This is a genomic window from Caballeronia sp. M1242 (assembly GCF_017220215.1).
Lineage (GTDB): Bacteria > Pseudomonadota > Gammaproteobacteria > Burkholderiales > Burkholderiaceae > Caballeronia.
Map to the genome: position 1 here is coordinate 57,672 of NZ_CP071130.1, position 57,671 is coordinate 115,342.

The following is a 57,671-nucleotide window of genomic DNA, read 5'->3' on the forward strand; positions in this document are numbered from 1 at the left end:
ACCATCTGATAGACGGACACGCCCCATGCCGCCGACGTCCCGAGCGCCACAAGCAGATCCATGTTGCCCGACAGCGCGTGCATGGCACGATAGCCGCCGACGTAGAAACGCCATCCGAAGCCGAACTGCACGACGCTTGCGAGCGCCAGTTGCAGCCACGGCGAGAGGTCGAGGCTGAGCATCGGCGCAAGCATCGGCGCAAGAAGTGGCACGGAGAGCACCGCGCTGCCGATGACCGCCGCGAGTTCCCGGTCGCGCGTGTGCGATGCGTCGGCGGCGGGCGGCGCGTCAGGGACGATGCGCGTGGCTTCGTAGCCGGCTTTCGTGATGGCGGCGAGCAGTTGGTCGTCGGTGACGGCGTCGCTCGCGTGCACGGTGGCGCGTTCGGTCGCGAGGTTGACGGCGACGGCATCCACGCCCGGCACGCGCTTGAGCATCTTTTCGACGCGCGCGACGCACGACGCGCACGTCATGCCGCCGACGGCGAATTCGGCGGTCCGTTCCGATTGAGTTGAAGCCGATGACATTGGTGAAACGCTCCGGATGTGGCTGAACGGGCGCAATTCCCGTTCTCATGCATCCAGTATCGACCTTCCCATGACTGGAAGGTCAAGCGCGGTTCTTAGCCGCGCGACGGATCGTTCAGGGTGGCGGACATGGCGTCGGCGAGCGCGTGCGCCGCGTCGCCGCCGCGCTGACGCAAGCCCTCGACCGCGCCGAGACGATCGGCATCGGCCTTGTTCTGCGAGAGCTTGGCCTTGCCGACGAGCCGCGTCACCTCGATCTCGATGCCGACGATCGCGCCCAGCAGCTCGTCGATGTAATCGCGCGGCGCGTCGCCCATCTTCCACGGCGCGGGCTCGGCCGCTTCCATCTTGCGCGTGAGCCGCGCGACGACGCCGCGCACGTACGCTTCGTCGTCGCGCACGGTGATGCGACCGTGCACATGCACGACGAAGTAGTTCCACGTCGGCACCTGCCGATGCGTGTCCTGCTTGCTCGGATAGAAATTCGGCGAGATATACCCGGTTTCGCCCTGAAAGATCACGAGCACGTTCTCGCCCGGCGCGACTTCTTTCCAGACCGGATTGGCGCGCGCCACATGCGCCCGCAGAACGCCGTGCTCGCCCGCATTCGCGTCCAATTCGAACGGAACATGATTTGCGTCCAGCCCGTTCGGACCGTGCGTAACGAGCGCGCCGAACGGGTTCGCGGCGATCAGCGCGTGAAGCACGTCGGCGCGGTTTTCTTCGAAATGGGCGGGCAGATACATCGGTCGGCTCTGTGACGGTGGCATGAGAACAGCAGGAAACCCGATGTTACGCGATGCCGGCGCATGCGGTTTGCTTCCGTCATCAGCGCCTGATGACAGTTTTGGCAGCGGCTCCTTGCCTATCATCAGCGGATACGTTAAAACGCGAATTTCGAGATAGTTTCCGCGCCCGTAACAAAGGCGCAAACGTTAAGGCGGCAGCATCGGTTTGCGCGCCGGAAGTTGCGTCAACCCATGCGAAACAAGAACCGGACTCCCATTCGAATGAACCTACCACGACGCTGGACCTTCCCGCTCAACGCCGCTTTTTGTCTCGGCGCAGGTATCGCCGGAATCAGCCTCCTGTCCGGCTGCGCGGCGAACAAGCCGCCCGAAGCCAAAGCCAGCACCGGCTGGGTGAAGGACCAGGTGGCGGACGCCTACACCTTCGGCTTCCCGCTCGTTGCCTCGGACATTGCCCGGGAGCGCGCGAGCGGCAACGCGGCGCTGTCCGGCCGCGCGCCGCTCAACACGTTCCGGCACGCGAGCGCGCTGCCGCCCGTCGGCGCGGCGGGCTGGCCGAGCGTCGATACGCTCGACTCGACCGCATGGCTGGATGTGTCGGCCGATCCGGTGATCGTCTCGCTGCCCGCCGCGCCGCGCGGGCGGTATCTGGACGCGCGCGCCTTCGACGCGTGGACCAACGCGCTCTATTCGAGCGCCGATACCACGCCGTATCCGAAGATGCAGTCGATCGCGTTCGTGCCGGCGGGCTTCAGCGGCACGCTGCCCGCGGATGCCACGCGCGTCGAATGCCGCACGCGTTACGTGTGGCTCTCGGTGCGCGTGCGCGTGAACGGCCCGCGCGACGTGCGCGAGGCGCGCAAGCTGCAAACCGGGATGCGTATCGAGCCGCTCACGCCCGCGAAAGGCTCCGTCGCCGATGCGACGCCCGCCGTCACCGGCGCATGGCCCGGCGGCAGTAGCGGGCAGCAGCCGGCGGTGCCGCCGTTGCCCGCCGCGCCGGCGACGGCATCGCCCGGCGCACAAGCCGAATCGCTCGACGCAAGGGCCTTCTTCGCGCGTCTTGCCCGCTCGCTCGACGACAACCCGCCCGCCACCGCCGACACGCCCGCGATGAGCCGTCTCGCCGCCATCGGCGTCAAGCCCGGCGAGCCGGTGCAGTTCAAGACGACGGACGCGCCGGTGCTCGACGCGGGCATCGCCGAGGCGCGCGAGCGGCTATCGACCGTGCCGCCCAACGCGATCACGAAGAACGGCTGGACGTGGTTCGGCGACGGCGTCGGCAACTACGGCACCGACTACACGCTGCGCGCCTATCTCGCGCGGCGGCAGACGGCGACGAGCACGAAAGACGGCGAAGCGAAGCCGGTTGCATCCGTCGACAGCGACGGTCACGCGCTGAACGGCGCGAACGACTACGTGCTGCACTTCGAGCCGAATCAGCTTCCGCCGGTGCGCGGCTTCTGGACGCTCACGGCCTACACGAAGGACGGCGCGCTCGCCGATGCCAAAGTGCCGCGCCTGTCGCTTTCCGACCGCGACCGCCTGAAGAAGAATCGCGACGGCTCGATCGACGTGATCGTGTCGTCCGAGTCGCCGGGCAAGGCGCGAGCGTCGAACTGGCTGCCCGCGCCCGCGGGCGAGTTCCAGCTCGCCATGCGCCTCTATGCGCCGAAGCCGCAGGCGAGCGACGGCACGTGGGCGCCGCCGCCCGTGCAGCGGCAATAGCGTCTTCTCGCCCGTCTTTTTTGCGCCGCGTTATCGAAGAGTTTTGACAACGTTGGCGCGGCGCATCGTCGTATACTCGGGCATCCTCCTTCCGAGACGGCGAGATCGCGCCGCGCCGATGCGCGCATCGCGTCGCCGCGCATCGCATGTCAAGCACCACGAAGTCAACGTTCACCACGGCCGGGCAGACTTTGCGCGGCGTGGTCCACGCGCCCCGCACGCGGCGCATCGCCATCGGGTTTGTCGTCGCGCTGCTGGTAATCGGGCTGCTCGGGTTCTTCGTCGCGCCGCCGGTCATCCGGCACGTCGCCGAACAGCAGCTTTCGACGCAGCTCGACCGGCCGGTGAGCATCCGGCGCATCGCGCTCAATCCCTATACGCTCGATTTCGAAGCCGATGACGTGCATATCGGCGAATCCCGCGCGCAAGGCCCGAACGCGCCGGGCTTCGTGGATGTGTCGCGGCTCGTGGTGCGCACGTCGTGGACGTCGCTGTTCCGGCTCGCGCCGGTCATCGATGAACTGAAGATCGACTCGCCGCGCATCAACGTCGTCCGGTACGACGCCGAGCATTTCAATTTCTCCGATCTGATCGCGAAGTTCTCGAAGCCTTCGTCGCCGCCCTCGGACAAGCCCGCGCGGTTTTCGGTGTCGAACATCCGGATCGAGAACGGGCGCATCGTTTTCGACGACAGGCTCACGAAGACCAAGCACACCATCGACCGCTTCGCGCTCGGCATTCCGTTCATCGCGACGTTGCCGTCCGCCACGGACATCTTCGTGACGCCGCTTTTGCAGGCGCGCATCGACGGCTCGCCGCTCGTGCTGAAGGGCCGCACGAAGCCGTTCGCGCAGTCGCGGGAATCGGAAATTGCGCTGACGCTCGACGGGCTCGACGTGCCGCAATTGGCGTCGTATGCGCCCGCCTCGCTGCCGGTCGCGGTCAAGAGCGGCCGGCTTTCGACCGATCTCAACGTGCGTTTCGCGATTGCGGGCGACGTGCCGACCATCCGCATCGACGGCACTGCCGATCTCGCCGACGCCGCCGTGACCGACCGCGCGAACGCGCCGCTCATCGCCGCTCGCGCGCTGCACGTCAAGATCGCGGACATGCAGCCGCTGCGCAGCGTCTATCACTTCGAGGAGATCACGCTGTCCGGGCCGGATGCGCATATCACGCGCGACGCCTCGGGCGTGTACAACGTGACGAGGCTCGCGTCGCCTTCGAAGCCTGAAGCCACGAAGACCGCGGATAGCAAGTCACCGCCGCTCGACCTCGCGATCCGCCATCTCGCCATCGATGGCGGGCGCCTCGCGTATGCCGACGACCTGCTGAAGCAGCATGTCGAAGCCGCGCTGACGAACCTCGCCGTGACGCTCGACGGCTTCTCCACGCTCGGCGAGACGCCCGCGCGCTACACGCTCCAGACGGCGTCGGACAAGGGCGGCACGCTCGCGGCATCGGGCAACGTCACGCTCGCCGCCCACACGGCGGACGCGAAGCTCGCGCTCGACGCGTTGGCGTTGCCGCCGCTGCAGCCGTACATCGCGAACATGGTGGCAGCGCGGGTCGTCGCGGGCACGGTGAGCGCGAATCTGCCGGTGTCGGTCGACTGGTCGAAGCCCGACGCGGGCGCGCAGGTCGGCGCGGGCGATGTCACGGTCGCGGGTCTCACGCTCGTGCCGTCGAACGCGGCGGGCGCAGCGCCGATCAAGCTCGGCTCGGCGGTCGCGAAGATCAGCAAGGTCGATGTGGCCGCGCGCACCGCCGCGCTCGACAGCGTGCGGGCGAGCGGCCTCGCGCTCGAGGCGACGCGCCGCAAAGACGGCAGCATCGATCTGGCGGCGCTCGCGGGACCGCACGAGGCCGCGCCCGAGCAAACGGCGACGCGCAAGGTGCAGAAGGCGCAGCAGGCCGGTCCGGCGTGGCGCTATCAGATCGGTCAGATCGGGCTGGACGGCGCATCGGCGACGTTCACCGACGAAACGCCCGCGCGGCCGGTGAAGCTGAGCGTCGCGCCGCTGTCGGTGGAGCTCAGGCAGTTCAGCGACGACATGACGAAATCGCTTCCCATCGACGGCAAGCTCACGCTCAACGGCCGCGGCGCGCTCGCCGTGAACGGCAATGTGACGCTCAGTCCGCTCAAGGTCGCGCTGCATGTGAAGGGCGATCAGATGGATGTGTCCGCGTTCGAACCGTATTTCGGCGACAAGCTCAACGTCGAAGTGGCGAGCGCCGCGCTCAACGCGAACGGCGACGTCGCGATTTCGGGCAGCGGCAAGACGCTCGCGGCGTCGTACAAGGGCGACGCCTCGCTCACCGACGTGCGCATGATCGACAAGGCGACGTCCGACCGCTTCGCCGGCTGGAAGCTGCTGGGTCTCACGAATCTGAAGGCGAGCTACGGCGAGCGCGGCACGGACGTGGAGGCGGCGCGCGTCACGTTCGCCAATTTCTACGGGCGCGTGCTGCTGGACGCGCAGGGCAAGCTGAATTTGAAGAATGTCGTGGCGAGCGATCACGCAGCCGGGCAATCGGTGACGCAGCCGGCGGCGTCTGCGTCAGCCTCGGCGCCGGTTGCCGCGAGCGCGCCCGCCGACACGCCGAAATCCGGGCCGCCGGTGAACCTGCGCTTCGGCGAGCTCGTCCTGCAGAACGGCCGCGTCACGTACACCGACAACTTCATCAAGCCGAACTACACGGCGAATCTGGTGGCGATCAACGGGACCATCGGCGCGTTCGGCACGCATTCCACGACGCCCGCGCCCGTCGACGTCACCGCGAAGCTCGCGGCCAACGGACCGGTGTCGATCAAGGGGCAGGTGAATCCGCTGATCGCGAAGCCCGCGCTCGATCTGACCGCGAGCGCGCACGACGTGGAATTGACCAACCTCACGCCGTATTCGGCGAAGTACGCGGGCTACCCGATTACCAAGGGCAAGCTGAACGTGGATCTGCACTACATGCTCGCCGACGACAAGCTGACGGCGAACAACCACCTGTTCATCGACCAGTTGACCTTCGGCGATCACATCGACAATCCGAGCGCGACGAAGCTGCCGGTGCGGCTCGCGGTGTCGCTGCTGAAAAACTCGCGCGGTGAAATCGACGTGAACATTCCGATTTCCGGCTCGCTGTCGAACCCGGAGTTTTCGGTCGGCGGGCTCGTGTGGCAGGCCATTCTGAACCTCGTGCAGAAGGCCGTCACCGCGCCGTTCTCGCTGCTGGCGCATGCGTTCGGCGGCAGCGGCGAGGAGCTGAACTACGTTGAATTCGACGCCGGGTCGGCCACGCTCACGGATGCCGCGCAGAAGAAGCTCGAAACCATCGCGAAGGCGCTCGCGGACAAGCCGTCGATCCGGCTCGACGTGACCGGCCGCGTCGATCCGAAGGTGGACGAACCGGGCTTGCGCAGCGCGTGGCTCGACGCGCAGGTGAAGCGCGCGAAGGTGCGCGACATGTCGGGCAATGGCGAGAACGTCGACTGGGCGAGCGTGAAAGTGTCCGGCGACGAGTACGACAAGTACCTGACGAAGGTCTACAAGTCGGCCGATTTCAAGAAGCCGCGCAATATGATCGGTCTGACCAAGACTGTGCCGGATGCGGATATGAAGGCCGCGCTGCTGCAAAACGCGCCGGTCGACGAGGCGTCGTTGCGCGACCTCGCGCAGCGGCGGGCGCAGGCGGTGCAGGAATATTTCGACGGCAAGATCGAAAGCAGCCGGATTTTCGTGGTCGCGCCGAAGTTGACTGCCGACGGCATCGACGATAAAGGTGCGGGAAGCCGCGTCGATCTGGGCCTGAAATAGCGGCGTTAGCCGAACGGACGATCTCGAAGAATAGCGAGGGGCGAATTACGATGAGCCAAACCGGAGATTCGAAAGAAGACGGGAGTCAGCCGATGGGAACGCCTTACGAGCAGGACGTTGTCGCGTGGGCCAGGGAACAGGCCGCGCTGCTGCGTGCAGGAAAGCTCACGGCCATCGATATCGAGCATATCGCAGAGGAAATCGAGGACGTGGGGAAGAGCGAGCAACGCGAACTGGCGAGCCGGATGTCGGTGTTGCTGGCGCATTTGTTGAAGTGGACATATCAGCACGCAAGAGGCAGCAAGAGCTGGAGCCATACCATCCGCACGCAGCGCAAAGAAGTGGCATACGCGCTGAACGAAGCGCCGAGCCTGCGCGGAAAGTTCGACGACGCGGCCTGGATCGACGTGGTGTGGTCGCGCGCACGCAATCTCGCGGAATCGGAAACGGGTCTGGATATCGACGCGTTTCCCGAGACCTGCCCCTGGCCGATGGCGCAGGTCCTCGATCCGGAGTTTTACCCCGATTGAGCGGAGGCCCGCGCCCGCTCTAATGCGCCCCCGCCGCGGCCCCACCTCCGCCGCCCTTCGCCACCTTCGTGATCCAGATGAGCGGGATGATCAAAATAAAGATCACCGCCGAGATCAGGAAGATATCGTTCAGGCCCATCATCGCGGCCTGCGAATTTACGGTGAAGTTGAATATGCCGCGCGCCTGCGCTTCGCTGATATCGAGCGTCGATTGCGACGCGCCGAGCGCCTGCCAGAACGTCGGGTTGAAGGCGTTCGCCTGCTCGGTGAGCCGCTCGTGATGCAGCGCGATGCGGTCGTCCCACGCATTGCCGGCGAGCGACGTGCCCACCGCGCCGCAAAACACCCGCGCGAAATTCGATAAACCGGCCGCCGCCGGAATCTTCGAAGGCGGCAGCCCCGATAGCACGATGGCCGTCAGCGGCACGAAGAACATCGCCATCGGGATGCCCTGAAGCAGCGTCGGCAGCACGAGGTGGAACGTGTCGATCTCGATCACGTATTTCGAGCGCAGCCAGAACACGAACGCGAAGCCGATGAACGCCATCGTCGCGATCACGCGGGCGTCGCTGCGCGGCAGGATCTTGCCCATGATCGGCGCGAGTATCACGGCGAACACGCCGAGCGGCGCGGTGACGAGCCCGGCATCGACGGACCGGTAATTGAGGTACTGCTGCATCCACTGCGGCAACAGCACGAGGTTGCCGAAGAACACGCCGTACGCCACCGAAATCGCCACCGTCCCGCCGAAGAAATTGCGCCCGGTGAAGAGCCGCAAATCGACCACCGGATTCGCCTCCGTCAGTTCCCACACGACGAAGAACGCGAACGAAATGGCCGCGACGATCGCCAGCACGACGATCACCGGCGACGAGAACCAGTCGAGGTCGCGTCCCTTGTCGAGCATGATCTGCAGCGACGCCACCCACGCGACGAGCAGCGCGAGCCCGATCACGTCGATCGGCGCCTTGCGCGTCGGCGATTCACGCGTGCGGTAGATGAACCACGTCACGCCCGCCGCGAAGATGCCCACCGGTATGTTGATGTAGAAGATCCACGACCACGAATAGCTGTCGGTGATCCACCCGCCGAGCGCGGGGCCCGCAATCGGCCCGACGGTCGCGGTCATCGCCCAGAGCGAGAGCGCCATCGACGCTTTCTCTTTCGGATACGAGCCGAGCAGAATGGCCTGCGAAAGCGGAATCAGCGGCCCGGCCACCGCGCCTTGCAGCACGCGGGCAATCAGCAGCACCGGCAGATTCGGCGCGAGCCCGCAGAGCCAAGACGACAGCACGAACATGAGAATCGCGCCGACGAAAAGCCGGATCTGCCCGAGCCGTTGCGTGAGCCAGCCGGTCAGCGGAATGGAAACGGCATTCGACGCCGCGAACACGGTGATGACCCACGTGCCCTCGTTCACCGACACGCCGAGGTTGCCGGAGATCGTCGGAATCGCGACGTTGGCGATCGACGAATCCAGCACGTTCATGAAGGTCGCGAGCGCCACGGCGAAGGTGGCGAGCACGAGCTGGCCGCCCTTGAGCGGCGGCGGAGGCGGTGAGGCGTTGGTTTGCGGCGGCGTGCTCATGCATCTCCCGGCGAAGCGCCGCGACGTTCAAATCGCGGCCGGATGTCAACGAATCCGCCAGTGTGCCTGCGCTTCAAAAAAGCTGCACAGGCGCCGCCCGCAGCTTACTTCGCTGAAATGTCGATGTTGCCGAGATACTTCTTCGCGTACTTGTCGATGGTGCCGTCCGCCTTCACCTTCGCGATGGCCGCGTCGAGCTTGGTCTTCAGCGCATCGTCGCCCTTGCGGATGCCGTACGCGATGCCGCTGCCGAGAATCTTGTCGTCGCGCACCGGCGCGCCGGCGAACGAGAAGCCTTCGCCGTCGGGCTTCGAGAGGAAGCCACTTTGTCCGGCGGGCGCGAGCACGAGCGTCGCGTCGAGACGGCCGGACTTGAGGTCCGCATAGACCTGATTCTGGTCCTGATACGGCACGATCTTCACGCCTTCATTCTCCCAGTGCGCCTTGGCGAACGTTTCCTGAATGGAGCCTTGCAGCACGCCCACGCTCTTGCCTTTGAGCGCCGCCGCCGTCGGCTCGATCCCGCTGCCGGTCTTCGCGATGAGTTGCGTCGGCACGCGATACACGACCGTCGTGAAGTCGATCGCCTGGCGGCGCTGCTCGGTGGCGTTCATCGCGGAATTGATCGCGTCGAACTTGCGGCCCTGCAGCGCGGGAATCAGGCCGTCGAACGACGTTTCGACCCATTTGCACTGCATCTTCGCGGCGGCGCAGACGGCGTTGCCCACGTCGATATCGAGTCCTTGCAGTTCGCCCGTCGCCGATTTCGATTCGAACGGCGGGTATTGCGCTTCGACGCCGAAGCGCAGGGTGTCGGCGGCGAGCGCCGCGCCGCTCGCGAGCGAGCACGCGACGAAAAGCGCGGCGGCGAGGTGGTTGTTCTTCATCGTGGTCTCCGGGAAATCAAAGGGCTAGATCTGGCAAAGGCGGCGCGCGCCTTCGATGAGCGTATCGTCGTCCTTCGCGAACGACAGGCGAATCAGGCGATTGTCGGTGCCGTCCGTGTAGAACGCGGACAGCGGAATGGTCGCGACGCGCGCCTCGCGGATCAGCCGCAGCACGAAATCGCTGTCGGGCGCGTCCGAGATGGCGCTGTAACGGGCAAGCATGAAGAAACTGCCTGCGCTCGGCAACAGTTCGAAACGCGAGCCGGCGAGCGCGCGGGCGAGCACGTCGCGCTTGTGCTGATAGAACGGCCCGAGGTTCAGATAGCTGGATTCGTCCGCGAGCGCCTCGGCGAACGCCATTTGCATCGGCGTGTCGGCGGAGAAGGTCATGAACTGGTGAATCTTGCGGATTTCGGCGGTCAGGGCGGCGGGCGCGAGGCAATAGCCGACGCGCCAGCCCGTCACGTGATACGACTTGCCGAACGACGACACGATCACGCTGCGTTCGGCGAGCGCCGGATAACGCGCCATGCCATGATGCGGCGCGCCGTCGAACACGACGTGCTCGTACACTTCGTCCGACAGCACGATGATTTTCGTGTCGCGCGTGAGCGCCGTGAGCCGCTCGATGTCGGCGGGCGTGAACGCGCTGCCCGTCGGATTGTGCGGCGTGTTGACGAGAATCATGCGCGTCTTCGGCGTAATTGCGGCGGCGACTTCGTCCCAGTCGATGCGGAAATTTTCCGGCGACAGCTTGATCGCGATCGGCGTCGCGCCCTGAAGCTGCACGATCGGCGCGTAGCTGTCGAACGACGGCTCGAAGTAGATCACCTCGTCGCCGGGATGCACGAGCGCGCTGATGCTCGCATACAGCCCTTCGCTCGCGCTCGCGACCACGGTCACTTCCGTGCCCGGATCGTACTGCGCGCCGTAGACTTTCTGCGTCTTCAGCGCGATGGCCTCGCGCAGCGCCAGCACACCGGACATCGGCGAATACTGGTTATGTCCTGCCTGCATGGCTCGCGTGACGCCTTCGACGAGCCTCGTATCGCACGCGAAATTCGGCGCGCCTTGCGACAGGTTCAGCGCGTGATGCTCTTCGGCAAGCTGGCCGATGACCGTGAAAATGGTGGTGCCGACTTTCGGCAGCTTCGATTCGGGAATACAGGCGCTGTGCACGACGGCTCGCTCCAATGGACAGTGCGACGATTCAACCGCGGCAATAAACGGCCGACAATCGAAACTTTGTCATACTAGCCATGTGCGCCGCTCATGGCTCCTTTCGTTAACCCGATGAAACCGCTGCCCTCGCTCGACGTTCTCAAAACTTTTCTCGTGGTCGCCCAGAAGCTGAATTTCACGCGCGCCGCCGATGCGCTCAACGTGACGCAGGGCGCGGTCAGCCGGCAGATCGCGGGACTGGAGGCGCAGCTCGGCTACGCGCTTTTCGTGCGGCAGGCGCGCGGGCTCGCGCTCACGCATCACGGCGCGCTGCTGATCGCGCCGTTGCAGCAGGCGTTCGCGCAGATTGGCGACGCGCTCGCCAAGGGCGGCAGCGCCTCCGGGACCTTGCGCGTCAAGTGTCCGACCTGCGCGATGCGCTGGGTGCTCCCGCGCGTGATCCGGCTGCAGAACGAGCGGCCCGAGCAGGTCGTGGAAGTGACGGCGTCGGTGTCGCACGGCGTCGAGTTCAATGCGGAACAGTTCGACGCCGCTATCGTCTTCAGCCCGACGTCCGCGAAGCCGTCGGGCAAGGGCCTGACGGTGCATCATCTGTTCGATGAAGTGCTCACGCCGGTCTGCGCGCCCGAACTCTGGAAACCGCGCGGCAACGCGGAGCCGACGCCGGACGACCTCGCGGGCCAGACGCTGCTGCACCCGACGCGCGATCGCCGCGACTGGCTCTTGTGGCTCGGCGCGTACGGCTACGACGGCTTGCCGTCCGCGAAGGCGCAACACTTCGACACGCTCGACCTCGCCATCTCGTCGGCGATGCAGGGGCTGGGCGTCACCATCGGCGATGTCTCGCTGATCGAAGAAGACCTGCGCGCGAAACGCGTGATCGCGCCCTTCGCGTTGCGCGTGCCGAGCGGCGCGGCCTACTACCTCGTCTATCCGGAGCGGCCGGCGCCGTCGCCCGCGTTGCAGCAGTTCGCGCAGTGGCTGAACGGCGAAGCCGCGGCCACGCGCGACAACCTGCGTTTTCAATAGCGCCTACATGCCGTGCTTGGTGACGACGGTTTCCCATTGCCCGTTCTTCACCTGATACAGCGTCGATGACGCGTTCTTCAGCGCGCCGTTATCGTCGAAAGCAATCGGACCCGTGATGCCCTCGAACGAAATCTTCTTAAGCACGGGGCGATACACCTTCGGATCGGCGGAACTCGCCTTCTGCATCGCGTTGATCGCCGCCCACGCCGCGTCGTAGCCGAACGGCGCGTACGACAGAATCGCGACGCCGAAGCGCTTCTGGAACTTGTCGCTGAACGCCTTGCCTTGCGGCAGCTTGTCGAGCGGGCTGCCGTATTCCCACGCCTGCGCGCCTTCGGCGGCGTCGCCCGCGAGCTTCAGGAAATCGGCGTCCATCACGCCGCCGCCGCCTACGAACTGTGCGTTGACGCCGAGCTGCTTCATGCGCTTGACGACCGCCGCCGCTTGTCGGTCCAGTCCGCCGAAGAAAATCAGGTCCGCGTTCAGGGCCTTGATGCGCGTGAGTTGCGCGCTGAAATCGACGGTCTGGTTGTCGCTGAATTCGCGGCCGACGATATTGCCGCCTTTCGCCTTCACCGCTTTCTCGAACTCGTCGGCTTCGCCCTGACCGAAGGCCGTGCGGTCGTCGATGATCGCGATGCGCTTCGCTTTCGTCGTCGTGACCGCGTACGCGCCGGCATTGCCCGCGTTCTGGGCGTCGCTGGAAATCACCGTGAACACGTTCTCGAGGCCGCGCGTGGTGATCGTCGGATTCGTCGCGGCCGGATCGATCATCGGAATGCCGGCGTTGTTGTAGATGGGCGAAGCGGGCAGCGTCGTGCCGGAATTGAAATGACCGACGACCACCGACACGCCGTCATCGACGAGCTTCTGCGCCGCCTGCACGCCGACGCGCGGGTCCGCCTGATCGTCTTCCGCCTGAATCTCGAACTTCGCCGTCTTGCCGCCGATGCTGATCTTCTTGGCGTTCGCCTCGTCGAGCGCGAGCTGCACGCCGTTCTGGAGATCCTTCCCGTAGCCCGCGTTCGCGCCCGTGAGCGGCGCGGCGAAGCCGATCTTAACCGTGACGTCTTCGGCGGCGGCGGTCATGGGCGCGGCGGCGAATGCGGCGCTCGCGCACGCCACCAGCCATGCCAAGGGTTTGACGCTCGTACGGATACGCATGGTTTCCTCTCCTTTTGTGGTTTGGCAATCCAGGAACGCGGCTACTGCATGGAACATGACCAATTACCCGCCCGCAAGACGGAGTTGCCCTCGGCGCGGCGAAAGTCGCATCCGGACCCGCATGGCGGCGGACAAGCGCAATGTAGGAAGCCAAATTGGCGGCGTCTTGTCGATTCGTCGCGCGGCAACTGCGGATTTCGGCACAGGCGCGGCAGGGCGCTTTTCCAGACGCGGCGCGGCGTCACGCGTTTCGCCGAGCCCGGGCGCGCGACGATTCGTGCCGCGTCATGCGCTTGGCCTATCGCGCCGATGAAAACGCGCCATTTGACACGAGTGCATATACACATATAAGCTGCGAGTCATGTCAACGCACTCATCTCCTCTCGACTGCAACTGCTTCGCCATCCGGCAGGCCGCGCGATATGTATCGCAACTCTACGAGCGGCACATGGGCGAAGTCGGCCTGACTTCGGCGCAATTCACGCTGCTCGCGTCGATTGCGCGCAAGCCCGGCGTGCAGATGGTCGAGCTCGCGGACGCCATGGTCATGGACCGCACGACGCTCGTGCGCGCGCTCAAGCCGCTTCAGCGCGACGGCATGGTGCAGGCGGATCAGCAGTCGCCGAATTCGCGCGCGGTCGGTCTCACGTTGACGGCCGCAGGTAAGGCGCTGCTCGCGCAGGGCGTCGAGAAGTGGCGGACGGCGCAGGCCGAATTCGAGCAGAAATACGGCGAGAAGCGCGCGAAGTCGTTGCGTCAGATGCTGTTTGAGATCACCGCAATGGATTGAGTCCAGCAAACCGGGCACGCAGGGCCGCGTGCCTTTTTTATGTCGGCTAAAGTGCATATGCACTAACAGGAGCAGTCATGCAGATCAAGGGAAAGGTCGTACTCGTCACCGGCGCGAACCGCGGTCTCGGCAAGCAGTTCGCGAAGTCGCTGTTGCAGGCGGGCGCCGCCAAGGTTTATGCGGCGGCGCGCGATCCGGGCAGCGTGGATATCGAAGGCGTCGAAGCCATCCGCCTCGACGTCACGAAGCCTGCCGACATCGCCGAAGCCGCGGCCAAGTACACGGACGTGCAGATCGTCATCAACAACGCGGGGGCGTTGGCGCGCGGCGCGCTGGTCGATCCTGCATCGACGCAAGGTATGCGCGATCTTTTCGAAGTCAATGTGATCGGTCCGCTCGCCGTGACGCAGGCGTTCGCGCCCACGCTCAAGAAGAACGGCGGCGGCGCGGTCATCAACGTACTGTCCGTGCTGAGCTGGGTCGCGCTGCCGGATGCGGGCGCGTACAGCGCGTCGAAGTCGGCGGCGTGGGCCGTGACCAACGCGCTGCGCGGCGAGCTGCGCGGACAGGGTACGCTCGTGGTCGGCGTGCATCCGGGCTACATCGACACCGACATGGTCGCCGAAGTCGACGCGCCGAAAACATCGCCCGCGAGCGTGGTCGAGCAAGTGCTCGCGGCTGTCGAGCGAGACGAAGAAGAAGTGCTCGTCGATGACACCGGCCGCGGCGTCAAGCAGTCGCTGTCGACCGCGAAGCCGATTTACATCACCGGCATTCCCGGTTAAGCCGGCCTCTGCGCCTTCTGCATTTCTTCGAAGCCGGCGGCGGCTTCCTGCACGTCGGACGGGAAGTCGCCGAACTCCTGCACTTGGCGCACTTCGATGATCTCGTTCGCCGAAGCGGGACACCGCTTCGCCCATTCGATCGCCTCTTCGCGCGACTTCACCTGAATCATCCAGTAGCCGCCGAGCACTTCCTTGGCTTCCGCGAACGGCCCGTCGGTCACGCGCGGCTTGCCGCCTTCGAACGTGACGCGCGCGCCCATCGACGGCGGATGAAGTCCGTCGAGCGCCAGCAGCACGCCGGCCTTCTGCAACTCTTCGTTATACTTCATCATCGCGGCGACGGCTTCAGCGCTCGGCATCGCGCCGGGCTCCGCGCTTTCGTAGCCGCGCGGGATCATCAGCATCATGAATCGCATGGAGTGCTCCTGTTCGAGGTCGACAAACGCGCGGTTCCGCGCGTTCACACCTTACGACGCGCACGCCGCCACGCGATCGACACGAGCCGTCGAACTTTCGCTTAGGCGTTTATCCCTATCCGATTCGGGTTGCCTTCCGGACAAACACCGTCGAATAATGTAATCCATTACATTTCGTTCGCCGCCCGGCACGCAGCATGTCCGATCCCGTGCGTCCTCCCGAGGAAGTATCGATTGCCGACGTTGCCCGGCGTGCCGGCGTGTCCGTCGCCACGGTGTCGCGCGTGCTCAATAGCCACAGCAACGTGCGCGAGGCCACGCGCGAGAAGGTACGCGAGGCGGTCGCGGCGAGCGGCTATCGCGTGAACGAACTTGCGCGCAATCTGCGCACAGCCGAAAGCCGCCTGCTTCTCACCATGGTCCCCGACTTCGGCAACCCGTTCTATGCGGCCATCGTGCGCGGCATCGACACGGTCGCGCGGCAGAACGGCTACTTCATGCTTCTCTGCGACACGGGCGCCGATCCATTGCGCGAGCGCAGCTACTTCGACCTGCTGCGCGGGCGTCGCGCGGACGGCGCGATCTGTCTCGACCCTGCCGCCGTGCAGAAGGCGCTCGTCGAGCAGGCGTCGACGCTGCCGTGGGTCGCGTGTTGCGAATTCGATCCGGCCGCGCGCGTGCCTTACGTGGGCATCGACAACCATCTTGCCGCAGGCGATGTCGTGCGTTATCTGTTGGACAAGGGCCACGAGCGCATCGCGCTGATCAACTCGGGCGAAGGCTATCTGTATGGCCGACAGCGCCTCGCGGGGTATCGCGATGCGCTGCAGGCCGCGGGCATCGTCGCGAATCCGGCGTGGCAAGTCGAACTGGACAGCCTCGATTACGACGCCGGCGAGCGCGCCGCCCGGCAGCTCGCGTCGCTCGGGCGCGACCGGCCGACCGCGATTTTCGCGGTGTCGGACACGCTTGCCATCGGCGTGCTGAACGGCCTGCGCAGCGCGGGGCTGCGCGTGCCGGAAGATGTCGCGGTCGTCGGATTCGATGACATCGCGGTGGCCGCCCACGCCGTGCCGCCGCTCACGACCGTTGCGCAGCCGATGCGCGCGCTCGGCGAGACAGCGGCGGAACTCTTGCTCAAGCGCCTGCGCGATCCGCGCGCGGAGGTGCCGGGCGTGCTGCTGCCGCATCGCCTGATACAACGAAGGAGCGCCTGACGATGACCCTTGCCGTGCGCTTCGACGCAGTCGAGAAGAACTTCGGCCCGGTGCGCGTGCTCCACGGCGTGAGCTTCGATCTCGCGCCGGGGCGCATCTACGGCTTGCTCGGCGAAAACGGCGCGGGCAAGTCCACGCTGATGAAAATCCTCGCGGGCTACGAGCGCGCGAGCGCCGGCGACGTGCTGATCGACGGCACGCCCGCTGCCTTCGCGAGTTCGCGCGACGCCGAGCGCGCGGGCATCGTGCTAATCCACCAGGAACTGAATCTCGCGGATCATCTGAGCATCACGCAGAACATGTTTCTCGGCCACGAGCTGCGCAAAGGCTTCTTCCTCGACGAACCCGCGATGCGCGAGGACGCCCGCGCCGCGCTAGGCGAAGTCGGCCTGCACAAGAACCCGGACACGAAAGTGCGCGAGCTGATCGTCGCGGAGAAGCAGCTTGTCGAGATCGCGAAGGCCATGCTGCGCGACACGCGCCTGCTCATCATGGACGAGCCGACCGCCACGCTGACGCCCTCGGAAACGCAGCGCCTCTTCGCGCTGATGGCGCGCCTGAAGGAGGCGGGCACGACGATCGTTTATATCTCGCACAAACTCGACGAAGTGGAACGCGTGACCGACGAAGTGATCGTGATGCGCGACGGCCGCTTCGTCGCGCGCGCGCCGACCGCCGACCTCACGCGCCGCGAAATGGCGAACCTGATGGTAGGCCGCGAAGTCTCCGACATGTTTCCCGACAAGCCCCCGCTCGCTGCCGACGCGCCACTCGCGTTTCAGGTGGAAGGCGCGTCCGTGCCCGGATGGGCCGAAGGCGTGAGCTTTTCCGTGCGCCAGGGCGAAGTGTTCGGCTTCGCGGGGCTCGTCGGCGCGGGACGCACGGAACTGTTCGAGGCGCTGGTCGGTTTACGGCCGCTCGCGGCGGGGCGCATCGCCATCGAAGGCGAGACCGTGAAGCTCAAGAACCCGCGCGACGCGATGCGCCACGGCATCACGTACTTGAGCGAAGACCGCAAGGGACGCGGCCTGCATGTGGACATGGCGCTCAAGGACAACCTCACGATGATGACGCTGGAACGCTACGCGCGCCCGCTCATCGACTCGCGCGCCGAGCGCGACGCGCTGACGCTCGCGGTCAAGGACTTCGGCATTCGCACCGGCAATACGCGCAGCCGCGCCCGCATGCTCTCGGGCGGCAATCAGCAGAAGCTGGCGCTCGCGAAGTTCCTGCATCCCGATCCGCGCGTGGTCGTGCTCGACGAACCCACGCGCGGCGTCGACGTCGGCGCGAAACGCGACATCTATTTCCTGATCCACCGCCTCGCCGCCGAAGGCCGAGCGGTGATCGTCATTTCTTCCGAGCTGATCGAACTGATCGGGCTGTGCCATCGCGTCGCGGTGATGCGCGCGGGCGAACTGGTCGCGACGCTCGGCATGGACCTTCTGACCGAAGAGAGGTTGATCGCGCATGCGACCGGCACACACTGAAGACACCGCGCAAGAAAGCCGCCTCACCGCCGTCGCGCGGTTTCTGCTCGGCGTCGGGCCGCTGATCGGGCTCATCGCGCTGTGCATCGGCGGCACGCTGCTGAACGGCGACTTCGCCACCTTCGACAACGCGATGAACGTGCTCACGCGCACGTCGTTCATCGGCATCATCGCGGTGGGCATGACCTTCGTCATCATTTCGGGCGGCATCGACCTGTCCGTCGGATCGATGGCCGCGCTCATCGCGGGCAGCATGATCTTCATGATGAACGGCCTGCTTCAGGGCGTGCACGGGCATGCGCTGCCGCCGCTTCTGATCGTCGCGCTCGGCATCGTGCTCGCGCTCGTGCTAGGCGCGCTGTTCGGCTTCGCGCACGGACTGCTCGTGACCAAAGGGCGCATCGAGCCGTTCATCGTGACGCTCGGCACGCTCGGCGTCTTTCGCGCGCTGCTGACGTGGCTCGCGGACGGCGGCGCGCTCACGCTCGACAATTCGCTCGTCGATCTCTACGGCCCCGTGTATTACGCGAGCCTTTTCGGCGTGCCGGTGCCGATCTGGATCTTCGCGATCGTCGCGGCGGGCGGCGCGCTCGTGTTGAACCGCACGGTGTTCGGGCGGCACGTGCAGGCCATCGGCTCGAACGAACAGGTCGCGCGCTATGCGGCCATTCGCGTCGATAACGCAAAGATCGCGACCTACGTGCTGCTCGGACTGTGCGTGGCCGTGGCGACCGTGCTCTACGTGCCGCGCTTGGGGTCAGCTACGCCGACGACCGGCCTCTTGTGGGAACTCGAAGCGATCGCCGCCGTGGTGGTCGGCGGCACGGCGCTCAAGGGCGGCGAAGGGCGCGTGATCGGCACGGTCATCGGCGCGATCCTGCTTTCGGTCATCAACAACATCCTGAATCTCACGAGCATCATCAGCGTGTATCTGAACGCGGCGGTGCAGGGCGCCGTGATCATCTTCGTAGCCTTCTTGCAGCGTGGCCGTCGGTAACTTTCTACTTCGAATAACAGGAGACATCGTCATGAAAAAACTGCTTCGCGCGCTCGGCGCGCTGACGCTGGCGGCGAGCGCGTTCGCCGCCGCATCGTCCGCCTTCGCCGCCGACAAGGTGGTGCTCGGCGTCGCCATCCCGACCGCCACGCACGGCTTCACGGGCGGCATCGTCTGGTGGGCGAACGAGGCCAAGAAGGAACTGGAGAAGGCGCATCCTGATCTCAAGATCATCGTGAAGACGGCGTCCGGCGCGCCCGAGCAGGCCAATCAGTTGCAGGATCTGGTGACGGTCAACAAGATCAACGCGCTCGTGATCTTCCCGTTCGAATCCGCGTCGCTCACGCAACCGGTCGCGCAGGTGAAGAAGAAGGGCGTGTACGTGACCGTGGTCGATCGCGGCCTCACCGACACCAGCGCGCAAGACGCGTATGTTGCTGGCGACAACACCGCGTTCGGCAAGCTGCCCGCCGAATATCTGGCGAAGACGCTGAACGGCAAGGGCGATATCGTCGCGCTGCGCGGCATTCCGACGACGCTCGACAACGAGCGCTGGACCGCTTTCGAAGGCGTGATGAAACAGCATCCGGACATCAAGATTCTGGATGCCAAGTACGCGAACTGGAACCGCGACGACGCGTTCAAGGTGATGCAGGACTATCTGACGCGCTTCAAGCATATCGACGCCGTCTGGGCCGCCGACGACGACATGATGATCGGCGTGCTGAAGGCGATCGATCAGGCGCACCGCACGGATATCAAGGAAGTGTTCGGCGGCGCGGGATCGAAGGAAGCGGTCAAGCGCATCATGGACGGCGACCAGCGCGTGAAGGCGGACGTCTCGTACTCGCCGAAGTTCATCTATGACGCGATCAAGCTCACGGCCGAAGCGCGCCTGAAGGGCGACAAGCTGCCGCCGACGACCATCATTCCTTCGGTGCTCATCACGAAGGACAACGCAAAGCAGTTCTATTTCCCGAACTCGCCGTTCTGAGTGCACAGCCGGTCACGCTGAACGGCGCTGACCGGCGTTTCTAACGAGGCGAAAGATGAAGACCATCAAAGGCCCGGCGATTTTTCTCGCGCAATTCATGGGCGGGGAAGCGCCGTTCGACACGCTCGCCAGTCTTGCGTCGTGGGCGGCGGGACTCGGCTACAAGGGCATTCAGGTGCCCGCCGATCCGCGCCTGATCGACCTGGAGAAAGCCGCATCGACCGATGCCTATTGCGACGAGATCCGCCGCACGGTCGAGGATGCGGGCGTTGTCATCACCGAATTGTCGACGCATTTGCAGGGGCAGTTGGTCGCGGTGCATCCCGCTTACGACACGCTCTTCGACGGCTTCGCCGCGCCGCATGTGCGCGGCAATCCGCAGGCGCGCACCGAATGGGCGATATCGCAGTTGAAGCACGCGGCGGCGGCATCGAAGCGGCTGGGTTTGAGTGCGCACGTGACGTTCTCCGGCGCGCTCGCATGGCCGTACGTGTATCCGTGGCCGCAGCGCCCGGCGGGTCTCGTCGAAGCCGCGTTCGATGAATTGGCCACGCGCTGGCGTCCGATTCTCGATGAGTTCGACCGCGCGGGCATCGACGTGTGCTACGAGTTGCATCCCGGCGAAGACCTGCACGACGGCGTGACGTTCGAGCGTTTTCTCGCGGCCGTGAACGATCATCCTCGCGCGAACATCCTCTACGATCCTAGTCACTTCGTCCTGCAGCAACTGGACTATCTCGCGTTCATCGACATCTATCACGCGCGCATCAAGGCGTTTCATGTGAAGGACGCGGAGTTCCGGCCGAATGGGCGGCAAGGCGTGTACGGCGGCTACTCGGGATGGGTGGAGCGCGCGGGGCGTTTCCGGTCGCTCGGCGACGGCCAGATCGACTTCAAGGCGATCTTCTCGAAGATGGCCCAATACGACTTTCCCGGCTGGGCCGTGCTGGAATGGGAATGCGCGTTGAAGCATCCGGAAGACGGCGCGCGGGAAGGCGCGACGTTCATTCGCGATCACATTATCCGCGTGGCCGAGCATGCGTTCGACGACTTCGCGGGCAGCGGCGCGAGCCGTGAGCAAATGCGCGATGTGCTCGGCATTGGGAGCAAAGCAGGAGAAAAGCGATGAGGCGCGTGCGGCTCGGCATGGTCGGCGGCGGCGAGGGCGCGTTTATCGGCGCGGTGCATCGCATGGCGGCGCGGCTCGATGATCGCTATGAGTTGCTGGCGGGCGCGTTGTCGTCCGATCCGCAGCGCGCGGCGGCGAGCGCTGCGGCCATCGGCTTGCCGCGCAGCTACGACGATTATCGTGAGATGGCGCGCGTCGAAGCGAGCCGCGCCGATGGCATCGAAGCGGTCGCGATCGTCACGCCGAATCACTTGCATGCGCCGATTGCGACGGCGTTTCTGGAAGCCGGCATCCACGTGATCTGCGACAAGCCGCTCGCGGTATCGCTCGCTGAAGGCGAGGCGTTGGCGAAGCTCGCGCAGGAGAAGAATCGCGTGTTCGCGGTGACGTACACGTACACCGGCTATCCGCTCGTGCGCCATGCGCGCGCGCTGGTGCGGGATGGCGCGCTCGGCGATATCCGCGTCGTGCAGGTGGAGTATGCGCAGGACTGGCTGTCGATGCCCGTCGAGACGCAGGCGAACCGGCAGGCCGCGTGGCGCACCGATCCGGCGCTCGCGGGCCCGGCCGGTTGTCTCGGCGATATCGGCACGCATGCGTATCAGTTGGCGGAGTATGTGACGGGCATGCGGCCTTCGGCGTTGTCGGCGGAAGTGACGACGTTCGTGCCGGGACGACGCGTCGACGATCACGTGCAGGCGATGCTGCGTTATGCGAACGGCGCGCGCGGCATGCTGTGGGCGAGTCAGGTCGCGGCGGGCGAGGAGAACGCGCTGCGGCTGCGCGTGTATGGCACGAAGGCCGGTTTGATGTTCGATCAGCAAGCGCCTAACGAACTGTGGTTCACGCCGGTCGGGGGCGTGTCGCAGCGGATTACGCGCGGGCGTGTGGAAAGCGCGGAAGCGCAGCATGCGACGCGCGTGCCCGCCGGGCATCCGGAGGGGTATATCGAAGCGTTCGCGCAGGTTTATGCGGATGCCGCGGGGTGTATTGCGCGAGGGACCACGCAGGGCGACGAGTGGCTTACCACTGTGGAGGATGGGGTCGCGGGGTTGAGGTTTGTGGAGGCGGTGTTGAGGAGTAGTGCGGGGGAGGGGGAGTGGGTGAGGGTGGAGTAGAGGGGGCGTGTCCGATATCGACATCCTTAAGCTGCCCCCGCGGCAGCGAAGTGAGCGGGGTTTTCCTTTTCTCTTGCATACGTTTCAAAGCTGCCTCGGACACAAGGAGGCGGACAGGCTTGCATCCGGTTCGCTGAGGCGAGGCGCATGCTGCGGCCCGCCGCATCGACGATCTCGGCGACGTATCCGAGCGGGTCGTAGGCAATCGTCGTCGCGTGTCCGGTTGGGTCGACTACGCGTACGAGCTAGTCGACGCGCCAGTAGCCATCATCGTGCAGTCCATGCGAGGGACAAAACGACAGGCCGTTGTGATCCGTATGGCGCACCATCAAACGCTCGCCGCCATATCCAAATCAGTACGGCGCATGGAGCGCATCGTAGAGCGCGACCCAGCTACAAGTTAAGAGCCGCCTTCAAGGCTCTTGGTGTTGGCGCGCAGCGGGAGGGGATTAGCGTGCCCGCATCGAGCGCGAAGTCCCGCGTCGACCGTCGCGTCGTCCCGGCTCATCTGCGCGAAGCACTCGCTCACATGCGCCTGCCTTCGACCGACAGAAAGCCATCTCGATCGACTTCGGCCAACTCGGCGGCTTGCGCGTAGCGTTCAGCGGCGTGCGGGTAGTCGGCTTGCATCCAGTAGACAGAGACTTCGCCGAACAGGCCGTTGATGACGAGCTTGTTGCCTGCTTCGTGGTTCGCCTGAACGGCCTCCCGCCCGGCGTGCGTCGCCTCTTCGTAAGCGGATAAGGCGAGCTGCGGCGAATTCCACTCCCTCAGTTGATTCTTTGCGCGAACTCCCCCCAGCACGCCGAGCGCCGGTGAGGCAGTGAAGATAGGGATAGGGACTTTTCGCGTTCCCTTGGATTATCGTCCTAGCATGCGCTTCAGCCTTTCAAAGAACTCCCTACAAGCTTCCGCTTCGTCGGGATACGACCGCTCTTCGGTGCGCTGACCGCGCTCGCTATAAAAGATCCTCCAAGTGTTTCCATCATGAATCAAACAGAGCGATTGGTCTGATACTTCATCAAGTGAATAACTGTCCTTAGGAAAGTCAGTTGATTTCAATACTTTAACTAGTTCTTGTTTATCCACAATTACTCTTTACCTCCGCAAGTGACCAGAATCGATGAGCTCCTGTACTGACCGTGGCAGAAGATATTGAATTCCTCCGCCCAGCTCGCCAAACCATGCAGCAATCTTGCTCGCTTTTACTTCCTCTATAGGCTTGACTACCTTGTAGGCGTAATAGGGTTTGGTGACATCGGTTCCTGGCGGCAAGGCTCGCATCGGGTATGGCGTCCCTATCGGTGATGTGTAACTACCTCCCGGATAGCCATAACAATCGATAAGCGTTCCCGGCTTTAAGGTGATAGTGCTAACGGGCCCTGATGCGCCATCATTGGGCGGCCAATGCGGAACAATCTCATTAGTTAAGCCCGTAGGATCGATCCACCCGAACGTATTTGGCGCAAACTGATAAGGATTAACGCCGCCCTGCAGGCCGATCGGATCTTGCGAAATGAACCGTCCGGTGTTGGGATCAAAGTACCGATGCCTGTTGTAATGTAATCCAGATTCCTGATCGTAATACTGCCCCTGCAACCGAATCGGCTGATCGATCGTCTCGGTCGCGGCGTAATCGACGCCACCGGTGACACCATAATGCGCCTCCCATGCGATCTCGCCGTCACCTGAACGCAATTTCACCGGCGCGCCGTTCACATCGTTCTGGTAATAGAACGTACGAACGGCTATCGCGCCAGCCCCTTCATCTCTCGAGCTGAGCTGCATCACGAGCGGCTCAAAGCTATTCAGATGATACGCATAGAAGCGTCCCTGCTGTTGTACCGGCGTGTCGCGCACTTCGCCGGCCATCGCATCGCCGTCCCACAGGAAGCAGGTCTGCGCTTCGTCGGGCGTCGTGCTGTAAGGCCCACCCAACGCGACCTTACCGATCCGCCTGCCCAACGGATCATAGCGATAAGACCACTTCTCGTTGTGCGTATTCTCGAACTCCGCGAGCCGCCCGAACGCATCCCACTTGAAGCACTGCACGCCCGACCGGCGGTCATGCCGCTCGACGAGTTGCCCCGCTGCATCGAGCCACAAGCGCGCGCCGTCGTGGTGCTGAACGTGGCGTCGGTTCCCATCCGCGTATTGACTCGTAAAGCGGTCGCCTTGCTTGTCATACACGAAGTAGCGCAGCGTCTGCGCGGGATCGGTATGCGCCACAATCCGCCCCAACGGATCGTAGCGATAGCTGTCCACGCCCAGCCGTGAATCGTCGCGCTGCGTCAAGTTACCCAGTGCGTCGTAGCGATAGGCGACCTGATCGACAGCGCGCGCGGCCTGCATCGTCGTATGGCGCGCAAGCCGTCCGGCGCGGTCGTACTCGAGAACGTGATCGAGTTCCGCCGAGAAGCTCACGCGGCTCAGACGTCCTGCGATGTCGCGCGTGAAGCGAATCGGTTCCTGGTCGTCGATCTGGAGCGTCTGAGGATGGCCCAACGCGTCATAGCCATAGGTCAGCGTCTGTTCGAACGATGGTTTCGCGTCGGCCTGCATGCGCCGCCGTTGGGTCACCAATCGTCCGGCCTCATCATAGGCATAGTCGATCGCGCCGGCGAACGACGCCTGCTGCTGCGTTTCATGCGTGAGTCGGCCATCGGCATCGTAGGCGCGCATGACCGTCCCGTGCGCGTTGCTCGCCTCGGTCAACTGGCCCTTACGGTTGTAGGCGTAGCGTTCCTCCTCGGCCGGCCGTGCGCTTCGCTTGACGACCCGTCCCAGCGCATCGCATTGAATGGCGAGGGCCTGCCCCAGCGGATCGATGGTCCGCGTCAGATGACCGGCGGGGTCATAGCTGTACTGTCGCGCTTGTCCCCAATAGTCCACTTCTTCGATGAGCCGGCCATTGCCATCGCGCTTGAGTTGCCACTGCTGCCCCAGCGGATTGCTCACGCCGATCAGTTGCTCCTCGGTGTTGTAGTGGTAGCGCGTGACGCTGCCGTCCGGGGCCGTGCGCGTGCGCAGCTTTCCTTGTCCGAAGTAACTGAACGTCGCGTGTTGGCCCGCTTCGTCGATGTAGCGGATGAGATTGTCTTGCGCGTCATACTCACAGCGCACAAGGCGCGAGCCGGGCAGCTCGCACGCGCTCAAGCGGTTCTTCGCGTCCCAACGGTATGTCGTGACGTCTTCGCCTGGCGCTTCGCGGCGCAGGAGGTTGCCGCGTGTATCGTGCGAAAGACGCATGCTGCGGCCCGCCGCATCGACGATCTCGGCGACATATCCGAGCGGGTCGTAGGCAATCGTCGTAGCGTGTCCGACCGGATCGACTACGCGTACGAGTTGCCCCGCGGCGTCATAGTGGTAAGCCGTTTTGATGCCCGCGGGCGTCGTTTGGTCGACGAGGCGGCCGCGTGCATTCCAGGTCTGCTTCCAGACGCCGCCCTCGGGATCGGTGATCGCCACGGGCTTGAGCGTCTCGTCATACTCGGTGCAGATCTGGCTTCGATCCGGCAGCGTGTGCGTGAGCACGTTGCCGAACGCATCGTATTCCCACGTCGTGCGATTGGCCGCCGGGTCGACCATCGACGTCGTGCGCCCAAGGCCGTCGTATTGATAGCTGGACACACCGCCCATCGGATCGGTCAGCATGATGGGCAAACCGCGCGCGTCGGCTTGCAAAAGCGTCACGCCGCCGAGCGAATCGGTGATGTGCGTCTCCAGATGCGTCAGGTCGTACTCGAAGCGGTAGTCATACAGTCCGCCATCGCCCCACGCATGATCGACGCGCCAGAGGCCATCGTCGTGATGCTGATGCGAGTAGTAGAACGACAGTCCGTTGCGATCCGTATGGCGCACCATCAGATGGTCGCCGCCGTATTCGAAGCGATACGGCACGTCGAGCGCATCATGCACGGCGACGAGATCGCCCGCGCGGTCCTGCGCGTAGCGCACGAGTGCGTGGCGCTCGCCGTTTGCATCGAGGAGCGTGATCTCGCCGAGTTGGCCGCGCAGGCTTCCTTGCGCGCATTGCACGCTTCGGCCGGTAGGCAGGTCGCCCGCGTGCTCGATCAGGTACAAGAGCGGTTGCTGTGGCGCATCGCGTCCGGTCCGCCAGCGAAGGCGCCAAGCGTTGCCGTCCAGGTCGTTGAGTTGCTCGAGCCATAGCGAGAGCGGTCGGTCTGGCGCCGCCTTCAGCGCATCCTCGCGCCATCCATCGCGCACTGGAAAGCGATATTCGAGCCCTTCGCGTGTGCGAACGATGAAGCGTTCGCCGTCACGATATAGAGCATGGCCTCCGACGCCTTCGATGATTCGCGCGGACCATCCATCGTCGAGCGGCATCTGATCGAAGGCCACGAGTTTGTCGGGCAGGCTGAGGATGATGCCGATACCGCCATCATGTTCGAATAGATCGAGGCGGATGTCAGCAGGCGTGCGCCAGCCCTCGCCCGCAGCGCCAGGCGAAAGGTTGTGGCTCGCGTAATAGCGATTCCAGACGAGAGGCAAGCGTCCCGTGACCGTGAAGTCGTGTTGCTCGACGATCACTTCGCCGGTTGCGCCATCGACGGGTTCGCCGAAGGCGCGCCGGACGAGCCCTTTGATGAATCGGCCCCACAAACCATCGCCCAGCCGATCTTGAATCGCCTGAGATATGCGGCAAAACTTCGGATTCTGCTTCATCGCGTGGGCGTGTGCCGCTTGCATCGCCATGCCGGCGAGCGCCGCGATGCTCGGCACGGGCGGGCCGCCGACCAGAACCGGACGCGATGCGGGGATCGGCAGCATGAGGGAGGTGGGCAGCGAGGGAGATTCGCGTTTGCTGTGCTCTGCGTTGTGCGATAGCGGAAGCATTCCCGCGAACCAGCAACTCAGTGCGGGTAGTAATGCGTATGACATCGGGTCACCGTTAGCGCGCACGGTGAGGCTGCCAAGGAACGACTCGCTATTGCTGGAAGGCTTGGGCGCATCGTCAGCGGTGAACGTGCCGCCTATCGGAAAATGCAGACCCGGAACGTGCATCGTCTGCGTACCGGCAGTGGTTCGCATCAGGCCGTTGACATAGATCGGCCCGCCACCGCCGCCTGCGGCCATCATGACGCCCATCGACGCCAGACCGACCGCCGCCGCTCCGATACTGCGCATGCCCATCTTCGCTATGGAAGCCGCGCCCATCGCCATCATGCCGATGGAGACCATGCTGCCGACGCCTTCGGGCAAGCAACTCAGGTACTCCATTGGATCGAGCACCAATCAAACATGCGGGTGAGGCAGCGGCAGAATGGGGCCTGCGACTGTTTGAATCAGGTGGACGTCGATGCCGATAACAGGCGTCAGATGATTGACTGCGAGCAGCGCCATTACGCCCGACCTCCTGTATCAAGCGGTAATGTTTCGGCGATCTGCCGTGTCACTTCACCTGCTGGTAGCGGGCGGATCGTTTCTGGCCAGTTCTCGCCATAGAGGGCGACAAGGCGCGACGTCAGATCGCGCCGCTGTCTGTGGAACGAGCCGACGCGCTTAAGCAGGCTTTGCGCGACCATCTGCAGGTTGCTGTTGGCGCGCAACGGGACGGGGATTAGCGTGCCCGCATCGAGCGCGCGGAGCCCCGCGTCGACCGTCGCGTCGTGCCGGCTCATCTGCGCGAAACACTCGCTGCACATGCGCCAGCCTTCGACGGAGAGAAACCCGTCGCGATCGGCTTCGGCCAGCTCGGCGGCTTGCGCGTACCGCTCGGCTGCGCGCGCGTAGTCGGCTTGCATCCAGTAGACAGAGGCTTCGCCGAACAAACCGTTGATGACGAGCTTGTTGCCTGCTTCGTGGTTCGCCTGAACGGCCTCGCGCGCGGCCTGCGTCGCCTGTTCGTAAGCGGATAAGGCGAGCTGCGGCGAATTCCACTTGAGATACGCCGCGCCGGCAAGCAAATGCACGACGACGCTCTGGTCGGGCCAGCCTTGCGCTCTAGTGATCGTCAGAGCTTGCGAACGCAATTCGTCGAGCCGCGCAGGCGTGCCGATGGTGATCGTGTCGTTCAGCGCGACGAACAAGCGTCGGAAGTCGGCGGCCGGCCCGCGTTCGCCGGAGTCGGCGATCAACTCGCGCGGCAACGCTTCCATGTGGTAGCGGCCGTGCAGCACTTTCACTTGTTGCGGACGTTCTTTCGTGAGCCGAGGAAGCGGCTCGCTCTCGGTCCCCGTCAGCAAGAGGCGCAGACGCTGGGCTTGCCATGCGTCTTGTTCGAGGTTTGCGAGCAGGGCATCGAGCCAACGCTCGAAATCGGCAGGCTTGCGGATGGGCTCGGGTTCGAGGACGAGCACCAGTTGCGGAAAGACGTCCGGGTGATGGCGCATCAGGCTGCCGGTCAGGCGCAGCAGATAAGCCGTGGCCGCTTCGTTGCGACGTCGCAAAGGCGGCGTCCAATCCGCCGTCACGCCGTTTCCCGTCGAGGCTTCCTTGCCGCTTTCGTACCAGGCGATGATCTCGTCGGCCAAGGCGGCGGCATAGAAGTCCGCATCGTCGAAGGTCGAATGCAGGCGCAGTACTGCGCTCGATAGCTGGCTCTGCCGCTGGATGTAGGCGGCGATCATGCGCTGATCGCTTTCGCTGGTGTGCCAGTAGAGCAGTCGCGCTTTCGGATCGCTTGCGAAACCGATCCAGTCTTCGTGAACGGCCATGAAGCGGCGTTCGACCGGATTGGTGGGGTGCCAATCATTCATTTGGTTGTTCTAAGAGTCTGCCTGAGGAGCCACTCGCCGGCGTTGGTTTTATTGAGTTAGGAAGCTGTTTTGTTGCTCTTGGCGCAGCGAGTTTTATCGCGCGCCGTAAACATTCGAGCTGAGAGCGGCTCGACACGACGGCGACACGCTATGCGGGATGTTTTTCGAGAGGAATCAGGGAAAGCGTTTAAGCCAAATACACTGATATTCGGCAGCGAAACGCGGGACCTGCTTGGGGGCGCTGTGCGCGGGGAGCGAACGTGCTTCGGGAGGGGAGAGGGATTGTGAGCGCGTATATCCGAGAATTGCTTCTTTTGACGATTCGCAAGCTCGCCGAGGGCGCTTATCGGGTCGACGCGGAGTCAGGTTGCAGGGTCTTCTTAGCTGCGTACGCGGCAGCGAACTTGCCGTCGCCCTCATACCGCTGGAACGTTACTTTCTAAAGCTGCCTACGCGGCAGCGAACCGTGGCATCCGCACGACCGGCGAGTACGTCGATTTCTAGTTCTTTGGCCCCTTGATGATGCCCTCGAACCTTTCTAAGCTGCCTGCGCGGCAGCGAACAGCTGAGCGTCGTGCTACACAGCCCGGCGCTATCTTCAAGCTGCCTACGCGGCAGCGAACGTCTTGCTCAGGCAATGCCTCGTCAATGCCTATTTCTAAGCTGCCTACGCGGCAGCGAACCCCATGAACAAAGTGTGCGATATCCAGTCGATTTTCTAAGCTGCCTGCCCGGCAGCGAACGGTCCGGCCGCGGAACCCGACCAGCAGATCAGTTTCTAAGCTGCCTACGCGGCAGCGAACGCGTCTACCCCGCTGAGAGGCTTGTGGCGGAATTTCTAAGCTGCTACGCGGCAGCGAACCGTGGCGAGTCGGCTTTCCTCACGCGAGCCCCTTTCTAAGCTGCCTACGCGGCAGCGAACGAGGCGTACCGCATCACGGCTGCGGAAAAGCCTTTCTAAGCTGCCTGCGCGGCAGCGAACTCAGCAACGTGATAACGGTGACGATCGCCATCTTTCTAACCTGCCTACGCGGCAGCGAACCAGATGCGCAAAGACGCTTTCTACTATCAGCTTTTCTAAGCTGCCTACGCGGCAGCGAACTCTAGGCCACCCAAAAGCACCGCTCACGGATTTTTCTAAGCTGCCTACGCGGCAGCGAACTTCCTTCTGCGCGCGTGACGTTGCGCGAACAATTTCTAAGCTGCCTACGCGGCAGCGAACCAGGAACAGGTTGAGCATGACCTCTTGCGCATCTTCTAAGCTGCCTAGCGGCAGCGAACAGCGACAGAGTTAGCGCCGATTGCCACAGCGTTTTTCTAAGCTGCCTACGCGGCAGCGAACTTGAGCTTGCCGCGCGCTACGAAGCGTTCACATTTCTAAGCTGCCTACGCGGCAGCGAACCGGGCTGGATGACAGCCGACGGCACGGACACATTTCTAAGCTGCCTACGCGGCAGCGAACGAAAGACGAGCCGCGCTGCTTTCCAATCTCGCATCTCTAAGCTGCCTACGCGGCAGCGAACCGCCGGCCGAGCTCGCCGCGCGCCTTTGATGGTTTCTAAGCTGCCTACGCGGCAGCGAACGCCGCACGGCGCGCGGGTGGCGCACTTGATCGTTTCTAAGCTGCCTACGCGGCAGCGAACTACTGATTCCACGCCCATATAGCTGATCTGCCCTTTCTAAGCTGCCTACGCGGCAGCGAACGTGGCTAGTAACGAGGGGAAATGATGCGGATATTTCTAAGCTGCCTACGCGGCAGCGAACTGGCGCTGCTAGGCCGCTCATGCGCGCGCGATTTTCTAAGCTGCCTACGCGGCAGCGAACCACCGCAGCTACCACAGCATCATATTTGGACATTTCTAAGCTGCCTACGCGGCAGCGAACACGGCCGCCTGCTCCTCGGCGTCGAGCGGATCTTTCTAAGCTGCCTACGCGGCAGCGAACCCGCGATCGGCGGCGATCTGCTGCGCTTCCAATTTCTAAGCTGCCTACGCGGCGGCGAACACGTGACCGCGCGAACCGCCGTCGCGACCGCATTTCTAAGCTGCCTACGCGGCAGCGAACCCGGAATTGGACCAATGAAAGCATCTGGTGTTTTTCTAAGCTGCCTACGCGGCAGCGAACTCGGACTCGCGTCGGTGTCCCATGGAACGTAGATTTCTAAGCTGCCTACGCGGCAGCGAACGCGGTGATTGCTCCACCGTGGGGCGCTGCCTCTTTCTAAGCTGCCTACGCGGCAGCGAACGTGATGGCGGAAGATGCGGATCACGCCCACGATTCTAAGCTGCCTACGCGGCAGCGAACTCGCGTGTTACCGCGCGCGAAGCTGCCTACGCGGCAGCGAACTTCGCCGCGCGCAGATTGCCGCGCATTGCGTTTTTCCAAGCTGCCTACGCGGCAGCGAACCTGTCCAGATCTTGAATCCGTGCAGACATCCATTTCTAAGCTGCCTACGCGGCAGCGAACATCTCGAGCGCAATGGCGAGCCATTCGGCAAATTTCTAAGCTGCCTACGCGGCAGCGAACAATTGAGTTTCACGGATTTTCCTTTTTCAGGATTTCTAAGCTGCCTACGCGGCAGCGAACGGGACGACCGGCTCGCATTCCGGCGCGAGTATTCTCTAAGCTGCCTACGCGGCAGCGAACGCAGCGTCTCACTGACGGCGTGATCCTCTCATTCTCTAAGCTGCCTACGCGGCAGCGAACGCTCGCAGAGAGCCGCGCCGTAAGCCTCGACTTCTCTAAGCTGCCTACGCGGCAGCGAACTAGGCTCAAATGACAGCAACCCTCTGATTCAAAAGGAAACTAGCGAAGACTCGGCCAAACTACCCAAATCCCCGAACAGATCGTATCCCGTTGATCCTTCAGGCCCCCGACCTCAACCCCCAAAAAAGGGTTAAAACCAGGGCACGCTGCCGCCGCAACTGAGCCCATAAGCGTTGAACGTCCCCGCCACCGCACCAGACGCCGATACCACCTGCTCCACGAACAGGCAAAACGACTGCCCCGTACTAGCACTGCGGAGTTGCACATACGGCAGATGCGGACGTCGTTCGACGCTGTCCGGAATCGCAGCCGCAGCCTGCTCCGCCGATTCGCCCTTGCGTCGCATACGACGTCGCCGCAACCGCTCGACATTCGTCTTGAACTGCCGGCGTTGTACGACGCAATGCGCCGCATCCGGCGGGACGGACATGCAGCGCGTGACCTTCACATGATCCCTCATGCCCTGCAGCCAAGCTTGAGCCATCAGCGACTGCAGTTCGGCTTCGGTGCCATGCAATCGCAAAACTTCGCCCAATGTACGCGGGCGCAAGCTATACCCCGGAAAACTGATGCCGATCTGGTCCGCATGAAGCTGCACCAACGCTCGATGCAGCTTCGCCACGAGCGCGCCCAGCAGATGCGCCGGGTTGAACTCGGGATCGGGTAACAGCGTGATGTCGATGTAGTGGCTGGTCATGGACGTCAACTCGCATCGCCGAATACGCCGCCACGGATCATCACGGCCATGACGAAGTGTTGCTGCTCGACAGGCGGCGTCTTGTCCCTGAGCAACCAGTCATCCAGTAACGTGTAGAAATCCTGCTTCTGCTTGGGCTGACGATACGCCTTGCCTTGCGTCGTCACAGAGCCGTACGGCTCCACGGCAATTGGCCCGAGTTCGTGTGCCTCCGCATACCACGTGTCGATCGTACGCACAGCGTTTCCTATCTTTTGCGAGTGAATGGCTGCCACATTCTGCACGTCGTAGAGCGTTTTGCTTTTTCGGCTGCTGCCCTTGTCGAGAATCAGCTCTTGTGACGGGAACACTTCCTGTCCGAACCCGAGGCGCACATAAGCCGTGACCTGCAACAGCACATGCGCATCGCCGGTCAGGCCGTCGGCTATCAGTTGACCCAGTGCCGCGACATCCGAATCGAATTCGTTCATCGCGCGAAGACTGACGGACAGGGCGTCGAACGACCAGGCTCGTTCAGATTGGCCGTTCTTCTGTTGCGCCACGTCCACCTGGACGCTTTCCGCCCCGATGCGGTTGCGCCAAAGGAAGCGTCCGTTAGCCAGATTGGCCGCATAACGCGTCGCCAATTCGGTATAGCCTTGTTGCGCGACGTAGCCATCAACGACGCCTTGCAGTTTCGCCCGGTATGCCGAGTTATTGCAGGCCGATGGCGTTCCGGCGCCCGATAGAACTCGCATTGTGAACTGAACTCTGAGTGTATCGGCGTCGGCGGGCAACGCGGCGACATCGACAGTTTGCAAGTTGGGATTCTGGATAGACGCATCCAGCTTCGCCGGATCCTGATCCTTGGTTTTTTGACGGTTGGAGATCGTGCCGCGCACCGATTTCTCCCGAATACGAATCGGTGTCCATGCCGACGCATCGCCGCGATCGTCCCAGCGGCCCGAGTGGAACAACGCATCGGATGGATCCAGTTTGCGCTCGAAGGCGAGGACGGATGCAGTAGTGAGTTTTTCAGACATATCTTAGCTTAACTAAATGAAGTGATGAAACGACGTGATGAGCCCGGCGTGGGCTACATTGATTCAATCGAATTCGAGGGTCTCGGTATCGGCCCGTGAGGCAGCCGAGTCATTGAACAAGTAACCGCTTCGGCAGCGATATAAACCGGTCGCCAGATCGGTTTCCGGCCGCCACATCAGTTCATGGACGCTGCTCAGTCGATGGGGGCCGATCCATTCGCCGAACGAGTAGACCGACTCCACGAAGACGAAGGGTGTGGAAGCATCGCGCGCGTTGGCGACGCTGCCGGCAGGATGCGGCTCTCGGAGCGCCGCGTATCCCACGGGTATCGGCACGGTCCAGCCGCCGCCCTTTTGCCTGGCGGGGTCTGCCCATCGCAACTTTTTACTCGATGTTTCCTGAGCGTCGCCCTCCGACACGGGCTGATGATTGAACCGCGCCGCGTGTAGCCAGGCATCGAGCAACGTAGCGCCGGACTGTTCGCTACTCAGTGTGCGAAGACGATCGGTCAACAGGTCGTCGCGCCCAACCAGCGCATAGCCTGGCAGCCACTGGCGTCGCCAACGAGCGAAGGCGCGTGTCTTTTCATCGTGGTCTTCGGCAAGCAATGCCATCCACGGTCGTGTGCGTCGTCCCGGTTTGGGACGAGTCGGAAGCACGCTCCCGCCGGCGACGCGCATACGCGCGACCACTTCGCCGATCTGTGCAGCCCATTCGCCGAATTGCGCTTCGTGATTCAGTGGCCACGAAGCACTGACACCGTTGTTCGCGTGCGGTGTGGCCAAATAAAGCAAGGTAATGTCCAGATGCATCCGGCCTTCTTCTGCAATGGCCGCACTCTGGCCGCTGCTATCGAGGGGATTGCGCGTCAGGCGAAAGGTCTTGACATATCCTTCCGTTACCTGCTCTTCGTGGTGATGGCACACCACGCCCACCGCGTCGAGCTTGATGGGTATATCAGCGGCAACGAGCTTGCGTTGCAATGCCCACATATGCCCCGTGAAGGCGGTAATGGACGGGAAGCCATGTGTGAGGGGGCTCGATATGGCGTTGGCGTTTTGCACGCGCAGATGCGGCAGTACGAGCAGCGCCTCGGGAGCGTTTGATCTGGTCATGTCTGTGACCTTCTTAGCTGGTTATTGCAGATCGGGAATCGAGCCGTTCACGTACGATGCGTAGGTGTTGCATCCAGCTACCCTCATCGTCCAGGAGGATTCTTCGCCACTCGCGAGACTCGAAGTAACCGACCTCGGGTAGCTTGTCTCGCAGCCGGGCATTGAGCCATTTGCCGAAACGTTCTCCCACATGAGCGGGCCAGTCCAGCGACAACCAGCGGCCGGCGAACTCGCCTTCTTCCGGCAACTCGGCCCGAAGCGGATCGAGCCACAGTTGCTCCTCTTCCGCCAGATCCTCAAAGGTTGCGTCCCTTGTCCATCCCGCCGGATGCTGGAGCAGTTCGCCGGCGTGGGCGACGAGTTCATCGACAAGCTCGTTGACGAGCTCGCCGACGCGATCGCGGGTGTGCATGTTCTTCGGTCGGCTGTCTAACAGTACGGACTCGAGTTCGCGCAGGACCGTACGCACCAACGGGCGCGCGCCGAATGCTCTTTCGAAGATGGAGCGCGCATTGACGGGAAGGTAGTCGCGCTGGCTTTGCCAGACGGGCGGTGGCAGCGCCGACAGTAAGTAGTTGTTCCCGCCGCGTTCGCTATTGAGTTGGGAAATGTTCTGCGGCTTCGTGCCTCCTAACTTCTGAACGGCGAGATCACGGTATTCTCGGTACACGCCGTCGAAGGGCAAGCCGTCGCGGCGAGCTTGCCGGGCGAGCTTGTTCGAGTCGCCGAAACGAACGTCTTGCACGTCCTCGTAAACCGCTTGAGCGAGCGAGGTGGCGTACAGCGGCGCGAGAAGATGATATTGCGCATCGTCAGCGGCATCTTCACCTACGAGCCAATACAACTGCTTGGCTCTTACATGTGAGGTAGCGCCGGCATCGCGCTCGTCGGTCAGGCTGACTAGTGCGTCTCTTAGTGACTTGGCTTTGGCGGGTTCATCGTCGAGCGCTTGCAGCGCGTCTGTGTCGTTGGCACGAAGGGCCTCCAGCAAGCTGCGCCCCCGGATCTGCAGCTTTAACAGCTTGTACACATCCAGTGCTGCTGCGTTTCCCACGACGTCTACCGCAAACTGACTGCCGAGCGCGTGACTGCCTAACTCGTTCAGCGCCGGCAAACTGGATGGTGTTATGTAGATGTTGGTGCCGCGTGCCTCGGGATGCATCGGTTTCAGGGAATGCGTGACGGCTTGAATCTGCTTGAGGCGCCGCGCTGCGCTTTCGAGCCACGTGTCGCGTTGATGGTCCGCAATGAGTTCGGCTCGCTTGGGATCGTCGGGCGCCAGCTTATCGAGTTTCGTTTGAAGGCGGTCAAGCAGAAATGCATCGATTGCGGAACGGAAGTTCGGACAGTCTTCCGTCGCATCTGAATCGGTCATATAGGCATCCTTATTGAAGAGAACTCTGCGAAACAGCAATCAGAGCCATGATCGGCGCGGCTAGGAGCGTCGCGCGCCGACGGAAGCATAATCTTCGGTCAGAAACCAGTCAACCTTTAGAATTTCGGATATCGAACTAAGGTAGAATTCGTGCCGCATACAGTGGTTTAATGCTTGCTCTACCGAGCAGGTAGCTGAGCAAAGTCAGCCTTTTGGTGTCGTCGATTCCTGCCGCACAGGCAGCGCACCCTCACTTCTTCGTGAAGCCCAATGCCGGGTGATATCTCCAGCCGTCTTCCGACTCAGGCAAGCTCACGGTCGCCATGCTCTGAGCACTATTGAGGAGACTCTGATCGCGGGCGGCGGCCCATTGCCGAAGCAGATCAATGAGCTCGACCTGAAACCAAGGGGCAATGCGCGGGCCGCTCAGGTCAGATTCCGGCACCAGGCATAGAAGATTGCGAATATCCACGAATCGCGCTTTCTTCCCGTCCGACTGATCGAGGACGCGATGCAGGCGCACCTCGTCCTCGTCCTCCGTGGGCAGCAACACCACGTCTTCCCGTGGCTGAGATTCGCGGCGGAATCGCTGCAACTGTGGCAGTACACCGGTCAGCCAGATTCGCGTCTGCCGGCCTTCCCGACTGTACCAATGCCGCGTGGCATCGCGCGACACGGGCGTGTAGAGTCGGCTGGTTTCGTCGCGCGGCAACATGGTGTCACGCATGCGGGCGTGCTCTAGGTCGGCCAGGCGGGAACGCGGATGCAGCTGTTTCGGCTGCTGAATGCGGGCCTGCGCATCGATAGGCCAATCATTGTCGGAAGGAGGCAGATCCAGCAAGCTGCTCAACTGATGCGACTCCAGATGGAAGCACGTCTGCGAGTCTTTCTTGCGGTCGCCGCTATTGCCGCTGTACCTGTTCATTTCGAAGCCGGGCTTACAGAAGGCAGGCTGTGCATCGCCGCCCCGTTCGAAGTACCGCAAGTTCGTATCGAACAGCGCGATATTCGCCCGCTCGACGAGCCCGGACCGGTGGCGTCGCACACGCCCCGCGAGCTGGATGAACGAGCGCATCGACGACGGTTCGGCGATCGCCCAGTCCGCATCCCAGTCTCGACCGACTTCGCAGACCGGCGACGCAAGGACCACGAACATGTGATGCGGCTCATCGTGCGCTTCCAGCAAAGCGCGCACGGAAGGATGCTGCACCGATGACTGTCTCGCGTGCGCACTCGGGCGGCGATCGAACACGGCATCCAACTGCTGCTCGATATGCGAGCGCGCGATGAGCGGGAACTGCGAGTGATACACGCAAACGTGCACGCGCACGCCCTCTGCCGGTGAGCCCTGCCGATACATCGCCAGTGCGACATCGAACAGCGCGTCGATATTCGCGATCCGAATCAGGCCGAAACTCACGCGCTTGCCTGTCGCGGGATCGACGGTGTGGTTCTGCGCGTCCTGGTGCAAGGTCCACGCGCGCTCGAGTGCAAGCGATGCGAACGCTTCACGGCGCTTGTGCTTGCGCATCGCTTTCCATTCCTGCACGGGCACTTTTATCAATTGCACTCGTCGTCGGACTTCAGCATCGGCAAGATGTGAACAGCGCTTTTGCACGAACTCATCATGCACTGCTGAGAATTCGTTTCCACTGGCGCAGTCCGCATGAGTTTGCGCGAACTCGTCGACCCAGAGACAGGGCACACGCGGCGGTTCGTCGGGCCGCTCGCCGCGATTTCGTTGATAGTGACGCCGACCATCCAGGTAGGCGAGATACAGCCCTTGTACCAACGCTGGCGGCAAGGTAGCAGAAGACAGGAGGACGCGCGAACCGAGGAGCCCCGCCCAATGCACGAGCCGCGTCAGCGCGGGTAGGTCGTCCATGTCGAAATCGTCTGGCTCGTCGAGAACCAGATCGCCAGTCATCAGCCGCAGCATCGGTGCAATTTGGCGCCCGCCGCGCAGGCTTTCGGTGGCGGGCGTCAGGTGATCGACGGTGCAGACGAGCAACGGGGCCGCGATCAACGAACGCATCTGCGGATCATCGACTAATCGCTGAAGAAGGGGATGCTGATCGTTGCCCTCGCAGAAGAGCTGTTCGCCTTCGTCGAGCAATCCTTGAGCGGAGGCAGAGCCGGTCGATTCGGCCTGACTCTCTCCATATTCGAATAACGCGCGGCTGGCCGCTCCGCCCACCATGATCGCGACTCGGTCGTCGTTCAGCGCGAGATCGCCCTGGAAGCTGCGTCCGGTTTGCAACGTAAGCGTACGCAGGCCGATTGCAAACGCGCAGCGCATACCCAACTGTGGGTCGGCAAGCGCGTTCATGATCCGTGCGTTGCCGATTGTTTTGCCGCAGCCCGTGGATGCCATGTTGACCACGAACGCACCGTGCTCGGCCGCGCGTAATCGCACACCGGCAGCGAGATCGGTTGCTTTGTCCTGCCATTGGAAGCGTGGGTCGGTGTTGCGCTTCTTAAGGCTGCGATGGTTCCGAAGCGTGGGCAGGCTTCGGACCAGCGTCGGCAGCGAACGCGTTATGAGAGAAGCATGTGCTTGCACGCCGAGCAGGTGCTCATCTAGCGTTTGATTGAACGACAGACGCGGCAACTGATCGGGGCTCGCTTGACGGCGGGTGTTGGCGTACAGCGGATATCCGGGATTGAGATAGGGCTTGCGACGCGCTTCGTCATCAAGACTCGAATAATGGTGATCCGCGAGCATCAGACATAACCGCGACACGTGCATCACGAACGGATCGTCTAGCGCGGTGGTCATGTCCGAATTCGGCAGATTCAGGAGCTTGCTTGCGTAGCGTGCCGCTTGCTTTCGCCAGGACGAAGTGGCGACCGGAAGGCCGCAGGGAAAAGACCAGTGCGCCTTTAGAATGGCCTCGCTTACTTCTTCACGAGGTTCATTCCAGTTCGCGTCGATTCGGTCAGGTAGATCGACAAGTTCGTGCGGATAGACGGTTGCGAGGTTTGCCCCGAAAGGGCGGGAATTGTGCTCGGTTGTGTCGACATCGGCGTCTGCGCTTCCATCCTCTTTCACGATCGGCTTGCACGGCATGCGGTGATGCGTCATGACCAGCCATGCCACGGCCTGGGCCAGAGGCGGCATTGTCGCGAACGGCAAGCGACTGCGCGCTTGGGGCTCATCGAGTCCGTCGCGTAGCAGGCGACCGCCTTGGTGATCGAGCCACTGCGCCCCGAACGCCTGCACATCGGTGGACGCATCGGTACACGATGCCAGGCGACGCAGCCAGTCTGCATCGTCTTTCGCGTCACCGACGAACGCCTGGAACAAGCGCACGGATACCCATTCATGACGGTAGTGATTGCGCTGCCTCATGCCGGGATTGCGCAATCGGTCCTGAAAGGCCCGGGTGGATTTTCCCAGGTCATGCAGCAGAGCGGCTAGTGCGGTCAGTGCCGACATCGCGGGTAGCCGGTGCCACGCGGTTTCATCGTCGACACGCAACACGTCGTTCGAGGTGACGTTCGTCGGCACTGCTCCTTCGGGATTGAATTGCCGTGCATCACCGACGATCCACAGAAGCTCGCTGTGGTCACGCGCCCGTATCCAATGGCAAGCGACGGCCGTGTTCTTGCGCGCGTTTTGGCGCAACAGCTTGCGTACCGTATCGAGTCCCCCTTGCGTGATTGGCGTCTGCCAAGTGCGGTCGCCGCGCCGTTCGGCGAACTGGTCGAGAACGCGCCGTGTCTCAGTGAGCGCGCGCTTGGTACATTGCGAGACGAACAGCACGTTCATCGGAGGACAACGGGTGGGTTGGCGCGGGCTGCAGTTTCGATGGCGATGGCTTTCAGCGTGTCGATGATGAAGTCCAGTGACTCGTCGCGCGTGAGCGCCTCGATGCATTGCCGGCGGAACTGCTGCTCGTCGTCGCCGCGCATGGCCGACAAGAATGCCTGCGGCAGTATCACGGCATCCTTGATCAAATCGGCCGCATCGAACACGAGCGCACCGCGTCGCGTTTTGCCGTGCAACACAGCGAGTCCGTGGGGCAGGCCCAGAACCCAGGTTGCCGTGGCGCCGAGGCCGTAGCCGAGATAGTTGCCGTGATCGAGGAAACGATTGGCGGCATCGGTGCCGCTGCCACGTTTCGCGCGAGTAAATTCCCCGTAGCCGACGGTGTCCACCGCGAGCTTGAAGAGAGCCTTGGTCAGGCGAGCTTCGACGGTGAGCAGCGCGGTAGTGTCCGGTGCATGCGCGATTTGATCGACAGCCTGCCGCACGAGTGTCTGCAAACGGTCGACGTCGACGGAGAATCCAGTCTCTCGCGACGGTTGTGCGGTCCACGCCTGCTGAAGTCGTTCGAGCCGCTTTGTCTGCAACTGCTTGGCAGCGGCTAGGCGCAGCGCTTCGTCGAACCAGAAGCGAACCCACGCCTGAAGATACTCGGTCGGCCGGTATTCGCTTTGAGGCGACATCCACGCCACTTCGACGTCAGTCTCGTTCGCGCTGAAGAGCGGCGTGCCGCCACCGCCGCAAAAGCCCACCAGCACTCCCGCCTTGGCGAGCTCGCGCATGGCCGCCTGCGTGACGGACGTGCCTGTTCCGAGCAGGATACTGGTTGTATTGGCGATCGGGATATTCCAATAGAGGCTTTTCTTACCCGCGTCAGTCACATATTCGACGCGTCCGCCCTTCACGAGTACGCGGCAATGTTCCAAGTAGTACAGATTGGCGCGCTTTGAATGCAGGATGGTCTTAAGGTCCGTAGTCCGTATCGATTCCACGCTGCCTCGAATGTTTGTGAAGAGTCTGATTGGTCGTTGTGGGATCGACTCTAGCAGAGGGGTAATCGATTGTCGTACTCGGGAATCGTCAATTTTGCGCTGGCGCAAGGAGGGCGAGCGGTGAGGGTTTGTTTATGGTCTTTCCGGGTGGTTATTAGCTGTGTGGCGGCAGCGGATGGCAGGAACCGTTGCTAACTGGCTTGCAACGCTTTGTAAGCTGCGTACGCGGCAGCGAACAGCGATCCGCCGCAAGATCGAGGACGGCAAGTTTTCTAAGGTGCCTACGCGGCAGCGAACGATATGACCCGGCGCACACCGGTGATTCGGCGCTTCTAAGCTGCCTACGCGGCAGCGAACTCCGGGCGCGTCCATCGGTCAGCATCGCGCAATTTTCTAAGCTGCCTACGCGGCAGCGAACGCGCGCGACCTCGTCGCGCCGTACGGCATCAATTTCTAAGCTGCCTTCGCGGCAGCGAACCCCATGAACAAGCTGAGCGACATTCAGTCGATTTTCTAAGCTGCCTACGCGGCAGCGAACGCGAAGGCCCTGATGTCGGCGAAGATCAACGATTTCTAAGCTGCCTACGGGGCAGCGAACACGGCACTCTTCGTCATGCTCAACCCGAGCACTTTCTAAGCTGCCTACGCGGCAGCGCACAGGTTTTCAGGAAGATGCCGACGCTGCGCAGTTTTCTAAGCTGCCTACGCGGCAGCGAACGACGAGATCCACATCCGCCGTTTGCAGGGCGATTTCTAAGCTGGCTACGCGGCAGCGAACGCCGCATGGATTAATGGTGCATCGGCGCGACGTTTCTAAGCTGCTTACGCGGCAGCGAACCGCCACTCCTGGTACTTCTCGTAAAAGTAATCTTTCTAAGCTGCCTACGCGGCAGCGAACGCTGGTGGGGCGACGATCCGCTTCACCTGATCTTTCTAAGCTGCCTACGCGGCAGCGAACAGCGTGCGCGATATCTGAAGATTTGCCACATATTTCTAAGCTGCCTACGCGGCAGCGAACACGGAGTTTGACATCACGACTCCGCCCCGGCTTTTCTAAGCTGCCTACGCGGCAGCGAACGCAGGACGACGTACTGACGACAGTCATGGTCTGTTTCTAAGCTGCCTACGCGGCAGCGAACCACGTAACGATCCGCGCGGGCAGTCGTCTGCTTTTCTAAGCTGCCTACGCGGCAGCGAACGTTGATCGTGGAAACCTTCGAGGAGTTGTTCGACTTTCTAAGCTGCCTACGCGGCAGCGAACGCTTGCAAGACACGCTGCAAGATGCGCGGTGGTTTCTAAGCTGCCTACGCGGCAGCGAACTATGGCGCGCCACACGCTGAGCGTCTAGGCGATTTTCTAAGCTGCCTACGCGGCAGCGAACGATCATCATCTCCGCGCGGAAGGTGTCGTATTTTTCTAAGCTGCCTACGCGGCAGCGAACGAGCGCGGGCGGTGTCTCAAGCGCTGGATATTTTTCTAAGCTGCCTACGCGGCAGCGAACTGCTACTGCGACGATAGTCTCACCAGGGACCATTTCTAAGCTGCCTACGCGGCAGCGAACGCCGAGGGCGTTTTCGGCGCGCGAGCTGCGGCTTTCTAAGCTGCCTACGCGGCAGCGAACGGGCGACGGCACTGGAAGCGGAGATTCTCGCATTTCTAAGCTGCCTACGCGGCAGCGAACGCGTCATGCAGGTGACAGCGAGCGACACGATCTTTTCTAAGCTGCCTACGCGGCAGCGAACCGACTTTCGGCTCGGCGTGGGGACGTTCGGCGTTTCTAAGCTGCCTACGCGGCAGCGAACGGCAACTCTCACCTCGACCGCCTGCGCGAAGATTTCTAAGCTGCCTACGCGGCAGCGAACCGGACGGCAATCCGACGGCGGATCCGTCCGAGTTTCTAAGCTGCCTACGCGGCAGCGAACGTCGGACAGGGCTTGCGCAAGGCCTGCGCTCGTTTCTAAGCTGCCTACGCGGCAGCGAACAGCACTTCGATGTTGTCGACCGAGTCGGAAAGTTTCTAAGCTGCCTACGCGGCAGCGAACCCGCTCGCTTACGCCGAAGGTCTGCTCGTCGATTTCTAAGCTGCCTACGCGGCAGCGAACGCGCAGCACGAGGCCGCCCGAACCCGTTCCCTTTTGTAAGCTGCCTACGCGGCAGCGAACGATGACAACGCATGACGACTGACCCGCGCGACTTTCTAAGCTGCCTACGCGGCAGCGAACGCGCCGCGAAGCTTCCGCATCGCGGTCGGCTATTTCTAAGCTGCCTACGCGGCAGCGAACTTATCGAGAAAAACATCGAGGCGGTTGCGGTAGTTTCTAAGCTGCCTACGCGGCAGCGAACGTGGCCTACCGCGGCGCCGTAACATTCGACGATTTCTAAGCTGCCTACGCGGCAGCGAACTAGACACAAAACATGCGAACACTTTGATTCAAAGAGACATTTCCCTCGCCAGACCTAGATAACCCAAAACCCCGCCACCATCGCAAGACCTTGATTCAAAAGGCGAGAAGGAGCCCGACGAAAAAAAGGCTTAACCGGCAATCGTCGCATCGTCTGCACCCGGTCCCACGATTTTACCGACCGACGTCGCCGGCCAACACATCCACGATGACCGACTGCGTGTCAAAGCGTGCCGCTGGACGGTCAAATGTGGAAAGCGAACAACCACCGCCGTACCGCGCAGGATCGGCTTACGCATCATCGACGCGGATGTCCCGGCGCTGCGGCGACCAGCACGTAATGACCGGCGAGCCGTGCTTCAGACGGCGCCAAGACAACTGAACCACGACCGCACAAACGACAAAGCCCCGGCCGAAGCCAGGGCTCTCTCAGCAGTCAGTGCAACACAAACCGCCCGTCGCGCCTAACTCATCAACCAGCAATCACGCCCAATTGGCGTGAAAGCTCCCCGCCTTATCCGTCCGCTCGAACGTATGCGCGCCGAAGAAGTCCCGCTGCGCCTGCACCAGATTCGCCGGCAGCCGCTCCGACCGATACGCATCGAAATACGCAATCGCTGATGAAAACGCCGGCACCGGAATACCCGCCTTCACCGCCGCGACGACGACATCGCGCAATGCGTCCTGATACTTCGCGGCAATATCGCTGAAATAAGGATCGAGCAGCAGATTCGCGAGGTCTTTATTCGTCGCATAAGCATCCGTGATCTTCTGCAAAAAGCGCGCGCGAATAATGCAGCCCGCCCGGAAAATCTTCGCGATCTCGCCGTATTGCAGATTCCAGTTGTACTCTTCCGACGCCGCGCGCAACTGCGCGAAGCCCTGCGCATAAGAAACGATCTTCGACAGATACAGCGCACGCCGCACCGACTCGATGAACGCCGCGCGATCGCCGTCGAACTTCGGCGTCGGCCCCGACAGCACCTTGCTCGCCGCCACGCGCTGATCCTTCAGCGACGACAGCACGCGCGCAAACACCGCTTCCGTAATCAGCGGCAGCGGCGCGCCGAGATCCAGCGCGTTCTGGCTCGTCCACTTGCCCGTGCCCTTTTGCGCCGCGCGATCCAGAATGACATCGACCAAATCCTTGCCTGTTTCCTCGTCCTTCTTCGAGAAAATCTTTGACGTGATCTCGATCAGGTAGCTGTCCAGCTCGCCCTGGTTCCACTCGACATAGACCTTGCCCAACTCTTCGTTCGACAGCCCCGCGACGCGCTTCAGCACATCGTAGCTTTCGGCGATCAGCTGCATGTCGCCGTACTCGATGCCGTTGTGCACCATCTTCACGAAATGGCCCGCGCCGTCCGGGCCCATGTAGGCGACGCACGGCTCGCCGTCCGGCGCTTTCGCGGCGATTTCAGTGAGGATCGGGGCGACCAATTCGTACGCTTCCTTCTGTCCGCCCGGCATGATCGACGGCCCTTTCAGCGCGCCTTCCTCGCCGCCGGACACGCCCGTGCCGATGAAATGCAGCCCCGACTTCGCGAGGTCCTGATTGCGGCGGATGGTGTCGGTGAAATGCGTGTTGCCGCCGTCGATGAGGATGTCGCCCTTCTCCAGCAGCGGACGCAGCGCCGCGATGGTGTCGTCGGTGCCGGCGCCGGCTTTCACCATCATCAGAATGCGGCGCGGCGTTTCGAGCGACTGCACGAACTCTTCGAGCGTGTACGTGGGCACGAGCTTCTTGTCGGGGTGTTCGGCAATCAGTTCGTCGGTTCTGGCGCGGCTGCGGTTGTAGACCGACACAGCGTGCCCGCGGCTCTCGATGTTCAAGGCCAGATTGCTGCCCATGACGGCGAGACCCACCACGCCGATAGCTTGTTTGCTCATGCTTGATCTCCGAATGACCGAAGCGATCGCGGCTCGTGGCGCGTGTCGCTTCGGGAAAGAAACGTGTCGATTGAATGCGGGCTTCGCGCGGGAGGGGTCGTCCTCATGTCCGACCGGCGAAGGATTGCGCCGCCGCCCGGCCGGTGCGCGAGCGCAGACCGCCCGAATTTACCACTTCGGGCGGTATCCGGCAGCGTGCGCGGTTGTGCGCGGCGCGGTTCGCCGGCATAGAATGGACGCCCGCCATCGGCGCAACGCGCCAAGAGCCACGCAATCAACGAATCATGGCGCTTTCCCGGCGCACGCGAGCGCATCACTATTCGGTTTATGTCGTCGAACTCTCGGACGCGGTCTGGAACGAAGCGCGCTTTCGTCGTGCGAATCCGGATTACGTGCTCGGCAAGCCGTTCGTGTATGTCGGCATGACGGGCGTGGACCCTGACGTGCGTTTCGACAAGCACAAGGCGGGCATTCAGTCGAACCGTTATGTGCGCGAATTCGGGCTGCGGCTCCTGCCGCATCTGTACGAGATGTACAACCCGATGCCCTACGACGGCGCACGCGACATGGAAGTGGAACTGGCGATCGGCTTGCGCGAAGCGGGCTACGGCGTCTGGCAGGCATAGCGGCGAACATCGGACAACCATTGCGATAAGGAGCGAGACATGCGGATTCTGGTCGTGGGCGCGGGGGCGATCGGCGGTTATTTCGGCGCGCGGCTTTTGGAAGCGGGCAGGGACGTGACCTTCCTCGTGCGTGAACGCCGCGCCAAGCGGCTGCGCGCAAGCGGCCTGAAGGTGCGAAGCCCTGAAGGCGATTTGACGTTCGCGAATCCGCCTATCGTTCTCGCGCAGGATATCCATCAGCCTTTCGATCTCATTCTGCTGAGTTGCAAAGCCTACGATCTGCAAGGCGCGATCGATTCCTTCGCGCCCGCCGTCGGTCCCGACACGGCCATCTTGCCGCTCCTGAACGGCATGGCTCATCTCGATGCGCTCGACGCGCGCTTCGAAGCCGCGAACGTGCTCGGCGGCCAATGCGTGATTGCCGCGACGCTCGATGCCGAAGGCACCATCGTGCATTTGAACAACATGCAGTCGATGACCATCGGCGAGCGCGCGGGCGGCCGGACGCCGCGCATCGACGCCATCGCGCAGCAACTCGGCGGCGCGCGCTTCGAACTGAATGTGAGCGAGAACGTCCTCCAGTCGATGTGGGACAAGTGGGTCTTTCTCGCGACGCTCGCGAGCGGCACGTGTCTGATGCGCGCGCCGATCGGCGACATCGTGGCCGCGCCGGCCGGCGAAGAGCTGCTGCGACGGCTGTTCGACGAATGCCGCGGCATCGCCGCCGACAACGGCCACGCGCCCGGCGACGCGGTGCTCGCGCGTGCGCGTGCGTTCTTCTCCGAGCGCGGCTCGCAGATGACAGCCTCCATGCTGCGCGATATTGAGAACAACGCGCCGATCGAAGCGGACCATATCGTCGGCGATCTGCTGGCGCGGCGAAAGTCGGCGGTGGATGTGTCGTCGTCCGTGCTGGCTACGGCGTATGCGCATCTGAAGGCATACGAAGCAAGGCGGGCGCGCGCTTCTCAGGCATGAACCCGCGCGCGGGCCGCTTCTGCCGCGCGGTCCGACGCTGTACGCTCTCGGCTTTTGCCGCTTTTTGCCCCTCACCGCGCCATGCCACCGGATTCCGCCCGTCCCACGATTCCCGAACTTTTCTTAGGTTTTCTGACGCTCGGCCTCACGGCGTTTGGCGGCGCGCTGCCGCTCGCGCGACGCGAGATCGTCGAGCGCCGCAAATGGCTCGACGCCGAAGCCTTCACCGATTTGCTCGGCCTCTGTCAGTTCCTGCCGGGCGGCAACGTGATCAATCTATCCGTGGCTGTCGGCATGCGCTTTCGCGGCGTGCCGGGCGCGATTGCCGGTCTGCTCGGTCTGCTCGTCGGGCCGTCGCTGATCGTGATCGGGCTCGGCGTCATCTACCAACGCACGCATCAGGACCCGCGCGTCGCGCATCTCTTCGCCGGGCTCGCGGCGGCCGCGGCGGGACTCTTGATCGCGATGGCCGTGAAGCTGCTCTGGCCGCTGCGCAAGAAGCCGGAGGCCGCCGCCGTCGCGCTCGTGATGTTCGCTGGCATCGCGTTGCTGCGCACGCCGCTGCTCCCGTCGATGCTCGTGCTCACGCCCATTTCGGTGCTGATCGCCTGGAAGGTGCGCCGATGAAAGACGATCTGTTCTCGCTCGCGACCATCTTCAGCCAGTTGTCGTTGCTCGCGTTCGGCGGCGGCAACACCATCCTGCCGGAGATGCAGCGGCAGGTCGTGCAGGTGCATCACTGGATGACGAAGGCGGATTTCTCCGCGCTCTTCGCGCTCGCGCAGGCCGCGCCGGGGCCGAACATGATGGTCGTCACGCTGATCGGCTGGCATGTCGCGGGATGGCCGGGCGTGCTGGTGACGTCGCTCGCGAAGTTCGGGCCGTCGTCGCTCGTGACGATTCTCGCGCTGCACGCGTGGGAGCGCTTCAAGGACCGCCCGTGGCGGCGCTATGTGCAGCTCGGGCTCGTGCCGATTACCGTCGGACTCGTCGCGGCGAGCGCGCTTTTGATTGCGGAGGCGTCGGACCGCGCGGCGGTGCTCGTCGGCATCACGGCGGTCGTCGCGGTGCTCGCGTACAGGACGAAGCTGCATCCGCTGTGGCTGCTCGCGGGCGGCGCGCTGATCGGGATGTCGGGCTTCGGGCAGTGACCGAACAACGGCGAATTGATTGTGACTGGCGGTTCTTCGGGAGCAAACGAGCAAGGCAAGAGGGCGCTAACGGCTAAAGGCGCGCTCATGACCGGCTCGGCCCAGCAACCGACGAATGACTAGCTGCCGCGCTACGGCCACGAACCGGCTGAGCGCCAACCTGGCAGGCTTCCTGCTGCTTCTCAAGCCGATGCAAACACGAGGAACGCGCCATGACCATGACCACCGAATACGCGAAGACCGCGCCCGACCGCAGCGAAATCGACGCGATGACCGCGCCGACCGTCGTCGAGTTCGGCACGGACTGGTGCGGCTTCTGCCGCGCCGCGCAGCCGTTGATTGCGCAGGCGTTTCAGGCGCATCGCGGCGTGCATCACATCAAGATCGAAGATGGCAGCGGCCGGCCGCTCGGCCGATCCTTCCGCGTGAAGCTGTGGCCGACGCTCATCTTCATGCTCGAAGGCAAGGAAGTCGCGCGCCTCGTGCGCCCGGGCGACGTCGGAGAAATTCGCGACGCGCTCGCGCTCATCGACGAGCCGCTCGCCGAATAATCGCTCGCGCTTCTTAGCGCGCTCAGGGTTATCGCCAGCAAGACAGCGCCGCGCCTGACTTGTATGATGACCCGATGACTTTGCACCCGTCCACGCCGCGCCTGTTCGAAAAGATTCCGCCTCGCGCGTTGTCGGACACGGTCGCGCAGCAATTGCAGACGCTGATCGAGAACGGCAGTTTCGCCGCGACGGGCAAGCTGCCGAGCGAAGCCGTGCTCGCGCAGGAGTTCGGCGTGAGCCGCACGGTGATCCGCGAAGCCGTCTCGCGTCTGAAGAACGAAGGCATGGTCGAGCCGCGGCAGGGCAGCGGCGTGTTCATCGTGGAGCGGGCGGGCATCCGGCCGCTGCGCATCGACTATGCGCAGGCCGTCGAGCCGGGCGCGGTGGTGCAGATTCTCGCGCTGCGTCGCGCCATCGAAGCCGAAGTGGCATCCGAAGCTGCGATGCATCGCACGAACGCGCATATGCAGGCTATCGACGCGGCGCTCAGCCGTATCGACGAAGCCGTGCGCGAGGGGCGCGACGGCGTGGCCGAAGACGTGGCGTTTCATCGCGAGATCGCGAACGCGACCGGCAATCCGTATTTTTTGAAGACGCTCGCTTTTCTCAATCAGTATCTGGAGGCGGGCACGGTCGTCACGCGCCGCAACGAAGCGCTGCGCGAGGACTTCTCGCGGCAGGTGCGCGAGGAGCATGCCGCGATCGCCGACGCCATCCGCGCGGGCGACGCCGTGGCCGCGCGCAACGCCGCGCAGACGCATCTCATCAACGCCGCGCGCCGTCTCGCGGAAGCGGGCATTCGCTAACACTTCACATCAAACCAGAGGAACGCCATGTCGAGAAACGTCGGAGTCATCGGGCTGGGCGCCATGGGAATGGGCGTCGCGCGCTCACTCTTGCGGGCGGGATTCGCCGTCCATGCGTGCGACGTGCGCCGCGACGTGCTCGACGCCTTCGCTGCGGAAGGCGGCATCGCGTGCGCGTCGCCGGCGGAATTGGGCGGCAAGTGCGATGTCGTCGTGACCCTCGTCGTCAACGCGGCGCAGACGGAAGCCGTGCTGTTTGGCGACTCCGGCGCCGTCGACGCGATGAAGCCGGGCAGCGTCGTGCTGGCCTGCGCGACGGTCGCGCCCGCGTTCGCCGTGCAACTGGGCGAGCGCATCGCGCAAAAAGGCGTGCTGATGCTCGACTCGCCCGTGTCCGGCGGCGCGGCGAAGGCCGCATCCGGCGAAATGACGATGATGACTTCCGGCCCCGCCGCCGCCTACGCCGCGTGCGAAGACGTGCTCGACGCGATGGCCGGCAAGGTGTATCGGCTCGGCGACGCTCACGGCGCGGGCTCGAAGGTCAAGATCATCAATCAACTGCTCGCGGGCGTGCATATCGCGGCGGCCGCCGAAGCGATGGCGCTCGGCCTGCGCGAAGGCGTCGATCCGGAGGCGCTGTACGACGTCATCACGCACAGCGCAGGCAATTCGTGGATGTTCGAGAACCGCGTGCCGCATATCCTCGCGGGCGACACCACGCCGCTTTCCGCCGTCGATATTTTCGTGAAAGACCTGGGCCTCGTGCTCGATACGGCGCGCACCACCAAGTTTCCGCTGCCGCTTTCTGCCGCCGCGCATCAGATGTTCATGATGGCGTCGACGGCCGGGTACGGCGGCGAGGACGATTCCTCGGTCATCAAGATCTTTCCCGGCATCGAGCTTCCGAAAGGGGCGAAGTGACGCCAGATGCAGTAAGCCGAGCCGCCACAAGACACTGAAGGAGAACACGCGATGCCTCGCTTCGCCGCGAATCTGACGATGATGTACCCCGAAAACGCGTTCCTCGACCGCTTCGCCGCCGCCGCGAAAGACGGCTTCAAGGCGGTCGAATTCCTGTTCCCATACGACTTCCCCGCCGCCGACATCAAGGCGCGCCTGACCGACAACGGCCTCACGCAGGCGCTTTTCAACGCGCCGCCCGGCGACTGGGCGGCGGGCGAGCGCGGCATCGCGTCGTTGCCGGGGCGCGAGGACGAATTCCGGCAAAGCATCGACAAGGCGCTCGAGTACACGGCCGCGCTCGGCAACAAGAAGCTGCACGTGATGGCCGGCCTCATCGCGCCGGATCAGCCGCGCGACGAGCACGGCGCCGTCTATCTGCGCAATCTCGAATACGCGGCGAAAGCGGCGCAGTCGGCGGGCGTCGGCATCGTGATCGAGCCGATCAACACGCGCGATATTCCCGGCTTCTTCCTGAATCGACAGGACGAGGCGCAAGCCATCTGCGATGAAATCGGCGCGCCGAATCTGCAAGTGCAGTTCGACATCTATCACTGCCAGATCGTCGAAGGCGATATCGCCGTGAAACTCAAGCGCGACATGAAGCGGCCGAACGCCGGCATCGGGCACATTCAGATTGCGGGCGTGCCGGACCGCAACGAGCCGGATATTGGCGAGCTGAACTATCCGTATCTGTTCGAACTGATCGATTCGCTCGGCTACGACGGATGGATCGGCTGCGAATACCGGCCGAAAGCGGGTACGTCCGAAGGTCTCGGCTGGCTGAAGCCTTATCTGTGATGCGTGTGATGCGTGTGATGCGTTTCGGAGCGACGACATGAAAATTCTGATCACGGGCGGCGCGGGCTTCCTCGGCCAACGGCTCGCCAAGCGGTTGCTTGCGCGCGGCACGCTCGACGGCCAGCCGGTCACCGAACTGCTGCTGCTCGACGTGGCGCGTCCCGCCGACGCGCAGCTGCTCGCCGACCCGCGCGTGCGCGCCGAAACCGGCGACATCGCGGAGCGCGCGGTGCTGGAACGCTGCATCGACGGGGAGACGCGCGCCATCTTTCATCTCGCGGCCATCGTCTCCGGTCAGGCCGAAGCGGAGTTCGATCTCGGCATGCGCATCAATCTGGACGCATCGCGCATGCTGCTCGAAGTGTGCCGCGCGTCGGGGCACGCGCCGCGCGTCGTGTTCACGAGCTCGGTCGCGGTGTATGGCGGCGTGCTGCCGGACATCGTGCAGGACGACACGGCGCTGAACCCGCAAACGTCGTATGGAACGCAGAAGGCCATTGCCGAACTGCTCCTCTGCGATTACTCGCGGCGCGGCTTCGTGGATGGCCGCGTGCTGCGGCTGCCGACCATCAGCGTGCGGCCGGGCAAGCCGAACGCGGCGGCGTCGTCGTTCGCGAGCGGCATCATTCGCGAGCCGCTGAACGGCGAACGCTCGGTGTGTCCGGTGGACGGCGACACGCGGCTGTGGCTGCTTTCGCCGAAGAGCGCCGTCGATGCGCTGATCGCCGGCTGCGAGATCGATCGCGCCGAGTTCGGCATGCGGCCGATCATCAATCTGCCGGGGTTGTCGGTGAGCGTGAACGAGATGGTCGCGGCGCTGCGCGAAGTGGCGGGCGACGAGGTCGTGTCGCGCATCGACTGGCAGCGCGACGAGCGCATCGCGAAGATCGTCGCAAGCTGGCCGGGCGCGTGGGATACGTCGCGCGCCCAGCAATTGGGACTGACGGGCGACCGGTCGTTCGCTGACGTGATTCGCGCTTATATCGAGGAAATGCGCGGGTAGCCGCGCAAGTCGGCGAGAACTCATGCGGAAGCGGCGCGGCAGAACTGTCGGGTGATGCCGCCGCCGACGCCTCTTAGCCGCGTTCGTCGCGCAAACACCCGCAGCCAATTCAAGGAGCGGATAGCTAACGCCATCGCGCTCGGCATGCCGCGCACGTGTCACGCTTACATCCTTATTTCCGCGCTACACTCCTCTCTTCAGTGTGACGAAGGCCGCAGTGGATCACGGGCGTCGCACGCCCGTTTCTCCCTCGCTCGCGGCCGGATTGCCGCCTTCGCCGCGCTCGCGGCAAGCGCTTCGGTCACGTCAGAACGCCATCGCGCACGCGGGAGATCCCATGTTGCTCCACCAGCTAGTCGATCGTTTCGGCCCGGCGATCGTTTTCATCAACGTCATGGGCTCCGCGCTCGGGCTGCCCGTGCCCGCCATGCCGACGATGATCATCGTCGGTGCATCCACCGCGCTCATGGCCGTGAACGGCGGAGCGTTCTGGCCGCCGCTCGCGGGCGTGCTGGCCGTCGCCGTGCTGGGCGGCGTGCTCGGCGATCTCGTCTGGTTTCAGGGCGGGCGCAAGTACGGCGACCGCACGCTCAAGACCATCTGCAAGCTGTCGCTCTCGCGCGATACCTGCGTGAAGAAGACCGAACGCTTCTTCGGACGCTGGGGCGTGCGCATTCTGCTCGTCGCGAAGTTCATCCCCGGTCTGTCGCTCGTCTCGGTGCCGCTCGCGGGCGCGATGGGCGTGCGGCTGCGCAGCTTCGTCCTGCACGACGGCGCGGGCGTCGCGTTGTGGAGCGCGGTCGGTCTCTCCGTCGGCGTGGTGTTCGCGGCGGAACTGGAAATGGTCTTCGCGATGATCTCGCGGCTCGGACGCCAGGCGGTGATCGTGGTCGCGGTGCTGCTCGCCGTCTACGTGACGTACCGCTGGTGGCGCCGCCGCACGCTCATGGCGACGCTGGAGAAAGCGCGCATCTCGGTGGACGATCTCTACGCGCTGATGCACGGCGACCCGCTACCCGTCATCTTCGATATCCGCTCGGCGGAAAAGCGCATGCTCGACCCGTACGTGATTCCGGGCGCGCTGTTCGCGGACGAGCGCGAGTTGCAGAAGATCATCGAGAACTACGACAAGGACCGCAAGCTCGTCATCTATTGCTCGTGCCCGAACGAAGTGTCCGCCGCATGGATGGCGAAGACGCTGCGCAACGCGGGCTTTCGCGATGTCCTGCCGCTCACGGGCGGCCTCGACGCATGGCGGCTCGCCGGCTTCGAAGTGGCGAAGCTGACGGAGTTCGGCGAAATCGTCGCGGCGACGCCGGAGGAAGCGGAGCAAATGGCCAATACGTGCTCGCTGCCGATGGTGCGAGATGCGGCGTCGCCCAACACTTCGTCCGCCAACATGACGTCGGCGCCCCTGCATGAACCCGGCCTACCTCACGGAGATCACGCATGAGCACCACCCCGAACAGCGATCGCGCCACGCAGATGCCGAATGTCGTGGCGTGGAGTCCGGGCATGCCGCCGCCGGACGATTCGGGCACGCCGGCGCCTGCCGCCGCAGCCGCGCCCGAAGCGGAGAGCGCGCCGTTTTCGCCGCTGCAAACGCGGGCGCACCAGATGTTTCCGCGTCTCACCGACGACGAGATTCAGCGCATGTCCCGCTTCGGCGAGGCGGCGCGCTGGCGCGCGGGCGAGTGGATGTTCCGCACGGGCGAAGTCGGGCGCGGCATGGTGGTCATCCTTAAGGGGCTCGTGCGCGTCACGCGGCGCGATGCGCTCGGCAAGACGCATATCGTCGTCGAACACGGCGCCGGGCATTTTCTCGCGGAAGTGGCGCAGCTTTCCGGCAAGCCGTGCCTGGTCGACGGCATGGCGGCCGAAGATGTCGAAGGCTTCGTGATTCCGCCCGAACGGCTGCGCGCGCTGCTCGTCGCCGAAGCGGAACTCGGCGAGCGCATCATGCGCGCGCTGATCCTGCGGCGCGTCGGGTTGATCGAGAAGGGCAGTGGGCCCGTGTTGCTCGGCCAGGCGGACGATGGCCGGCTCATCTCGCTGCAAGGCTTCTTCCGGCGCAACGGCTATCCGCACACGGTCATCGACGCCAACACCGACCCGGACGCCATCGCGCTCTTGGAGCGCATCTCGGCATCCACGGCGGATTTTCCGCTCGTCATTTGTCCGGACGGCACGGTGTTGCGCGCGCCCGATGAGAATCAGGTAGCGACGCAGCTCGGCTGGCTGCCCGAGTTCGATTCGAACCACGTCTACGATGTCGCGATCGTCGGCGCAGGGCCGGCCGGTCTTGCGACAGCCGTTTATGCGGCGTCCGAAGGATTGTCGGTGGCCGTGTTCGATTGCCGCGCGCCGGGCGGTCAGGCGGGCGCGAGCTCCCGCATCGAAAACTATCTCGGCTTTCCGACCGGCATCTCCGGTCAGGCGCTCGCGGGGCGGGCGTTCGTGCAGGCGCAGAAGTTCGGCGCTCACATCGCCATTCCGACGCGCATCAAGGCGCTGCATTGCGGCGAGTCGCCCATTCAAATCGAGCTGGAAAACGGCACGCGCGTCGCCACGCAGACGGTCGTGATCGCGTCGGGTGCGGCGTACCGGCGGCCGGCCATCGAAGGGCTGGAACGTTACGAGGGCCGTGGCACGTACTACTGGGCGTCGCCGGTGGAGGCGAAGCTCTGCAAGAACGCGGACGTCGTGCTGGTGGGCGGCGGCAATTCGGCGGGGCAGGCGGCGGTGTATCTCGCATCGCACGCGCGTCACGTCGACGTGCTGATTCGCGGCGCGAGTCTCTCGGCGAGCATGTCGCACTATCTGGTCGAGCGTATCGGCTCGTTGCCCAACGTGACGGTACGCACGCATACGCAGATCGTCTCGCTGGAAGGCGATGACCGCGTGCTCACGGCCATCAACTGCAAGACGCCGGATGGGCCGCTGAGACTCGAATCGCGGCATCTGTTCCTGTTTACCGGCGCGGACCCGAACACCGACTGGCTGCGCGATTGCAGCGTGAATACGGATGCAAAAGGCTTCGTGCTGACCGGACCCGAGGCGCACGAGGGACGCACCGAAGGCGTGATGGGACTGGAGACGAGCGTGCCGGGCGTGTTCGCCATCGGCGACGTGCGCTCCAGTTCGACCAAGCGCGTGGCGGCGGCCGTGGGCGAAGGCGCGGCGGTCGTCTCGCAGATTCACGCGTTGCTGGCGCAGCGCGAAGTGGCGAGCGTCGCTGGAACGTGAGCGCTAGGCCGGGCGCGCTCAGGCTGCGGCGGGAAAGCGCAGCGTGAACTCGATCCAGCCGTCGGCCGAGCACTCCGCCGACGCGCTTCCGCCGTGCATCCGCATGATCGCCTGCACGATGGCGAGGCCGAGTCCACTCGATTCGGTCCATTCGCTGCGCGCTGCATCGCCACGATAGAAGCGGTCGAAAAGCCGCGCGAGTACTTCGCGCGGAATCGGCGCGCCGCGATTTCCCACGACGATGCACGCGCCCTCGGCATCCGCATGGCCGGACAGACGCACGACGCTGTCCGGCGTCGCATATCGCACCGCGTTCACCACCACATTGCCGATAGCGCGGCGGCACATGATCGCGTTGGCGTGCATGTCGCCGGTTGCGTCGATATCGAACGTGATGCGGCGTTCTTCCGCGATGCCTTCGAAATACGCCGCGATGCTCTGCAATTCCTCGCGTATGTCGAGACGCTCGCGCTCGATGGCCTGCTCGCCGTGATCCGCTTGCGCGAGAAACAGGATGTTCTGCGCGATGCGCGCGAGCCGCTCCAGTTCTTCGAGATTCGATTCGAGCACGCTGCGATATTCCGGCGCGCTGCGCGCGTGCGCGAGCGTCACCTGTGTCTCGCCGATCAACACGCCGATGGGCGTGCGCAGTTCGTGCGCGAGGTCCGCCGAGAATTGCAGCAGGCGCTCGTAACCGGTTTCCAGACGGTCGAGCATGGCGTTGAACGAAGCGGCGAGGCCCTGCAATTCAGTCGGCGCATGGGCCACGTCGAGACGCGCGGACAGGCGGTGGGGCGTGATCTCGGCGGCTTTGTCGGCCATGAGCTTGAGCGGTCGCAGGCCGCGGCTCGTGGCCCAGTACGCCAGCAACATCGCGATGAGCGCCGCGCCGATCATGTTGACCCACACGCGAACGAGGTACGTGGACAGCACGCGCGCTTCCTGCGTCATTACATGCGCCGCGATGATCTCGACCACTTCGCCGCTTTCGCCGATGCGCGCCTGCGCGCCGATCCAGCGCATGCGCACGCCGTCGGCGCGGGCGCCTTCGTACAGATCGTCGAGTCCGATCGCGCGGTTCACCGGCACGATATGCAGCGGCGGCAACGGCATAGGGTCGGGATTGACGTTGATGAACGCCGCCGATCCCGCGCGCCGGAAGATGATCACGTCCTGCCGGTCGCCGAGCATAGTTTCGAACAGCCGGGGGCGCGCTTCGATCTCGTTGATGGTGTAGAGATCGTGCAGCAACGAGCGAAAGTGCTCCACGCGCCCGATCAACTGATAATCGGCGCGCGTGGACAGCGCCGAGTTCGTCGCCTGATACAGCGCCACGCCGACCATGCCGACCACGATCCACACGATGGCCGCGAACGACAACGCGATGCGCAGCGCAAGCGAGCGCGAGCGCGGAATCAAGCGCCGGTTCAAGCATCCTCTCCGAACGAATAGCCGATGCTGCGCACCGTGTGAATGAGCTTCGGCTCGAATGCGTTGTCGATCTTCGCGCGCAGGCGTTTGACGGCGACATCGACCACATTGGTGTCGCTGTCGAAGTTCATGTCCCACACTTCGGATGCGATGAGCGTGCGCGACAACGCTTCGCCGGGATGCTTGCAGAACAGATGCAGCAGCGCGAATTCCTTGTTGGTCAACACGATGTCGATGCCCTTGCGCGTGACCTTGCGGCGCAGGACATCCACATGCAGATCGGCGATCTGAAACGTATCGGACTCGCGCATCACGCCGCGACGCAGCAGCGTGCGAATGCGCAAGACAAGCTCGGTGAAGGAGAACGGCTTGACGAGGTAATCGTCCGCGCCGAGTTCGAGCCCGTGAATGCGGTCCGTGACATGATCGCGCGCCGTGAGAAAGATGACAGGCAAGTCACGCTTCGCGCGTAACGCGGCCATGACCTGCCATCCGTCGATGCCGGGCAGCATCACGTCCAGTACGATCAGCTCGTACGGGTTCGCAAGCGCCTGATGCAGGCCGTCCGTGCCGTTGCGCACGAGGTCCACCTGATAGCCGGACTCGATGAGCCCTTTCTTCAGGTAATCGCCGGTCTTGCGGTCGTCTTCGATCACGAGAATGGTCATGCGCGCGAGCTTCGTTATCAGGTTGACGTGATTCTATCGAGCGTCTGCCGTTTCCCGCCGCAAATGACAAAAACGTCATGGAGAGGTCATCGATCGATCAGTGCGCGGCCGTTAGCATGCGTCCATGCTCGATCATCGACCCGCGAGGCAATACGTGCAAGAACGAACACTTCGGCCGGTTCAGCCGCTCTGGTTGCGCATCACGCATTGGGTGAATGCGCTCGCTATCGTTGCGATGGTGACGAGCGGCTGGCAAATCTATAACGCGTCGCCCATCTTCAAGGCGCTCACGTTCGCGCCCGCCATCACGCTCGGCGGCTGGCTCGGCGGCGCGCTTCAATGGCATTTCGCGGCGATGTGGCTGCTGGTCGCGAACTTCATCGTCTATCTCGCGATGAATGTGGCGACCGGCCGCCTGCGCCGTCGCATGTTTCCGTTGAGCATCAAAAGCGTAATCAGCGATGCGTTCGCGGCGCTGCGCGGCAAGCTCGGCCACGACGATCTCACGCACTACAACGCGGTGCAGAAGTTCGCGTATCTCGCGGTGATCGTGGATATCGTCGTCATCATTC

The 57,671-nt window shown here is 63.6% G+C and carries 44 protein-coding genes and 2 CRISPR repeat arrays (2 of these 46 cut by a window edge); of the genes, 24 read left to right on the forward strand and 20 right to left on the reverse strand.

The features are described from left to right. Positions 1-527, reverse strand: partial view of a cation-translocating P-type ATPase gene (locus tag JYK05_RS13940; protein WP_241269958.1) — the beginning only. Its footprint begins 1,768 nt before the window's first position; the window shows 527 of its 2,295 coding nt (coding positions 1-527); its start codon is at positions 525-527; the stop codon falls past the left edge of the window. Between the two features lie 95 nt (positions 528-622). Next, complete coding sequence (locus JYK05_RS13945) at positions 623-1,273, reverse strand: FMN-binding negative transcriptional regulator (RefSeq protein ID WP_206469055.1); 651 nt, start codon at positions 1,271-1,273, stop codon at positions 623-625. Positions 1,274-1,537: 264 nt separating this feature from the next. Between JYK05_RS13945 and JYK05_RS13950 the strand changes: the two genes are divergently transcribed. The 3 genes from JYK05_RS13950 to JYK05_RS13960 all read left to right on the forward strand — a co-directional run bounded on the left by JYK05_RS13950 (position 1,538) and on the right by JYK05_RS13960 (position 7,343). Continuing rightward, positions 1,538-3,004, forward strand: a complete 1,467-nt coding sequence (locus JYK05_RS13950; RefSeq protein ID WP_206469057.1) for a DUF1254 domain-containing protein — start codon at positions 1,538-1,540, stop codon at positions 3,002-3,004. A gap of 146 nt (positions 3,005-3,150) precedes the next feature. Beyond that, positions 3,151-6,813 carry a DUF748 domain-containing protein gene (locus JYK05_RS13955; RefSeq protein WP_206469059.1) on the forward strand — a complete coding sequence of 1,221 codons (3,663 nt, stop codon included), beginning with the start codon at positions 3,151-3,153 and terminating at the stop codon, positions 6,811-6,813. A 92-nt stretch (positions 6,814-6,905) separates the two neighbouring features. Then, a complete protein-coding gene (locus tag JYK05_RS13960) occupies positions 6,906-7,343 on the forward strand; it encodes a DUF29 domain-containing protein (protein ID WP_206469061.1) in 438 nt (145 codons plus the stop codon). Between the two features lie 19 nt (positions 7,344-7,362). Here JYK05_RS13960 and JYK05_RS13965 read toward each other — a convergent pair whose 3' ends face one another. From JYK05_RS13965 to JYK05_RS13975, 3 genes are all read right to left on the reverse strand, one after another. After that, positions 7,363-8,931 carry a DHA2 family efflux MFS transporter permease subunit gene (locus JYK05_RS13965; protein WP_206469063.1) on the reverse strand — a complete coding sequence of 523 codons (1,569 nt, stop codon included), beginning with the start codon at positions 8,929-8,931 and terminating at the stop codon, positions 7,363-7,365. Between the two features lie 104 nt (positions 8,932-9,035). Then, positions 9,036-9,818: an ABC transporter substrate-binding protein gene (locus tag JYK05_RS13970; protein WP_175940864.1), complete on the reverse strand. Its 783-nt coding sequence runs from the start codon at positions 9,816-9,818 to the stop codon at positions 9,036-9,038. A gap of 24 nt (positions 9,819-9,842) precedes the next feature. Beyond that, on the reverse strand, positions 9,843-10,997 hold the full coding sequence (locus JYK05_RS13975) for a methionine aminotransferase (RefSeq protein ID WP_206469065.1): 1,155 nt from the start codon (positions 10,995-10,997) through the stop codon (positions 9,843-9,845). A gap of 114 nt (positions 10,998-11,111) precedes the next feature. On the opposite strand from JYK05_RS13975, the gene JYK05_RS13980 reads away from it, so the two are divergent. Continuing rightward, positions 11,112-12,029 carry a LysR substrate-binding domain-containing protein gene (locus JYK05_RS13980; protein ID WP_206469550.1) on the forward strand — a complete coding sequence of 306 codons (918 nt, stop codon included), beginning with the start codon at positions 11,112-11,114 and terminating at the stop codon, positions 12,027-12,029. A gap of 3 nt (positions 12,030-12,032) precedes the next feature. Here JYK05_RS13980 and JYK05_RS13985 read toward each other — a convergent pair whose 3' ends face one another. After that, positions 12,033-13,193 (reverse strand): branched-chain amino acid ABC transporter substrate-binding protein, encoded by a 1,161-nt coding sequence (locus JYK05_RS13985; RefSeq protein ID WP_206469067.1) that lies wholly within the window; start codon positions 13,191-13,193, stop codon positions 12,033-12,035. Between the two features lie 361 nt (positions 13,194-13,554). Here JYK05_RS13985 and JYK05_RS13990 point away from each other — a divergent pair, with 361 nt between their 5' ends. Further along, positions 13,555-13,983, forward strand: a complete 429-nt coding sequence (locus JYK05_RS13990; protein ID WP_175940867.1) for a MarR family winged helix-turn-helix transcriptional regulator — start codon at positions 13,555-13,557, stop codon at positions 13,981-13,983. A 77-nt stretch (positions 13,984-14,060) separates the two neighbouring features. Then, a complete protein-coding gene (locus JYK05_RS13995; RefSeq protein WP_206469068.1) occupies positions 14,061-14,768 on the forward strand; it encodes an SDR family oxidoreductase in 708 nt (235 codons plus the stop codon). On the opposite strand, the gene JYK05_RS14000 is transcribed toward JYK05_RS13995, so the two are convergent. Then, entirely contained in the window at positions 14,765-15,184 is a 420-nt protein-coding gene (locus JYK05_RS14000; RefSeq protein WP_175940869.1) for a YciI family protein, read from the reverse strand. The two genes, JYK05_RS13995 and JYK05_RS14000, sit on opposite strands and share 4 nt — an antisense overlap. A gap of 197 nt (positions 15,185-15,381) precedes the next feature. Between JYK05_RS14000 and JYK05_RS14005 the strand changes: the two genes are divergently transcribed. The 6 genes from JYK05_RS14005 to JYK05_RS14030 are packed head-to-tail and all read left to right on the forward strand — an operon-like array spanning position 15,382 to position 22,129. Continuing rightward, a complete protein-coding gene (locus JYK05_RS14005) occupies positions 15,382-16,401 on the forward strand; it encodes a LacI family DNA-binding transcriptional regulator (RefSeq protein WP_175940870.1) in 1,020 nt (339 codons plus the stop codon). Positions 16,402-16,403: 2 nt separating this feature from the next. Further along, positions 16,404-17,891, forward strand: coding sequence for a sugar ABC transporter ATP-binding protein (locus JYK05_RS14010; RefSeq protein WP_206469070.1), 1,488 nt, complete (start codon positions 16,404-16,406; stop codon positions 17,889-17,891). Then, positions 17,872-18,888, forward strand: coding sequence for an ABC transporter permease (locus JYK05_RS14015; protein WP_206469072.1), 1,017 nt, complete (start codon positions 17,872-17,874; stop codon positions 18,886-18,888). The genes JYK05_RS14010 and JYK05_RS14015 overlap by 20 nt, the downstream gene beginning before the upstream one ends. 31 nt (positions 18,889-18,919) lie before the next feature. Next, complete coding sequence (locus JYK05_RS14020; RefSeq protein WP_175940873.1) at positions 18,920-19,882, forward strand: substrate-binding domain-containing protein; 963 nt, start codon at positions 18,920-18,922, stop codon at positions 19,880-19,882. Positions 19,883-19,937: 55 nt separating this feature from the next. Next, complete coding sequence (locus JYK05_RS14025; RefSeq protein WP_175940874.1) at positions 19,938-21,011, forward strand: sugar phosphate isomerase/epimerase; 1,074 nt, start codon at positions 19,938-19,940, stop codon at positions 21,009-21,011. After that, the gene (locus JYK05_RS14030; RefSeq protein ID WP_175940875.1) at positions 21,008-22,129 is read left to right on the forward strand and encodes a Gfo/Idh/MocA family protein; all 1,122 of its coding nucleotides are present in this window, start codon (positions 21,008-21,010) and stop codon (positions 22,127-22,129) included. The genes JYK05_RS14025 and JYK05_RS14030 overlap by 4 nt, the downstream gene beginning before the upstream one ends. Positions 22,130-22,155: 26 nt before the next feature. Here JYK05_RS14030 and JYK05_RS26705 read toward each other — a convergent pair whose 3' ends face one another. From JYK05_RS26705 to gndA, 11 genes are all read right to left on the reverse strand, one after another. Next, complete coding sequence (locus JYK05_RS26705; RefSeq protein WP_371826458.1) at positions 22,156-22,335, reverse strand: hypothetical protein; 180 nt, start codon at positions 22,333-22,335, stop codon at positions 22,156-22,158. Positions 22,336-22,654: 319 nt separating this feature from the next. Next, the gene (locus JYK05_RS14040; protein ID WP_175940876.1) at positions 22,655-22,933 is read right to left on the reverse strand and encodes a hypothetical protein; all 279 of its coding nucleotides are present in this window, start codon (positions 22,931-22,933) and stop codon (positions 22,655-22,657) included. Positions 22,934-23,227: 294 nt separating this feature from the next. Further along, positions 23,228-27,331 (reverse strand): glycohydrolase toxin TNT-related protein, encoded by a 4,104-nt coding sequence (locus tag JYK05_RS14045; RefSeq protein ID WP_206469077.1) that lies wholly within the window; start codon positions 27,329-27,331, stop codon positions 23,228-23,230. A 161-nt stretch (positions 27,332-27,492) separates the two neighbouring features. Continuing rightward, positions 27,493-28,848 (reverse strand): hypothetical protein, encoded by a 1,356-nt coding sequence (locus JYK05_RS14050; protein WP_206469079.1) that lies wholly within the window; start codon positions 28,846-28,848, stop codon positions 27,493-27,495. A gap of 535 nt (positions 28,849-29,383) precedes the next feature. Continuing rightward, a CRISPR array of direct repeats spans positions 29,384-31,614; the repeat unit is 26 nt; unit sequence TCTAAGCTGCCTACGCGGCAGCGAAC. 130 nt (positions 31,615-31,744) lie between these two features. Continuing rightward, the gene (cas6f, locus tag JYK05_RS14055; RefSeq protein ID WP_206469081.1) at positions 31,745-32,311 is read right to left on the reverse strand and encodes a type I-F CRISPR-associated endoribonuclease Cas6/Csy4; all 567 of its coding nucleotides are present in this window, start codon (positions 32,309-32,311) and stop codon (positions 31,745-31,747) included. A 5-nt stretch (positions 32,312-32,316) separates the two neighbouring features. Then, positions 32,317-33,333, reverse strand: coding sequence for a type I-F CRISPR-associated protein Csy3 (gene csy3 / locus JYK05_RS14060; RefSeq protein WP_206469083.1), 1,017 nt, complete (start codon positions 33,331-33,333; stop codon positions 32,317-32,319). 63 nt (positions 33,334-33,396) lie between these two features. Beyond that, the gene (gene csy2 / locus JYK05_RS14065; RefSeq protein ID WP_206469085.1) at positions 33,397-34,449 is read right to left on the reverse strand and encodes a type I-F CRISPR-associated protein Csy2; all 1,053 of its coding nucleotides are present in this window, start codon (positions 34,447-34,449) and stop codon (positions 33,397-33,399) included. 13 nt (positions 34,450-34,462) lie between these two features. Next, complete coding sequence (gene csy1, locus JYK05_RS14070) at positions 34,463-35,824, reverse strand: type I-F CRISPR-associated protein Csy1 (protein WP_206469087.1); 1,362 nt, start codon at positions 35,822-35,824, stop codon at positions 34,463-34,465. A 250-nt stretch (positions 35,825-36,074) separates the two neighbouring features. Beyond that, positions 36,075-39,596 (reverse strand): type I-F CRISPR-associated helicase Cas3f, encoded by a 3,522-nt coding sequence (cas3f, locus tag JYK05_RS14075; RefSeq protein ID WP_206469089.1) that lies wholly within the window; start codon positions 39,594-39,596, stop codon positions 36,075-36,077. Next, positions 39,593-40,585 carry a type I-F CRISPR-associated endonuclease Cas1f gene (gene cas1f / locus JYK05_RS14080; RefSeq protein WP_175942338.1) on the reverse strand — a complete coding sequence of 331 codons (993 nt, stop codon included), beginning with the start codon at positions 40,583-40,585 and terminating at the stop codon, positions 39,593-39,595. Before cas1f ends, cas3f begins: the two co-directional genes overlap by 4 nt. A 209-nt stretch (positions 40,586-40,794) precedes the next feature. Then, positions 40,795-42,989: a CRISPR direct-repeat array (repeat unit 28 nt; unit sequence TTTCTAAGCTGCCTACGCGGCAGCGAAC). A 482-nt stretch (positions 42,990-43,471) separates the two neighbouring features. Continuing rightward, on the reverse strand, positions 43,472-44,878 hold the full coding sequence (gene gndA, locus JYK05_RS14085; RefSeq protein ID WP_175940883.1) for an NADP-dependent phosphogluconate dehydrogenase: 1,407 nt from the start codon (positions 44,876-44,878) through the stop codon (positions 43,472-43,474). 284 nt (positions 44,879-45,162) lie between these two features. On the opposite strand from gndA, the gene JYK05_RS14090 reads away from it, so the two are divergent. The 11 genes from JYK05_RS14090 to JYK05_RS14140 all read left to right on the forward strand — a co-directional run bounded on the left by JYK05_RS14090 (position 45,163) and on the right by JYK05_RS14140 (position 55,000). Further along, positions 45,163-45,504, forward strand: coding sequence for a hypothetical protein (locus JYK05_RS14090; protein WP_206469091.1), 342 nt, complete (start codon positions 45,163-45,165; stop codon positions 45,502-45,504). 39 nt (positions 45,505-45,543) lie between these two features. Beyond that, positions 45,544-46,482: a 2-dehydropantoate 2-reductase gene (gene panE, locus JYK05_RS14095; RefSeq protein WP_206469093.1), complete on the forward strand. Its 939-nt coding sequence runs from the start codon at positions 45,544-45,546 to the stop codon at positions 46,480-46,482. Between the two features lie 81 nt (positions 46,483-46,563). Further along, on the forward strand, positions 46,564-47,109 hold the full coding sequence (locus tag JYK05_RS14100) for a chromate transporter (protein ID WP_206469094.1): 546 nt from the start codon (positions 46,564-46,566) through the stop codon (positions 47,107-47,109). After that, a complete protein-coding gene (locus tag JYK05_RS14105) occupies positions 47,106-47,633 on the forward strand; it encodes a chromate transporter (RefSeq protein WP_206469095.1) in 528 nt (175 codons plus the stop codon). Before JYK05_RS14100 ends, JYK05_RS14105 begins: the two co-directional genes overlap by 4 nt. A 212-nt stretch (positions 47,634-47,845) precedes the next feature. Continuing rightward, the gene (locus JYK05_RS14110) at positions 47,846-48,184 is read left to right on the forward strand and encodes a thioredoxin family protein (RefSeq protein WP_175940888.1); all 339 of its coding nucleotides are present in this window, start codon (positions 47,846-47,848) and stop codon (positions 48,182-48,184) included. A gap of 101 nt (positions 48,185-48,285) precedes the next feature. Next, the gene (locus JYK05_RS14115; RefSeq protein WP_206469552.1) at positions 48,286-48,990 is read left to right on the forward strand and encodes a FadR/GntR family transcriptional regulator; all 705 of its coding nucleotides are present in this window, start codon (positions 48,286-48,288) and stop codon (positions 48,988-48,990) included. A gap of 27 nt (positions 48,991-49,017) precedes the next feature. After that, complete coding sequence (gene ltnD, locus JYK05_RS14120; protein WP_206469096.1) at positions 49,018-49,911, forward strand: L-threonate dehydrogenase; 894 nt, start codon at positions 49,018-49,020, stop codon at positions 49,909-49,911. Positions 49,912-49,962: 51 nt separating this feature from the next. Next, positions 49,963-50,751 carry a 2-oxo-tetronate isomerase gene (otnI, locus tag JYK05_RS14125; RefSeq protein ID WP_206469097.1) on the forward strand — a complete coding sequence of 263 codons (789 nt, stop codon included), beginning with the start codon at positions 49,963-49,965 and terminating at the stop codon, positions 50,749-50,751. 37 nt (positions 50,752-50,788) lie between these two features. Beyond that, on the forward strand, positions 50,789-51,754 hold the full coding sequence (gene denD / locus JYK05_RS14130; protein ID WP_206469099.1) for a D-erythronate dehydrogenase: 966 nt from the start codon (positions 50,789-50,791) through the stop codon (positions 51,752-51,754). Positions 51,755-52,094: 340 nt separating this feature from the next. Next, positions 52,095-53,207, forward strand: coding sequence for a DedA family protein/thiosulfate sulfurtransferase GlpE (locus JYK05_RS14135; protein ID WP_371826452.1), 1,113 nt, complete (start codon positions 52,095-52,097; stop codon positions 53,205-53,207). After that, on the forward strand, positions 53,204-55,000 hold the full coding sequence (locus JYK05_RS14140) for an FAD-dependent oxidoreductase (protein WP_206469103.1): 1,797 nt from the start codon (positions 53,204-53,206) through the stop codon (positions 54,998-55,000). The genes JYK05_RS14135 and JYK05_RS14140 overlap by 4 nt, the downstream gene beginning before the upstream one ends. A gap of 18 nt (positions 55,001-55,018) precedes the next feature. Here the strand turns inward: JYK05_RS14140 and JYK05_RS14145 are convergent, their stop codons facing one another. Continuing rightward, on the reverse strand, positions 55,019-56,431 hold the full coding sequence (locus JYK05_RS14145; RefSeq protein WP_241269959.1) for a heavy metal sensor histidine kinase: 1,413 nt from the start codon (positions 56,429-56,431) through the stop codon (positions 55,019-55,021). Then, positions 56,428-57,099 carry a heavy metal response regulator transcription factor gene (locus tag JYK05_RS14150; RefSeq protein ID WP_206469105.1) on the reverse strand — a complete coding sequence of 224 codons (672 nt, stop codon included), beginning with the start codon at positions 57,097-57,099 and terminating at the stop codon, positions 56,428-56,430. The genes JYK05_RS14145 and JYK05_RS14150 overlap by 4 nt, the downstream gene beginning before the upstream one ends. A gap of 235 nt (positions 57,100-57,334) precedes the next feature. Between JYK05_RS14150 and JYK05_RS14155 the strand changes: the two genes are divergently transcribed. Continuing rightward, positions 57,335-57,671, forward strand: partial view of a cytochrome b/b6 domain-containing protein gene (locus JYK05_RS14155; protein ID WP_241269992.1) — the 5' portion only. The gene runs 185 nt beyond the window's last position; 337 of the gene's 522 nt are visible here — the first part of the coding sequence; it begins with the start codon at positions 57,335-57,337; the stop codon falls past the right edge of the window.

What these genes read in the sequence shown, in the direction of transcription:
- JYK05_RS13945 (WP_206469055.1), bottom strand. Translation starts at nt 1,273, where the DNA reads ATGTATCTGCCCGCCCATTTCGAAGAAAACCGCGCCGACGTGCTTCAC.
- JYK05_RS13950 (WP_206469057.1), top strand. Translation starts at nt 1,538, where the DNA reads ATGAACCTACCACGACGCTGGACCTTCCCGCTCAACGCCGCTTTTTGT.
- JYK05_RS13955 (WP_206469059.1), top strand. Translation starts at nt 3,151, where the DNA reads ATGTCAAGCACCACGAAGTCAACGTTCACCACGGCCGGGCAGACTTTG.
- JYK05_RS13960 (WP_206469061.1), top strand. Translation starts at nt 6,906, where the DNA reads ATGGGAACGCCTTACGAGCAGGACGTTGTCGCGTGGGCCAGGGAACAG.
- JYK05_RS13965 (WP_206469063.1), bottom strand. Translation starts at nt 8,931, where the DNA reads ATGAGCACGCCGCCGCAAACCAACGCCTCACCGCCTCCGCCGCCGCTC.
- JYK05_RS13970 (WP_175940864.1), bottom strand. Translation starts at nt 9,818, where the DNA reads ATGAAGAACAACCACCTCGCCGCCGCGCTTTTCGTCGCGTGCTCGCTC.
- JYK05_RS13980 (WP_206469550.1), top strand. Translation starts at nt 11,112, where the DNA reads ATGAAACCGCTGCCCTCGCTCGACGTTCTCAAAACTTTTCTCGTGGTC.
- JYK05_RS13985 (WP_206469067.1), bottom strand. Translation starts at nt 13,193, where the DNA reads ATGCGTATCCGTACGAGCGTCAAACCCTTGGCATGGCTGGTGGCGTGC.
- JYK05_RS13990 (WP_175940867.1), top strand. Translation starts at nt 13,555, where the DNA reads ATGTCAACGCACTCATCTCCTCTCGACTGCAACTGCTTCGCCATCCGG.
- JYK05_RS13995 (WP_206469068.1), top strand. Translation starts at nt 14,061, where the DNA reads ATGCAGATCAAGGGAAAGGTCGTACTCGTCACCGGCGCGAACCGCGGT.
- JYK05_RS14000 (WP_175940869.1), bottom strand. Translation starts at nt 15,184, where the DNA reads ATGCGATTCATGATGCTGATGATCCCGCGCGGCTACGAAAGCGCGGAG.
- JYK05_RS14005 (WP_175940870.1), top strand. Translation starts at nt 15,382, where the DNA reads ATGTCCGATCCCGTGCGTCCTCCCGAGGAAGTATCGATTGCCGACGTT.
- JYK05_RS14010 (WP_206469070.1), top strand. Translation starts at nt 16,404, where the DNA reads ATGACCCTTGCCGTGCGCTTCGACGCAGTCGAGAAGAACTTCGGCCCG.
- JYK05_RS14015 (WP_206469072.1), top strand. Translation starts at nt 17,872, where the DNA reads ATGCGACCGGCACACACTGAAGACACCGCGCAAGAAAGCCGCCTCACC.
- JYK05_RS14020 (WP_175940873.1), top strand. Translation starts at nt 18,920, where the DNA reads ATGAAAAAACTGCTTCGCGCGCTCGGCGCGCTGACGCTGGCGGCGAGC.
- JYK05_RS14025 (WP_175940874.1), top strand. Translation starts at nt 19,938, where the DNA reads ATGAAGACCATCAAAGGCCCGGCGATTTTTCTCGCGCAATTCATGGGC.
- JYK05_RS14030 (WP_175940875.1), top strand. Translation starts at nt 21,008, where the DNA reads ATGAGGCGCGTGCGGCTCGGCATGGTCGGCGGCGGCGAGGGCGCGTTT.
- JYK05_RS14045 (WP_206469077.1), bottom strand. Translation starts at nt 27,331, where the DNA reads ATGGTCTCCATCGGCATGATGGCGATGGGCGCGGCTTCCATAGCGAAG.
- JYK05_RS14050 (WP_206469079.1), bottom strand. Translation starts at nt 28,848, where the DNA reads ATGAATGATTGGCACCCCACCAATCCGGTCGAACGCCGCTTCATGGCC.
- cas6f (WP_206469081.1), bottom strand. Translation starts at nt 32,311, where the DNA reads ATGACCAGCCACTACATCGACATCACGCTGTTACCCGATCCCGAGTTC.
- csy3 (WP_206469083.1), bottom strand. Translation starts at nt 33,333, where the DNA reads ATGTCTGAAAAACTCACTACTGCATCCGTCCTCGCCTTCGAGCGCAAA.
- csy2 (WP_206469085.1), bottom strand. Translation starts at nt 34,449, where the DNA reads ATGACCAGATCAAACGCTCCCGAGGCGCTGCTCGTACTGCCGCATCTG.
- csy1 (WP_206469087.1), bottom strand. Translation starts at nt 35,824, where the DNA reads ATGACCGATTCAGATGCGACGGAAGACTGTCCGAACTTCCGTTCCGCA.
- cas3f (WP_206469089.1), bottom strand. Translation starts at nt 39,596, where the DNA reads ATGAACGTGCTGTTCGTCTCGCAATGTACCAAGCGCGCGCTCACTGAG.
- gndA (WP_175940883.1), bottom strand. Translation starts at nt 44,878, where the DNA reads ATGAGCAAACAAGCTATCGGCGTGGTGGGTCTCGCCGTCATGGGCAGC.
- JYK05_RS14090 (WP_206469091.1), top strand. Translation starts at nt 45,163, where the DNA reads ATGGCGCTTTCCCGGCGCACGCGAGCGCATCACTATTCGGTTTATGTC.
- panE (WP_206469093.1), top strand. Translation starts at nt 45,544, where the DNA reads ATGCGGATTCTGGTCGTGGGCGCGGGGGCGATCGGCGGTTATTTCGGC.
- JYK05_RS14100 (WP_206469094.1), top strand. Translation starts at nt 46,564, where the DNA reads ATGCCACCGGATTCCGCCCGTCCCACGATTCCCGAACTTTTCTTAGGT.
- JYK05_RS14105 (WP_206469095.1), top strand. Translation starts at nt 47,106, where the DNA reads ATGAAAGACGATCTGTTCTCGCTCGCGACCATCTTCAGCCAGTTGTCG.
- JYK05_RS14110 (WP_175940888.1), top strand. Translation starts at nt 47,846, where the DNA reads ATGACCATGACCACCGAATACGCGAAGACCGCGCCCGACCGCAGCGAA.
- ltnD (WP_206469096.1), top strand. Translation starts at nt 49,018, where the DNA reads ATGTCGAGAAACGTCGGAGTCATCGGGCTGGGCGCCATGGGAATGGGC.
- otnI (WP_206469097.1), top strand. Translation starts at nt 49,963, where the DNA reads ATGCCTCGCTTCGCCGCGAATCTGACGATGATGTACCCCGAAAACGCG.
- denD (WP_206469099.1), top strand. Translation starts at nt 50,789, where the DNA reads ATGAAAATTCTGATCACGGGCGGCGCGGGCTTCCTCGGCCAACGGCTC.
- JYK05_RS14140 (WP_206469103.1), top strand. Translation starts at nt 53,204, where the DNA reads ATGAGCACCACCCCGAACAGCGATCGCGCCACGCAGATGCCGAATGTC.
- JYK05_RS14150 (WP_206469105.1), bottom strand. Translation starts at nt 57,099, where the DNA reads ATGACCATTCTCGTGATCGAAGACGACCGCAAGACCGGCGATTACCTG.